Origin of the sequence: Sorangium sp. So ce836 (genome assembly GCF_028553905.1) — a bacterium.
GTDB classification, from domain to species: Bacteria; Myxococcota_A; Polyangia; order Polyangiales; family Polyangiaceae; genus Sorangium; species Sorangium cellulosum_D.
Genome location: NZ_CP102233.1, coordinates 461372 through 519042, shown reverse-complemented (window position 1 = coordinate 519042; position 57671 = coordinate 461372). Strand labels below are relative to the sequence as shown.

Here is a 57671-nt window from a genome sequence, read left to right as displayed (position 1 = left end):
ACATCGTCGCTCTCGAGCGAGCCGAGCATCAGATCCAGCATCGAGAACTCGTCGCCCTGGGCGCGCGCCGGCTCGCGCCGCACGCGCTCGGCGGCCTTCCGGCGGGCTTCGCCGTCGGCGCTGAGGAGCGTCGAGAAGCACTTCGCGGAGCTCTCCGAGGCGCGCACGACGCGCAGGCTGTCCAGGTAGAAGTCCGTCCAGCGGCGGAGGTAGTCGAGCTGCGACGTCTTGATCATGGCGAGCACCGCGTAGCGCCGCCCCGCGCTGAGCGGCGCGCCCTCGGCGAGCGGCGCGCCGCCGTCGACCTGCCGGATGAGGTCGGTGTAGAAGCGCACCTCGTCCTGGCTGCGCGGCCTCCGCCCCAGCGTCGCCAGGTGGGCGCGGCGCACGAACGCCGCGTCGGAGTCCTGGCAGCGCGCGAGCGGATCCTTCGCCTCCTCGACCGGCCGGTCCGCGCCGGCGTCGGGGAGCTCGGGCGTCGGGGGCGGGCCCGCGTCGTCCTCGATGGCCGGCGCCTCGGGCGCGCCGGGCGCACGGTCGGGGCCGCAGGCGCCCGCGCCAAGCAGGGCGCCGGCGAGGCCTGTCGCAAGGAGCAGCGTGGAGCTCAGCGTCGCGCGTCGCATCGTGGTCGCCCCGTTCATCCGTGCCCGAGCACCCTGGCGAGCGCCGCCTCTGCGGACTCGCCCTCATTGCGCGTCCCCTCGACGTCGCTCACCCCGAAGCCCTCCTGGGCGAACGGCCAGATCCCGAGCGCGAGCAGCGCGGCGATCCGCTGCTCCGGCGGCTTCACGAACGTCGTGGCGCGCCCGTCCGGCCCGATGGCCCCGTAGATGCCGCGCTGCTCCTCGCGGATGGGGCCGCCGAGGTACACCGTGACGTAGCCATAGGGCCAGTGGTTGCGACCGAGCTCGTTCTGCGCGCCCGGAGAGCGGCCGAACTCCATGTTGAGGATGATGAGGGTCCGGTCGAGGTCGAGCTTCCCCTCGGCCTCGGGCCCCTGCTCGTCCGGGCGCCGGACGTGCGACAGGAGCTCGGCGAGCGTGTTGCCGAGGTTCATCGCCTGCGTGCGGCACGTCTCGGCGTGGGTGTCGTAGCCGCCGCCGCCGTCGGCCATGATCAGCCCCGGATCGATGAAGCAGCAGTAGCGCGCCGGCATCACCGGGTGCGTGAGCAGGTGCGCGATGACCCGCAGGCAGATGGCCGGGGCGTTGATGTTCTCCAGGCCGCAGAGGGCGGTCACCGTCTGCTCGAACAGCGCGCTGTCGAGCACCGCGTCGAGCTCGTGCGCGCTCGCGACGGCGCGGATCGTCTGGCTCAGCTCCGACAGCCGCGAGGCGCGGAGCGGATCGCCCTCGCGCCTGTACCTCAGCCGGTCGCGGTACTGGTCGACGTAGCGCGACAGGAGGCCGTCGAACGCCGCCCGCTCGGGCGCCGCGCCGACCTTCGGCCGCTTCAAGAGCCCCAGGAACTCCTCGCTGCTCGCGCGGAGGAGCAGCGGCCGCGCCGCCGCGGGGTGGAGCCCCGTCGCGAGCGACGCCTGCAGGTTGTCGCCGGGGATGCCGAGGTCCGTGAAGGTGTAGGCGTAGGGGGCGGCGCGCCCCGGATCGCCGTGCTCCATCGCGTGGCGCTGCACGTGGGCGCCGAGGCACGCCATCTGCGGCGAGCCAAGCGCGCGGCCGCACAGCGCGTAGGGAATGGCGGCCTCGTGCGGCTCCAGATCGTGCCGGGTCACGACGACGCGCATGCGATCGAGGACGTCCTTGCGGGCGATCAGCGGGGCGAGGAGCGGCCCGAGGTGCACGTTCATCCCGAGCGCGTCGCGGGCGAAGGGGACCAGCCCGAGGTCGCCCGCCGCGAGCCCGCACTCCATGAGCACTGAAGAGAGCAGCGAGCTCTCCGGCGCGGCGGGGTTGTAGAAGGTGTGGAGCTGCGTGCCCCGCAGGTCCGGGTTCGGATCGTCGGGGCGCCCGTACGCCTCGACTCCATAGAACGTCTCCCACGTGGTCAGTCCGCCGTACAGGAACACTTCCAGGATGTTCTCGGCGCGGAGCTCGGGCGGGAGCCCGATCTGCCGGTATGGCTCCGGGGCCTCACCGAAGGCCGCTCCGGCCCTCGAGCTCCGGAAAAGCGTGCCCGCCGCGGCCATCGCGCCGAGCGCCGCCCCGGATTGAAGAAAACGACGACGTTTCATCGCCCCAGCACCTGTCACCCTCGACCCACCATCCAGCGCGGGGCGCGACACGCCCCTGGAAAATTACCGTATCGCCGTCAACATCTACCGCGCGGTCGCGCGCGACCTGCCGAACGTGCCGATTCGTCGCTCGCCTCGTGACCTCATGAATGGTGACGGCCCGTCGATCCTTCACCCGATCGCGCGTGGCTCGTCGTTTTTCACGGTGCGCACCGACGGCATAGCGAACCTGTCCGATGGAGAGATTCGAGAGGGTCTGCGCAGGCGAGGCCTGAGCGCTCGATCTCCCCGGTTCCTCTCCAACGAGACTTCTCCAGAATGCGCCCATCGCGCGCCGAGTGGTATCGTGGCGCACGATCGCGACGTGCGTTCGCTGCGCCGGGGAGGCGGCCCCACGCGGCTCGGGCCGCCGGGCCAGGCGTCGCTCTATTTCAACGATCCGTTCGGCAACCGTCTCGAGCTTGTCACGCTCGGATTCACGGGGGAGATCCCCGTCGGCGCGCCGGACGTCTCTGCGCTGGGCTACGCCTGGACCGGCACCTGAGCCGCGCGCCTCGCGGCCCCGCGCGATCGCCTCCTTCGTTGCGCACGGTGAGGTTGAGCAGTATGGGGAGCGTATCCGAACGGCGGCCTGGCCGGGCCCTGCCCCGCGGGGGTGGATCTTCCGTGCCCGGGTTTGTCGTCACGAAAGGAGCGCTCCGATGCCTGTTGACGTGAAGTACACGACCCAAGCCACTGCTCAGGGCGGCCGCGACGGCCGGGCCAAGACTGCAGACGGTGCCCTCGACGTGAAGCTCTCGACGCCGAAGGAGCTTGGCGGCGCCGGTGGCGAGGGGAACAACCCGGAGCAGCTCTTCGCGGCGGGCTACGCCGCCTGCTTCCTCGGTGCGTTGAAGTTCGTGGCCGCGCAGGAGAAGGCGCGGATCCCTGCCGAGGCCACCGTGACGGCGACGGTCGGCATCGGCCCCCGCTCCGAGGGCGGCTTTGGCCTCGACATCGGCCTGCGCATCTCGCTGCCGGGCATCGAGCGTTCGCAAGCCGAGCAGCTGGTCGAGAAGGCGCACCAGGTTTGCCCCTACTCGAACGCCACCCGCAACAACGTCCCCGTCCGCCTGGAAGTCGCCTGATCGACGACCGTCGCCCTCCCACGTCGGAGCGACATCGCTTGCATCTCTAGACCACCCCTCAGGGGCCCGTCCCCTCGCGGTGGAGCGCCGCGAACACCCCACCTCGGGCGAGCAGCTCCGCGTGCGTCCCCTGCTCCACGACCCGCCCGTGGTCGAGCACGACGACCCGATCCGCGTGCCGGATCGTGCTCAGCCGGTGCGCCACCACGAAGCTCGTCCGCCCGCGCAGGAGCCGCCCGAGCGCCGCCTGCAGCCGGGCCTCGGTCAGCGCGTCCACCGAGCTCGTCGCCTCATCGAGCAGCACGATGCGCGGACGCGCGACCATCGCTCGCAGGAAGCACACGATCTGCCGCTGCCCCAGCGACAGCCCCGTCCCCCGCTCGCCCACCTCGGTGCGGAGGCCCTCCGGCAGCGCGTCCAGGAGGTCGAGCACGTCCAGATCCCGCGCCGCGTCGCGGATCTCGGCGTCGGTCGCCGCCGGGTTCCCCATGCGCACGTTGTCGAGCACCGTGCCGCTGAAGAGGAAGTTGCTCTGCAAGACCAGCCCGAGCTGCGCGCGCAGCGACGCCGACGAGGTCGCCGCCAGATCGTGCCCGTCGACGGTGATCGACCCCGCCGTCGGCAGGTACAGCTTCGCCAGCAGGTTCAGGATCGAGGTCTTGCCGCTGCCCGTGTGCCCGACCAGCGCGATCATCTGGCCGGGCTCGGCGACGAGATCGACCGCGTGGAGCACCGGCTTGCCCGGGTCGTACGCGAAGCTCACCCCCTGGAAGACGACCCGGCCGCGCGCGGGCGGCAGCGCCGGGAGGCCGCCCTCGTCGGGCCAGTCAGGCTCGGCGTCGAGCACGCGGAGGAGCCGCTCGGCGCCCGCCATCGCCGTCAGGGCCTGGTTGTACTGGTTGCCCAGGACCGGGATCGGGTTGAACAGGAGGTTCGCGAGGAAGAAGAACTCCACGAGCACGCTGAGCTCGATCGCCCCGTGCAGCGCCTGATAACCGCCGACGACCACGAGCACGGCCAGGAACAGCTGCCCGTTGAACTCGAGGAGCGGCAGGAAGGCGGCCGAGTGGCGCGCCGCATCCATGTTGTAGCGCGAGTGATCGAAGATCAGCGCCCGGAAGAGCCCTCCGTTGATGTCCTGCCGCACGAAGCCCTGCGTCACGCGCACCCCCGTGACCGACTCGGCGAGCGTCGCGGTGACCCGGGTGAAGCTCTCCTGCGCGCGCTGGTGCGCGGCCCCGAGGCGCTTGTGGAAATAGACGATCAGCCCCCAGAAGATGGGGACCATCGCCGCCACCACGAGGAAGAGCGGCCAGTGCGCGCGGGCCATCAGCGCCATCGCCACCGCCATCGTGCCGAGCTGCACCGTGCTCACGAACACGACGTCCTGCACCGCCACCCGGATCGCGTCGATGTCGGAGGTCATGCGGCCGATGAGGCGCCCCACCTTCGTCTTCACGAAGAAGCTCATCGGCATGCGCAAAAGGTGGCTTTCCAGCCGATCGCGCATGTCGAACACCACCGCCTCCCCGAGCTCGAGCGCAAGGCGCGAGCGGTAGTGGAAGACCACCGCCGTGAGCAGCGCGAACGCCCCGAAGCCGAGGACGGAGAGCACCGTGGCGCGCGCGTCGCGCCGGGCCACCGGGCCGCTGATGATCGCGCCGACCGCCCAGGTGAGGAGCGGGAGCTGGATCGACCGCACCACGACGAGCGCGAAGAGCGCGTTGCGCTTCCTCGCGTACGGGCGTGTGAACGCGAACACGCGCCGCACGAGCCCGAGATCGAGCCTGCCGTGGGCGTGGTCCCGCTCGTCCTCGATCGCGGCGCGCGAGAGGCCGAGGCGCACGTCGATCGGCGCCGGGTCGGCCGCGGCGCGCGCCGGCCCCGCCGCCGCCTTCGTGGCGCGGCGCGGCGCGCTCACGCCGGCTCCTCGGCCGGGCCCTGCGCCGCGGGGCGCGCGCCGCGCCACGAAGGCGGCGACGGGCTCTCGTCCGCGCGCGCGGCGGCGGCGTGCGCGTCGTGCAGCGAGAGCGCGCTCGCGTAGTGGCCGCGCCCCCGGAGCAGCTCCTCGTGGGTCCCGCGCTCGACGACGCGGCCCCGGTCGAGCACGATCACCTGGTCCGCGCGGCGGAGCAGGTGGGCCCGGTGCGTGGCCATGATCGTCGTCCGCCCCCGGGTCGCGCTGAGGATCGCGTCGAGGATCTCGCGCTCGGTGCGCGCGTCCACCGCGGCCGTCGGGTCGTCGAGCAGGAGCAGCGGCGGGTCGAGCAGCACGGCGCGCGCGATGGCGAGCCGCTGCCGCTGGCCGCCCGAGAGGTTGACCGCCGACTCGCCGAGCTCGGTGTCGTAGCCCTCGGGCAGCTCCCGGATGAACTCGTGAGCGCGGGCGATGACCGCGGCGCGCTCGATCTGCTCCCGCGTCGCGTGCGGGGCGCCGAACGCGATGTTGGCCGCCACCGTGTTGCTGAAGAGGAAGTTGTCCTGGAAGACGACCCCCATGCGCCGGCGGATCAGGTCGAGGTCGTGCCGCCGGAGGTCGACGCCGTCGAGCAGGACCCGCCCGGAGGTCGGGTCGTAGAAGCGCGGGATCAGGCTGAGCAGCGTGCTCTTGCCCGCGCCGGTCGAGCCGATCACGGCGACGAACTGCCCGGGCGCGACGTCGAGGTCGACCTCGTGCAGCACGGGCCTCGCCGGGTCGTACCCGAACGTGACGCGCTCGAAGACGAGGCGCCCCTCCGCGTGGGCGGGGCGCTCGGGCGCCTCGGGGCTCGTGATCTCGACGGGGGTGTCGAGCACCTCGAAGACGCGCCGCGCGCCGATGAAGCTCTGCTGCGCGGTGTTGACGATCGTCGCCATGCTCGCGATCTGCCCGGAGAACTGCTGCAGGATGCCGGCGAACACCACGAGCTGCCCGAGCGTGATCCGGTCGCGCGTGACGAGCAGCCCGCCCATTCCGAGCAGGAGGACGAGGCTCAGCTGCCCGAGCAGGTCGATGGTCGGGCTGAGCACGCTCACCTTCCGGAACGTGCCCTGCTGCTGCTCGCGCACCTCGCGGTTCCGCTCGTCGAAGCGGCGGTGGGCCTCGCGCTCTCGCCCGAGCCCCTTGATGACCTGGATCCCCTGCAGCCCCTCGCTGAAGCTCAGGACCATGCGGTCGACGAGCTCGCGGTTCTGCAGGTAGGCGGGCCGCACCCAGCGGGCGAAGAGCGTGCTCGCGATCCAGAGCAGCGGCGTCGGCGCGAGGCACACGACCGTCAGCAGGGCGTGCGTGCGCAGCATGTACGCGACGTACACGGCGAGCGACAGGACCATGATGACGCTCTGCAGCAGCACGCCGTCCACGAACGAGCGCACGAGCTGCACGTCGCCGGTGACGCGGTTGATGAGCGAGCCGCTCGTGTTGACGTCGAAGAACCGGAAGCTCAGCCGCTGGAGCTTGTCGTACACCCGCGCGCGGAGATCCGGGACGATCTCCATGTGGACGAGGTGGCCCACCGAGAGCGCGTACCCGTAGTTGAGCACCGCGCGGGCGGCCGCCATGGCAAGGATGGCGCCGCCGATCGAGAGGACCGCGGCCATGGGCTCCCGCTCCACGTCGACAAGCCGGCCGAGGCCGAGCGGCGGCACGGGCGCGCGGATCGACGGATCGAGCCGGTGGCGGAGGATGTCGATGGCGAGCCCGGTCAGGCCGAGCCCCGCGAGCCCCAGCGAGAGCAGGACGATCTGGTAGCCGAGCACGCGCGCGACCCGCCCCCGGTACGCCCAGCTCAGCCCGAGGAGCCGCAGGAGGAGCGAGCGCCCGCCGCGGGAGCGCGCCGCTTCGAGCGCGGGGAGCGCGCCGCGATCAGAACGTGAGCCGGACGACATCGGATCAGGGCACCTGGCAGACCGGCCACGCCGGGGCCCGTACCCTACCGGCTCGCGCGGCGTTGGCCAGCGGCTTGCGCGCGCGGGTCGGTGGCGCTTGTGCAGCGACGCACGTGGGAGGACCGCAAGGCTGCCGTGGACGCCAGGATGTCCGAGAGGGCTCGCCTCTTGGCGGCCTTGGCGGTCGTCGTCTCCTCGTCGGGGCGCCGCTAGTACATGAGGTTGCCCTGGCCGAGCTGGAAGGTGATGTTCGTGCCGAACTGATCGCGCGCGTTCTGGACGCGCAGGAGCGCGACCGAGGTCCGGCTCTCGCGCGCCGACCAGCCCGCCGCCGAGAGGGCCGCGGCGATCTCGGTCTTCGCCTGCTGGAGGCGGTAGTGCGAGACGCTGTGCAGCGGCGTGCCGGCGACGGTGAGGACCTGCAGCGCGTCGTCGATCTCGACCTCGGCCAGCTCCATCAGGCGCTTCTGGACGTCGTCGCGGGTGTCGTGGAACTGGCGCGCGAGCACCCGCGCGGCCTGCAGGCGCTGCTTCGCGAGGTCGAGGTTGAACGCGGCGCTCAGGACGCGGAGCAGGCGCCCCATCTTGGGGATGTCGGAGCTGGGGAACTGGATCGGGGTGCCGAACCGCGCCTCCAGCTCCCGGCCGGCCGGCGACTCCTTGAACTCCGGCATGGTGTAGAAGGAGACCGCGTGCTCGATGTCGTTCCCGAAGGCGTTCGAGTGGAAGAACGGCGGCGTGTCCACGGCCTCGATGAGCGGGGGAGTGTTGAACGTGCCGTCGCCGTACCCGTCGAGGATCTTGCGGCCGAGGACGTCGATGTTGGGCGCCGGGAGCCCGGCGCCCCCGAACCCGCCGTCGAACGCCCCCGGGGAGTTGCCGGTCGCCGGCACCCTCCGGGTCCCCGTGTCCAGGTTGCGGTTCCGCCCCGTGTCGAGGTGGTTCGCCCCGGCGTTCGAGTGGCACACGTTGCAGCGGCCTCGCTGCGGATCCAGGAACGCGAGCCGCCCCTCGTTCGCCTCGGGGTCGGTGAGCTTCACCCGCTCCAGGTTGAGCTCGTTCATCCGCCCCAGGCTCAGCTGGTAGGCCAGCGCGAGATCGAGCTCCTGCTCGGTGGGGAGCCGGAACGAGACCCCCGGCTCACGGTTGAGATCCTTCGGCAGGTGCTGCGTGACCGCTCCGGTGAGGAAGTCGCGCAGCGACCCGCTGCCCGGGGCGCCGTCGCCCGACCAGCCCGTGCGTTGGAGCGGCATGCCCTCCCCCTCCTGCGCCGGGTCCGGCGCGATGGTCGTCGCCAGCGAGAGCGTGTGCGGGACCCCGCGCATCACGTACTTGCCGTCGAGATCGTCGAAGCCGTCGATGTTCTCGCGGATCAGGCCGAGCGTCTTCAGCTCGTAGATCTCGAGGTCGGTCAGCTCGGGCTCCTGCTCGTAGACGAACAGCGGATCAAAAGGGTTGATGTCGAGGAGAGCGTCGATGAAGGGAATGTCAATCGTGAAGTTGTTTTCGACAGGATGACAGGATCCGCATGTCCGGCCATTGCCCTCGAAAGTTTCGCGAAAGAAGATGTCAGCGCCTGCGCAAATTTCCCTGGTGACGAGCCCGGCGATCACGCGAGGATCCTGTTCGCAAGCAGCGAGCCTGTCCTCGGCGTTGAGCGCGCTCGACACGGCGGCGTGACGCTCGCCCTCCGGCGCGGAAGGGGCGCACGAGGCGAGGAGGGTGACGGCGACGAGCGGAGCGACGAACGAGGAACCCCAATTCGAACTTGGCATAGCGCTCTCTCTTCCTGTGACCGTTGTTCCGTACAGCTGCCGAAACGCGACGCTCATGGGGGCTGCGCGCGCTCGGCGTGCAGCACCGGGGAAACGCGGTGGAAACCGGCTCGGCGGGCGTCGGCCGTCGGCGCGACCCGGCCGGCCGTGCAGGCTCAGCCGTGGACGAGATGGCCTCTCTCGGTCCTCCATGCCGCCCTCGAGGCGTACCGGAGACCCCTGATCCGCTCCCGTGCGACAAGGGCACTCTAGCGTGCCCCGCGGTCAGGTGAGCCGCGCGGGGCCGGCGCAGGGGCGGTCTTAGGGGGCGACTACTTAGCGGACCAGGCCAGGCACATCAACCTTCACCGGCGCTCGCAGCACGATTCCGACTTCATCATGACCTACCACAGAGGACCCCGAGACGGTACGCGCCGGCGGCTCGATCTGCAACAGGGTTGCGATCACGGGCGAATCGGGCGTGAGGAGGGGCCGGAAGCCGGGCTCCGCGGGCGTGCTCGGGGGATCGAAGCGAGACATGGGCGTGACGACCGGCGGCGTCCCTCGCACCGCTCCCTCGGCGGGGTCTGCGACCGTCCCGGTCCAACGGAGAACGTCTAGACCGGCCGGTGGCGCCCCTCCAACTCATTAGTAGCATGGGCCACATGCATCCCGTGCATCTTGCCTCGATCGACCTGAACCTGCTCGTCGTCTTCGACGCCCTCCTGGCGGAGGGGAGCGTCACGCGCGCGGCGGCGCGCGTCGGGCTGAGCCAGTCGGCCATGAGCCACGCCCTCGGGCGCCTGCGCACGTTGATCGACGACCCCATCCTGGTGCGCACGCCGCGGGGGATGATCCCGACGCCGCGCGCGCAGGAGCTCATCGGCCCCATCCGCGAGGCCCTCGCCCAGATCGAGGTGACCGTCGCGCGCCGCCCCCGCTTCGATCCCGCGACGGCGCGCCGCTCGTTCGCGGTCGCCACGGTCGATTATGTGGAGCTCATCCTGCTGCCCCGGCTCGTGCAAAAGCTCTTCACCGACGCGCCGTTCGTCGATCTCATCGCGCGCCCCTACGACAGCGAGATGTGGAGCTCCATGGAGACCGGAAAGGTCGACCTGGCCATCGGCCTGCTCCCCACCGTGCCCGCGGGGTTCTATCGGCAAAGGCTCATCGAGGAGCACTACATGTGCGTGGTGAGGAAGAATCATCCGGTGGTGGGCAGCAAGCTCACCCTCAAGACCTACACGAGCTTGCCGCACGCGCTCATCAGCCCGCGCGGCGATGGCGGCGGCCGGGTGGACGAGGTCCTGGCCGAGCGGGGGCTCTCGCGCCGCGTGGCGCTGCAGATCCCCCACTTCCTCGTGGCGGCCCACATCGTCGCGCAGACGGATCTCGTGCTGACCGTGCCGACACGCATCGCGCGCGTGTTCGCCGAGATGGAGGCGCTGCGCATCATGAAGCCGCCCGTGGAGCTCGGCGGGTTCTCGCTGGATCAGGTGTGGCACGAGCGGCAGGCGAAGGACCCGGCGCACATCTGGCTGCGCGGGATCTTCGCGGAGATCGCCCGCGACAGCTGACGCGCCCTCGTTCGACGTGCCGCACCTGCCGCAGGCGCCGCGCCCGGCGCGGCCCCGTCGCCCGGATGCGGGCCGGCGAGGCGGAGAGTCGGCGCCATGAACCGGTTAAGTCATTCTCCTCTTCCATCTGCTCGGCCGTTCAGGTAGTGCCGCCGGGCGCGGCGATGAGCTCGACGCCCTCGCGCTCGGCGAGCTGCCGGTGCAGCGCGGTCAGCCGGGCGGTGACGGGGCCCCGCTCGCCGCGGCCGATCGTGCGCCCGTCGAGGCTCCGCATCGCGATCACGCCGGCGCCGGTGCCGGTCAGGAACGCCTCGTCGGCGGCGAAGAAGTCGAGCCGCCCGAGCGAGCGCTCCACCACGGTGAGGCCGATGGTGCGCGCGAGCTCCATCACGGCCGCGCGGTTGATGCCCTCGAGGCAGCCGTCGGTGGCGGGCGGCGTCGCGAGCACGTCGCCGCGGAGCGCGAACACGTTGGCCACGGAGGCCTCGGCCACGTGGCCGCGCGCGTTCAGGAGCAGCGCGTCGTCGGCGCCGCGCTGCCTGGCCTCGAGCTTGGCGAGGGCGGAGCCGAGGTAGTTCAGGCTCTTGATCCGCATGTCGAGCGCGTCCGCGTTCGGCCGGCGGTAGCTCGACGTGATGAGCTCGAGGCCGCGCCGCCGCTGCTCGTCGTCGAAGAGGCGGATCGACCCCACGATGCAGAACAGCCCCGGCCGCTCGCAGGTGGTCGGGTCGACGCCGAGCGGGCCCACGCCGCGCGTCACGACGAGGCGCACGTAGGCCTCGCGCGCGGCGTGGGCGCGCGCGGTCTCCTCGACGATCGCGCGGAGCCCCTCGAGCGGGCGCGGCAGCGCGATGCCGAGCGCCTTCGCGCCGGCCTCGAGCCGCGCGAGGTGGCGGTCGATCCGGAAGAGCCGCCCCGCCGCGACGCGGATGCCCTCGAAGATGCCGTCGCCGTAGAGCAGCCCGTGATCGGTCACGTTCACGGTCGCGTCCTTCGCGTCGACGATTCGCCCATCGATCCATGTCTTCATGACGTTCACCTCCTGCTGTCTCCCTCGAGAGCGCGCGCGACGCGCTCGGCGGCGTCGCGCGTGTGCTGCACCGCGGCGTCGCGTCGATCGCCGCGCAGGCTCTGGGCGGCGGCGGCGCAGGCGATGCAGCCGTGCAGGCCACCGCGCGCGAGCACCGGGGCCGCGATGACGGTCAGCCCGTCGATCCACTCGCCTTCGTTGACGTCGTAGCCGCGCTTCGCCGCGCGCTGGGCGGCGCGCTCGGTGGCGGGGCCCGCGCCCTGCGCGCCCACGAGCTCCGGCGCGTGCGCGACGTAGAGCCGCCCGCTCGCGGTGACGTCGACTGGGACCTCGGCCCCGACCGGCGGGGCCGCGCGCAGGAGCCCCGTGCCCTCCGCCTTGTCGAGCACGACGAGACGCCCCGCGCGGGCGGCGACGAGGAAGAACGTCTCGCCGAAGGCGCGCGCCGCCCGCTCGAGCTCGGGCTTGGCCACGCGCGCGACGGGGTCGAGCCCCTGCGCCCCGAGCCCGAGGCGGATGAGGCCGACGCCGAGCCGGTAGCGCCCCTCCCCGTCCTGCTCGACCAGCGCGTGCGCGGCGAGCGACGCGAGCAGCCGGTGCAGCGTCGCCTTGGGCATGCCGAGGCGCGCCGCGAGCTCCGCCAGCGAGGCGCTGCCGCCGCCCTCGCGCAGCGCCTCGAGAGCGCGCACCGCCTTGTCGACCGTCCCAGATCGTTCCATTATTCGGAATCCAGTTCCGATATTTGATCTACTCCGTTCCCGGGCCGCCGTCCAGGGCGCGCCTGCCGTGCGCCGTGGCTCCGCGGGATCGGGCGCGGTGGCGCCGCGGCCGACCCCGTGGAGCGCTTCGTCGACCGCGCCCTGTCGTTCGCGGCGACCTGGCACGGCCGGCCGGGATCGCGCGAGGAGGACCTGGCCGTCGAGGTCCGCAGGGCGATCGCGAAGCACGCCGACGCGGACGGCACCGTGCGCGAGGTCCTGGAGGGGCACGCGCTGGTCGCCCGCCGCCCGCGCGAGCTGGCGTCCGACTGAGACCCGGCGGAGGTCGACGCCCGCAGCCCCTCCGCCGCGCGAGCTGGCTTGTCGCTGCGAGCGCCGGGCCGTAGAGAGGCCGCGATGCCTCTTCCCGGCCGGCTGGGCCGCCTCCTCCGCGCCTGCGCAGCCGCCGCGGTCTGCCTCGCGCCGGCGGGCTGCGTCTTCTACACGCGGCTGTCGACGTACGCGCCGAGCCCCACGGCCGCCGACATCGCCGGCGGGCTCTCGGACGGCGCGCTGCGGGTCCACGCGATCACGAGCTCCAGGGCGGTCACCTCGGTGATCCGGGACGCGTTCCGCGGATCGCGCTTCGTTTACAGCGAGGAGGTCGTCGAGGACAACTCGGCGCAGCGCGATCCGGGGCGCGATCTGTGCGCGTTGCTCGAGCGCTCGGGCGCCGAGCTGCTGCTCGTCGCCTCGGACGAGCTGACGTTCGCCGGCGGAGCGCCGGAGCAGGAGTGCCTCCGGCGCGGACGACCGCGTTCGTGTGGAGAGGGCCTGCCATGCGCCTGACGCTGGCGCTCGATTTGTAGACGAAGTCGCGGCCTGTAGACGAAGTCGCGGCGGCGGACCGGCGCGTTCTTCCGATACGCATGCCAGCGCCGCACCCGGGGTGCGCGAGCCGCCGCTTGGCCTGGGGTGCGCGAGCCGCCCTTGGCCTGGGGTGCGCGAGCCGCCGCTTGGCCTGGGGTGCGCGAGCCGCAGCGTGGTGGTCAGCGTATCGTCACCGCAATAGTTAGTAAGACTAACTAAAGCTATCCACCGGGATCGCGGCGCTGGCGAGTGCCCCAGCGCCGCGTCGAAGCCGGCCGAATAGTTAGTAAGGCTAACTAAAGCTATCCACCGGGATCGCGGCGCTGGCGAGTGCCCCAGCGCCGCGCCGGAGCCGGCCGGCCATCATGCATGCTCTCCGAGGGCCCCATCGGCCGGCACGCTGGCGCGCGCCGCGTCGCACTCGTCGCAGCCCTCGTCGGGCGGGCAGAGGAACACGAGCGGGCTTTTCGCGAGGTGCTCGACCGCCACGGCGACGAGATCGCGTGAAGCACACAGTCGCGCGTGGGCGCTAGCCACCCTCCCATCCCGCTGTAGCCCGCGTTCGCGCAACCAGCCATCGGCGAGCCCGAAGCGCCGGCAGCAATGATCCGTCTCGTGGATCATCGCGGTCCCGGCCACGCCGTCGACCTCGATCACGCACGGGTGCGCGACCGCATAGGGAACTCGCGCGATGGCCTCCGCGACGTGGAGCGTCGTGTTCTCGGCGTGCGTGACGCCGAGCAGCAGCACCTGGCCTCCGAGCTCGTGGACGCGGCCCGGGGGGCTGTCCGGCCCGTGCGGGGGCGACAGCGGCTGCGGCGCGCAGATGCGCTCGGCGAAGCGGCCGGCGGCGGCGAAGGAGCCGCCAGGGTGGCCGCTGCGCAGCACGCCGGGCTGCCTCCAGAACGTCTCGGCGGTGATCCCCATGCCGCTGGTCGGCGTGGACCGGGGATCGAACACGCTCTGTCCGTCGGTCATCGTCGGCATGACGAGCGTGCCGTCGTCCCCGAGCGCGGCGCGCAGGGCGCGGATCAGCCCGAGCGGGCCGCCCTCGACCGGACGCACGGCCCTGAACGACGTGTGAACGAGGAGGACGCCACCCTGCCTCACGCCGAGGGCGAGCAGCTCGGCGACCACCTGGCTCACGCTGGGCTCGTGCATGGTCCAGGCATATCATTCTTGTGCGTTATCGCGGTCGTTCCTCCCTGGAAGGGCGGCCCCCTGCCGGCGCCGACGGCTGGGTAGATTCCGGGCGATGCACCGCGGGCTGGAGATGGAAGTCCGGGCGATTCCAGCCCCGAAGGAAAGGCTGGCTCGCCCAGCGATTGCCCGCATTGGCTCGACGAGCGCATCGCGCCGGAAGCGTTCACGAAATCGATAAAAGCAGCGCGCCCCGCCCGCGCGCGCCTCCCGCGATGCGCCTGCCACCTGCGTCCGCCGGGGCGCCCACGCACGCTCACGCGCGCCGCCTCGCACCGATTTCTTTACATTGCGCCGAAGAGCCATGTTACCTTTCCAGGTCATGGTCGCCGCTCTTCGGGCGTCGGCCATGCAATCCCATCACCGAGCCGGCGCCGGAGGCTCGGAGCGCTCATCGCCCTGAACGTGCCGCGCGACGCGTGAGGCATCGGTGCAACCTGCCTGCACGTCCGCGCGAGCTGGAGGTGTCTATGTCCTCGATGCGACAGATGCGTATTCTCTATTTTGCGCCTCGCGCCTGCTGGCCGCTCGACACCGGGGCCAAGCTGCGCAACTGGCACTTTGTCCGGCAGCTCTCGCGGTTCGCGCGGGTGACGTACCTGAGCTTCGCCGACGACGGCGCCGTCCGGAACGGGCGGGCGCGGATGGGCGCGGCCGGCCCCGCCCCGCATCCGATGAACGATATCGCGCAGATCACCGATCAGGTGCTCACGCTCACGCAGGAGAAGCCGAACTCCCTGGGCAAGATCCTGCGCGGCGCCGTGGGGCCGCTGCCGCTCGTCGTCCTCAATTACACGACGAGCGCCATGCGCCAGGAGCTCGCGCGCGTCCTCGACGAAGGCCAGTTCGACGCCGTGCAGGTCGAGAGCGTCCACCTCGCCGGGTATCTGCCCTTGCTGCGCGCAGCGCGCAATCGGCCGCTGCTCCTCTGCGACTGGCACAACATCGAGTCGGAGGTGCTCTCTCGCTACAGCAAGAACGCGCCCGATCGCCTCCGCGGGCTGGCGGCGTTCGCGCTGGCGTCGCAGCTCGCCGGGTTCGAGCGCAAGGTGCTGGAGCAGTTCGACGCGCACCTCACGGTCAGCGAGCGGGATCGCCAGAAGCTCCTCGCGCTCCGCCCCGGCCTGCGCGCCTTCGCCGTCGACAACGGCGTCCACGTGGACGCCTTCGCAGGCGCGGGCGGCGCTGCGTCCGGGCCGCGCCGCCGCGTCGTCTTCGTCGGCTCGATGGATTACCGCCCGAACGCGCAGGCCATCGTCGCCTTCGCGCGCGATCTCTGGCCCGCCATCCGCGCCGCGCGGCCCGAGTGGCGCCTCACCGTGGTCGGCAGGAACCCCGGGCCGGAGGTGCGCGCGCTCGGCGCGCTGCCCGGCGTGGAGGTGACCGGGACCGTGCCCGACGTGCGGCCCTACTACGCAGACGCGCTCGCGTCCGTGGTGCCGCTGCGCATCGGGGGCGGGTCGCGGCTGAAGATCCTGGAGGCGCTCGCGGCCGGCGTGCCCGTCGTCTCCACCGAGCTCGGCGCGGAGGGGCTCACGCTGCGCGACCGCGAGCACGCGCTCATCACCCGAAGCCCCGAGGCGATCGGCGGCGCGCTCCTCGAGCTCGACGCCGATCCGGCGCTCAGGGCGCGCCTTTGCGCGGCCGGCCGGGCGCTCGTCCAGAGCAGGTACGACTGGAGCGTGGTGGGCGACACGCTCGCGAGCATCTACCAGCAGCTGCACCAGCAGCGCCGCGGCGCCCCGGAAGCGCCCGCGCCCGCGCCCGCGGGCCTCGCCGCGCCGGCCTATTGACCCGATCCGCCCGGCAGATCTGCGGCGCTCCGCGGGAGGCGCGTTGCCCGCCGCCCGCGCCGATCAGGCCCCCGCGGCGGCGCCGGTCGCCGCGGCGCCGGTCACCGCGGCGAAGGCCTCGAGCCACGCGTCGGCCTGCCGCTCCGCCGTGAACCGCGACAGGAGCCGCGCCCGGGCGCGCGTCGCCCGCGCCCCCGCCTCCTCCGGCCGCGCCAGCGCTTCGAGCAGCGCCCGCGCCAGCGCGTCCGGCCGCCCGGGCGGGACGAGCCACCCCGTCTCGCCGTCCAGCACGAGCTCCGGCACGCCGCCGACCGCGCTCGCGACGACCGGCGTCCCGTAGGCGAACGCCTCCAGCACCACGTTCGGCAGCCCCTCGGTGCGCGACGGCAGCGCCAGCACGTCGAGCGCCCCGATGAGCTGCGCGCCGTCCCGGCGCAGGCCGAGCAGCCGCGCGCGGTCGCCGAGCCCCCGCGCCGCCACCTCCGCCCGCACCGTGGCCTCGTCCGGCCCGTCCCCGACCAGCACGAGCGCGGCCCGCGGGTCCGCGCGCGCCACCGCCGCGAACGCCTCCACGAGCGAGCGCTGACCCTTCTCGGGGCTGAGCCGCCCCACCGCGCCGACGAGCCGGGCCGACACGTCGAGCCCGAGCTCCGCGAGCAGCCGCGCGCGAGGGACCGGCGGCGGCATCCGATCGAGGTCGATCGCGTTCGGCACGTGGAAGATCCGCGCCTCGCTCACCCCGCACGCCCGCACCGCCGCGCGCTGCGCCTCGGACACGACCACGACCCCGTCGTGCCAACGCAGGGTCCGGCGATCGGCCCACTCGAAGAGCCGCACCTTCAGGTCCTCGCCCGTCCACCCGCGCGCCACGGCCAGCACCCGCGGCGCGCCGCGCCCGCGCAGCCCGAGCGCCAGGAGGTCCGCCTTGTACCCCACCGTGCACACCACGTCGGGCCGGAGCCGCGCCGCGATCGCGCGGAGCCGCCGCGCCCCCTCGAGCAGGTCGTAGCCCCGCGCCAGCGCGAGCGGCTCGGCCTCGAACCCCTCCGCGCGCGCCCCCACGACGAGCGGGTTGTCCGCGACCTTCGCCTCCCGGTGCGGAATCACGGCGAACGAGACCTCGCACGCGCCGCGATCGCGCAGGATCCTCGCCGCTTGGACGGTCTGCCGCTCCGGGCCGCCCCAGAAGCGACAGGGCATCAGGTGAAGGAGCCGGAGCCGCCGCAGAGCCTTCGCTCTACACGATCGCCGCGCGCGCCGCACCTGGTTTACCCGGCGCCGGGGCGCCGTGGTACGAGCGCGGGAGGCGGGCCCCATGCGGAAGATCAGCGTGTGTACGGTGGTCATCAACCTCGACGTCGGGGGCCTCGAGAAGGTCGCCGTCAGCCTCCTGAACGGCCTCGATCGCGCCCGCTTCGACCCGTCGCTCATCTGCCTGGACGCCCCCGGCAAGCTCTTCGATCAGGTCGATCTCCCGCCCGCGCGAAGGCTCGTCCTGCGGCGGCGCCCGCGGCTCAACCTCGGCTTCGCCCGCGTCGATCCCGAGCTGCCCCTCGCGATCCGCGGCTTCCTGCGCGACGTGCGGGCGGACGTCCTCCACGTCCACAACTTCGCCCCGCTCATCTTCGGCGGCGTCTCGTCGCGCCTGCTCCTGCCGCGGCCCCGGGTCGTCTACTCGGAGCACAACGAGATCAACAGCGCGAGCCCCCGCTCGCTGCGCAAGTTCAGGTATTATGTGCGGCTCGCCGACGCGATCATCGCGGTCTCCGGCGATCTGGCGACCAAGCTCCGGCGCGATCTCGGCGTCCGGCGGCCCGTCCACGTGATCCGCAACGGCATCGACGGCGCGCGCGTCCGCGCCGGCCGCCGCGAGCGCCTCCGCGCCGAGCTGCGGTTGCCCGAGGACGCGCGCGTGCTCGGCACGGTCGCGGTGCTGTCGCGCCAGAAGGGCATCGACGTCCTGCTCGACGCCGCGGGCGAGGTCCTGGGCCGCGACCCGCGCGTGCACGTGGTGATCGCCGGCGACGGGCCGGCCCGGGCCGACCTCGAGGCCCGGCGCGCCGGCATGGCGGCGCGGGAGCGCGTGCACTTCCTCGGGCTGCGCAGCGACGTGCCCGACGTGATGGCGAGCCTCGACGCCTATGTCCTCTCGTCCCGCTGGGAGGGGCTCCCGCTCGCGGTCCTCGAGGCCATGGCCGCCGGAAAGCCGATCGTCGCAACCCGCGTCGGCGGCGTGCCGGAGTCGATCGAGGACGGCGCGGGCGGCTACCTCGTCGCCCCCGAGGAGCCCCGGGCGCTCGCGGATCGGCTCCTCGCGCTGCTGTCCGATCCGGCGGCCGCCGCCGCGATGGGCGCGCGCAACGCGCAGGCGTTCGACGCGCGCTTCAGCCTCGAGGCGATGCTCGCGGCCCACGAGCGGCTGTTCACCGAGATCGCGCCCGCCCGGTAGGGGCGCCGCGCGCCCCTCTCCCCGGACTGCCGAGTTAGCGCTTACCAGTACCAGCGGCAGCCGCAGCGGCGGGCGCCGCGGGCTGCGCTTGCGGCATGATGACGCGGAATTTCCCGCTCAAGTGCAGCAGGGACATCGTGTACAGCATGCCGTCGTAGTACCGCCACTTGCCGGTCGGCGGCTCGCGTGAATACACCTCTTTGACGAAACGCCACGCTCGCGGCTGGGTGGCAGCCAGCGCCGCAACGCCGTTCATCGCCACGAGCCCGAGCGATCCGTGGTCGACGATGGGCTTACCGTCGAGGGTGAAGTTGGCCTTGTACTCGGGGCCCTGCGCCTCGAAGAACGCGAGGAGCCGGTCGCTCAGCTCGGTCTCCCGCGGATCCTTCGCCCACCATGCCGCGTCCACCGCCCAGTTCATCGCGGTGCGGAACGCGTCGTAACGGAAGTTGGCGGTCCCCGCGTCCCAGGAGGCAGCCTTGGGGGTGCCATCGAAGTTGGCGTAATCCGGAGCGAGCCCGGTCTTCGGATGCGTCGTCTTGACGAAGAAGTCGCGGCTCACCTTGGCCGCGTCGGCCCAGAACGCGCGATCCGCCTCGGGGCCCCAGGCCGCCCAGAGCTCGTAGAACGCAGGCAGGTGATACGAGGGGTCGGTGTGGTCGCCGTTCTTCGAGAAGTTGTCCGCGTCCGGCGTGAACCGCACCATCTTGTGCTCGGTATTGAAGAGCGAGTGCAACGTGGTCTTGCGCTTGTTCGCGTTGACCGCGCCCGCGATGGCCTTGCGGTTCTTCATCGCGTCGAGCAGGCCCAAGGCCTCCTTCCGGTAGTCATAGATCCCCTTGCCGTTCCCCCAGCGGTGAGACGCGAAGAAGAGCGCCGTCGCGAAATACTCCTCCGCGTCGGGCGCGGGGTTCTCGTCGATGGCCGTGCCGTCCGGGCGCATCTGCCAGGAGAAATAGCCGAAGCCGGGGTGACGCTGATCCGCGTGATACATGTGAGACTTGGCCCAGTTCCACAGGGCGTCGAAGTCGTCTTTCCGATCGACCTGAACGGCGATCATCATGCCGTACGACATCCCCTCGGAGCGGACGTCGTTGTTGCCGATGTCCATGATGTACGCCTTGGGGCCGTTCGCGTTCTTCCCCGCCGCGAACATGACGGCTTCTTCCTTGGGATCGCCGTGAAACAGCTGGGTGTAGGCCTTCGTGATCTTGGCGTCGATCTCGTCCGGCTTGTGTCCCAGCTCCGCGAACAGGTTGCGATACTCGCCCGTGAAGTACGCTCCTTTGGTCGCAGGCCGAAGCGGGGGCGCCTGGGGCGCGGGCTCCGCCGGCGGGGGCGCCTGAGCCGCGCCGGTCTGGCTCGCGGCGCCGGCAGGAGCGGCGCTGCTGGCCTGATCGACGGCGCTCGCCTGAGCGGGCGAGCCGACCTGGCTGCCCTGGTTGCTGGGCGCGCAGGCGATCACCGTGAGCGCAAACCACGACGATGCGACCGGAAACGTTAGCATTCGCAAGTTCATCACTGTCCTCATTGGCGAGCTCGCGTCCTATCGGAGACGGGCTCGGCGTGAACATCATTGGCGAGTTCACGTGTGTTATGCTCGCGAGGTCGGGTGACGCGCCGGAGCGCCGACCTCGAGCGCGCTCGAAACGAACCTGAACCACCGGCCGGGCGCTGCTGGCCGTGAGGGTCACATAAGCCAACGGTCGATTCGTGCAAGACTGACATTGCTCGTGGGTCCACCGGTCATCCTGCTCGGTCCGACGATCCCTAGCGTGAGCGGCGCAGGGCGCCGCGATCTGGAGGACGCCGCGGAGGGAGAAGGAATTCCAATCGGTTCCAGGCGTCAAGCCCCAACTGCGGAGCCCGCCTCGGGCTGGCAGAGCCGTCTTCCATACGGTCCGGTCCTTCTGGAAAAGTGGCGCTGTATCAAGAAGTTAGCCGTGGGTCGAAGAGGCGTCCTCGACTCCACGGCCCGCGGGAGCTCGTCCAAACGGCCCGGGGTCGCCTCGAGCCGTGACGCGGTCGACTGCTCCGGGGAGCTCCCGCTGGGCGGGGGTCCGTTCGGTTGGAGGCTCGGGAGCCTCACCCGAGGATCCAGGATAGGTTCCGCCGCTGCGCGTACAATGACCGCGGGTGGCCCGCCGTGGGCCGCGTTACGGTCAACGAGGGGACCCGATGGATCTCGAGGAGCTGCAGGCCTTCCTGCACGTCGTCAAGCAAGGCTCGTTTCACGCCGCGGCCGAGGTGACCGGCACGCCGCGCACGACGCTCCGGCGCCGCGTGGAGTCCCTGCAAGCGCGCTCCGGTGTTCCCCTCCTGGAGAGCAGCCGACAGGGGGTCGTGCTCACCGAGGCGGGGCGCGCGCTGGCGGACCGGGGGCAAGCGATGGTCGAGGAGGCGAGCGCGCTGATCTCGTCGATTCGCGAGATCGGGCGCGAGCCCTCGGGGCTCTTGCGCCTGGTCCTGCCCGTGGGCCTGCCGCCGCACCTCATGGCGCCGATCTTCGCCTCGATCCGGAGCACATACCCGCAATTGCGCCTCTCTTACGAGTTCAGCAACGACCCGCTCTCCGAATCGCTCGTCGACGTCGACGTCGCCGTGCATTTCGGCGAGGGCGCCCCGAGAGGGCCCTGGCTCTCGCTCGTGATCATGCGGGTTCAAGAGCGGCTATGCGCGAGCAAGGAATACCTCGCGCGGCGGGGGACGCCGGCCTCGATCGACGATCTCGCCCGCCACGAGCTCCTCTCCTGGCGCGCGCCGGGCGAGGACGCGTCCGCGTGGCCCACCCGCAATGGCGGCCAATTCCCCGTGGAGCCGGCCTTGATCGCGGCCGACATCCACCTCGTCCGGCACTGCTGCCTGGCCGGGCTGGGCATCGCGCTGATCCCGGACGCGATGATCGATGAGCCCACCGGCGACGAGCTCGTCGCGGTCCTGCCGGAGATCGTGGGCCGCGAGCGGGCCGTGCGGGTGACGGTGCCCGAGGCGCTGGCAGAGATACCGAAGGTGAAGATGGTGCTGACGCACGTGCGGAGGCTCCTCCGCGAGGTGACCGGCTGACCGGGGAGGCACGCCGCCCGGCCGCGACGCGCCAGAGCGGCTCGCCGGCGCGCGCGGCGCGCTCCGCCGGGGAAGAACGCCTATCCGTCGTCAGGCAGGTACAGCTTCACGTCGTCGAACTCGGCGGTGCCCTCATAATAGTTGATGTGCGGGTCGCCGAAGAAGAAGTGATCCGGGTACGCCGACCCCGCCGGCCAGGTCTCGAACGGCTCGCCGAAGTCGACCGTCTCGCCATAGCCCTGGCCCTCGAGCTCGTCGGGGCGCTGGTTGAAATGCCACGTCACCGGCGGCTCGCGAAACCCCCGCCGCGCCGCGTACGTCGTGAGGCCGCCGTGGTGGAACCTGCCCGCCGCGGACATCGCATACCCCTGGCCGTCGCGCTCGACGGTGAACACGTAGGTCTCCTTGTCGAGGTACTTGTCCACGAAGACGGGGCCGTCCTTCCACCCGCCGGCCGTGTACGACGTGAACCCGTTGCCGGTCCAGGGGCTCCCGAACGCGTCGCCGCGGAGCCAGATCATGCTCACGTACCGCGAGCCGTCCGGCTCGGCCCGGCCGGTCACGGGGTTCCAGACCGCCGACCAGGGGCCGTCGTCGCCGAAGTTGCTGTCGGTGTCCATCACGACCTTCCGGTGATGATGGATGAAGACGTTGTTGTGAGGCGCCGGCCGCGCGTGATCGGTGATGCAGAGAAAGTAAACGCCGTTTCCGAAGGTGGCGGACAGCGGCTTCGTGCTCCGATCGGTGAACCGCCACGGGTCGGCCACCTCGTCCCCGTCGTAGCCGTTGATCTTGCCCCCGTGCGTCCAGCTGCCCTCGCGCTGGCCGCCGAAGTCGATGTTGGAGACCGTCACCTCGACGCGGTACCGCGCCGGCAGCGGCGCGGTCGAGCGGAGGATCGCGCCGTCGTAATGGCGGGTCGAGACGAGCCTCGCCTTGCCGGAGACGGCCTCGAAGCGGCCGCCCGTCTCGGGCACGCCGTCGCGGTCGCTGTCCCGGCCGTACAGCTCGACCGTGAGCCAGCCTCCCTCGCCGTACGTGAAGGACTTCCGGAACGAGCGGAACCGCCGCAGGCCTTCGCGAAACGCCTCGCCGCCGCGCGCGGCGAAGAACTCGCCGTCGTCGTCGAAGACGTCGACGTGATACGGGCTCGCGTCGCCGTACGCGTCCTCGGTCCACGCCGCCGGCTCCTGGAAGGGGGCATCGAACGTCTCGTGGTGCACGAGCCGCCATCCGCGGCCGGCGGCCGGCGCCGCCGGCTTCGGGGCGTCGCCGGTCGCCCCGAGCGTGTCGCGCGCCGGCGCGCGCGAGCACGCCGCGAGCGTCACGGCGAGCGCCGCGAGGGGCCGCGTCGCGGATCGCATGCAGTCCTCAGCGCTCGCCGCGCCGCGCCGCGCCGCCTCAGCGGTTCGGCTGCGGGGTGAGGCGCAGGTACGGGCGAACGGCGTTGTAGCCCTTGGGGAACTTCTGCTTGAGGACCTCGGGATCCTGGAGCGAGGGGACGATCACCACGTCATCGCCGTCCTTCCAGTTCGCGGGCGTCGCCACGGAGTGGCTGTCCGTGAGCTGCAGCGAGTCGATGAGGCGCAGGATCTCGTCGAAGTTGCGCCCGGTGCTCGCGGGGTACGTGAACGTCGCGCGGATCTTCTTGTTCGGATCGATGACGAACACCGACCGGACCGTGAGCGTGTCGTTCGCCTGCGGGTGGATCATCCCGTACAGGGTGGACACCTTCCGGTCCACGTCGGCGAGGATCGGGTAGTTCAGCTTCGTGCGCTGCGTCTCCTCGATGTCGACGGACCAGCGCTTGTGCGAGTCGACGTCGTCGACGCTCAGGGCGATGGGCTTGACGCCGCGCTTGTCGAACTCCGCCTTGAGGTTGGCGACCGCGCCGAGCTCGGTCGTGCAGACGGGGGTGAAGTCCTTCGGGTGCGAGAACAGGATCACCCACGACTTCCCGGCCCACTCGTGGAACCGGATGGTCCCGTGCGTGGACTCTTGCTCGAAATCGGGCGCGATGCTTCCGAGTTGCAGGCTCATGACAGTCCTCCTGGCCGCGGGCCATGTGTCCGCTATGGCGGAGGAATGTCCGCCAAGCCGCGCATCGTGTCAAGCCGGTCGCTGCCGTCTTTTACGCCGGCGCGCCGGCGCACGCGGCCTGCCGGGCGGCGCCGGGCCGGGCGGCCGTACGGGCCCTGGCCCGGCGCGCGAGAAATCCGGTGAGGGCGAGAGCGCTTCAGAGCGCGCCGACCTCGCGCCGGAAGCCGTCCCAGGGGATCTCCGGCGGCGGGGCGGCGCGTCGTTCGCTTGCCTCGGCCGGCTGCGCCGGGGTGGAGCAAGCGCCGTGCTGCAGCAGGTGGAGGGCCTCTGCGAGGCACGCCTCGTCCGTGTCGCCGAGCTCCGCCTCGAGCGTGTCGGTGACGGGGCAGTCGGGGGCGAAGCCGTCGTAGAAATCGCCCTCTTCCTTGGCGTTGAGCACCCGGAACGAGATCGGGTGCACGATCTTGTCGCAATAGTCCCACCCGTGCATGCCGACGGGCTTGCCGTGCGTCGTCGAGCCGACGATCTTGACGTCGATGTAGGCGCGCAGGCTGTTGATCAGCGTCTCGCTCGCGGAGGCCGTGCCGCCCGTGGTGATGACGACCAGCCGGGACAGGGAGAGCGCCGGCTGGTCGAGGTCCTCGAACGAAGCCCGCTTGTCCCACGTGACGTGCCTGTCGTTGTGCGCGGTGATGTCGAGCAGCGCGCCTTTCTCCGCGGGCCGGTGGATGAGGCTCGCGAGGTGCCGCTCGACGGCGAGGCGCCCGCCGCCGTTGTAACGCAGATCGAGGACGAGCTCGTCGACGTGGTTCTCCCGGAACATCGCGAAGGCGTCGTCGAGCTCTTTCGTGGTGGGCTCGATGAACGTGGTGAGCATGAGGTAACCGACCGTCGCGGACCCCGCCTGCAGGATCCGCGGGCTCATCACCGTGGTGACGCCGTGCACCGCCTTCCGGACGGCGACGGTGAAGACCTCCTTGCCCGCGCGCTCGATCGTCAGCGAGAGCTCGTGTCCTTCCTCGTCGGGGCCCGTCACCTCCGACCAGAGGTTGTCGTTCGCCACCTGCTCGACATCGATCCCGTTGATCGCCAGCACCTTGTCGCCGCGCCGCAGGCCGGCGGCTCCGGCCGGCGAGGCGGGGTGGACCAGCGCGAGGCGGAGGCTGCCCTCCGGGTCGAAGCTCCACCGGTAGCCGAGCCCGAGGGTCTGCCCCTCCCGGAAATAGGCCTCGTAATCGCTCTTGCTCGAGATGTAGCTCCAGCGGTCCCGCGACGGGTCGGCGAGATCCCGGAGCAGCGCCTCGGGCGAGGGGTAGGATCGGGGATCGAGGTCCGGCACGCGGTCGTACCAGAGGTAGGCGTCCCGCATCAGGTCGAAGAGGAACTGGTTCTGTCCCGGCGTCGAACAGTCGTCCGCATCGGGATTCGTGGCGTCTGACGCGGTGCAGCCTCCGGTCATGGAGGCCGCCAGCGCGAGGGTGCATGTGGAGAGGACCGCAACAAGCTTCGAAGCGACCATGCCGCCCAGCTCATCATGAAGGCAAGGGGCGGGCAACGCCGATCTGGGGACCGGATCGCGCCCGGCGCCGCATGGCTCGCGCTCGTTCCGACGCGGACGAGCTGGGCGGCGAGGCTCGCTCGCGCTCCGTGCGCCGACGGTCCGCGGCGGCGCGTCGACGGGTCAGCTCGCGTGCGCCGCCGCCGCGACGGCCGCCTCGTGCGCCGCGGCGAGCTGCGCGTCGTCGGCCATGACCCGCGCGAACGACGGCCGGCTGCAGATCCGGGCGACGTAGGCGGTGATCTCCGGCAGCTCGGGGATGAGCTTGAACTGCGTCATCCACCGGAGCGCCGGACCCCAGAGGATGTCGGCCGCGGAGAGCCGCTCGCCGAGCAGGTAGGGGCCCTGTCGGAGCGCCTCCACGAGCGCGCCGAGCATCGTGTCGTAATCGCCGTAAGGCGACATGGCCGGCGGCGCGGGCTCGCGCTTCATCGCGCGATCGGTCATGGCCGGCTCGAAGCAAGACCCGTAGTAGACGAGCCAGCGGAGGTAGGGGCCTCGCTGCGGATCGCGAGGGGCCGGGGCCAGGCCCGCTTCCGGGAAGAGGTCGGCGAGGTAGATGAAGATGGCGACCTGCTCGGTGACGAGCGCGCCGTCGTGCACGATGGCGGGGACCTTCCCGAGCGGGTTCACCGCGAGGTAAGGCGCCTTGCGCTGCTCGCCGGCCTTCATGTTGAGGACGCGCAGCTCGTGCGGCGCGCCGAGCTCGTCGAGGAGGATGCGCGTGCCCGACGCGCGCGTGTTCGGTGAATGGTAGAAGACGAGGTTTCCCCGGGCGGGCGTGGTCGAATCAGCCATGTCGTACCTCCGGGCCGGACCCTACTGCCCGGGCTGGGCCGCGTATTGTAAAAGAGCGCCACGCGATGAGCCCGAGCATCCCCCCCGGAGGTCGCACCCTCGGCATCTTGAACCCCGCGGAGGGGCTCAAGCGCTTCGAGCTGCGCCGCCACGCGCCCGCGCCGGATCTGGCCGCGCTCGTCGACTGGCACTGGGTCGTCCGCTGGTCGCTCCCCGCGCCGTTCGAGCAGGAGATCCTGCCGCACCCCTGCGTCAACCTGGCGATCCAGGTGAACGGGTCGATCGTGAACGGGCTCGGGATGCGGCGCGAGGTCTCCCGGCTCGAGGGGACGGGGCGCGTCGTGGCCACGAAGTTCAAGCCGGGGGGCTTCTTCCCGTTCGTGCGCTGTCCGATGCGCCGGCTGGTCGATCGGGCCGTCCCGCTCGCGGAGGTCTTCAGCGACGCGGCGAGCGCGCTGGAGCGCGACGTGCTCGATCAGCCTGACGATCTCCTCGGGGTCCGGGCGATCGAGGCGCTCCTCCGGGCGCACAGGGGTCCTTCGGATCCGGGGCTCGACGAGGCGATGACGCTCGCCGCGCGCGCGCAGGGGGATCGCGACATCCACCGCGCCGAGGATCTCGCGCGGATCGCAGGGGTCTCGGTCCGCACGCTGCACCGCGCGTTCGAGCGGTACATCGGGGTCGGGCCCAAGTGGATCATCCGGCGATCCAGGGTCCAGGAGGCCGCGGAGCGCGTGGCGTCGGGGGCGTCCGTCGCGTGGGCGGCGCTCGCGACCGAGCTCGGGTATCACGATCAGGCGCACCTGATCCGTGATTTCAAGGCGCAGGTCGGGTTCACGCCCGCCGCCTACGCGGCGCGGTGCGCGGCGGCGGCGGCGGCCCGGGGGTGACCCCGTGGGAGGAGCGATAGGATAGGTTTTTTCGTGGGCGACGCGGCGCTGTCTAGTCGCGCGACATCCAGCGCCGGCCCCGGAGCAGGGGTCGCAGGGCCGCCGGCTCGGGGCGGCTCGGCGCGACGCCCGTCCAGGATTCGAGCGCTCCGAGGGCGAGCGCCTGGTCGGCCGGCGCGAGCGAGAGGATGACGGCGCCGTGGGTGCCGCCGGGCGCGATGAAACGGTGGGAGTCGCGGGCGGCGCCGATGTCGAAGGCGGCCGCGGTGTACGGATCGTTTTCGCCGTAGATGAACAGCAGCCGTTCGCCCTCGGTGGTGAGCCAGGCGGAGATGTCCTGCATGGCCCTGGGATCGAAGCTCGGGGTCTTGCCGGGCCCGGCCTCGACGAACGAGGTGGGCACGTTCGCGCCGGGGTAGAGGAGCAGATCGGCGATGTGCTCCTCCGCGAAGCTCGGGTAGCCGAGCTCTGCCGCGGCTTGCCAGTAATACGGCTCCATGGCGAGGAGGTAGGGGTCGGACCAGAGGCGGGGGGCGTTCGCCTCGTCGAGGAAGGCCCAGACGGCGGCGTCGTCCGACGCGGCGGTGGGGACGCGCGCGCAGAAGCTCGAGTCCTTGTATTGCCAGAGGGAGAAGACGGACTCGATGACGGCGATGTCGAGGGCCCTGTCGATGCCGAGGAGGTCATAGGTGACGTCGAGCTCGGCGGCCTCGGCTTCCATGAGGTCGCGCATGGCGGGGCGGCGCAGCAGCACCTCGCGCTGGAAGTGCTGGAGGGCCTGCCGGCATGCGGGGTCGCCGCGCTCTGCCACGAAGTCGCGGTAGCGCGGGTCGGAGACGCCTGCGCTGTGCGGGGCCACGTACGCCACGGTGCCGTCGACGTCGGCGGGGTAGAAGCGGCGATGGTAGATCGCGGTCATGCCGCTTTTGCTGGCGCCGGTGGAGATCCAACGGCCCTCGTAGAGCGGGCGGAGCGACGCGATGACGCGGTGGAGGTCGGCGGCGGCCTGCTCGATGGTGAGCAGCGACCAGTCCGCGGGCGCGGGGCGGGAGGGGGTGAAGAAGCGGTGCTCGACGCGGAGCTGGTTGGCGGCGAGCAGCTCGGCGGGCTCGTCGAGCCACTGCGCGTCGGGATAGAGGTTGTAGCCCTCGGAGACGAGGACGACGGGCGCTGCGGGATCGCGGTAGTGCAGGAGGAGGCGCTGCTGGAACCGCGCGGCGTCGGGGTGGTCGTGGTCGGCGGGCTGGTCGAGCTCCAGGACGAAGTAGCGGTAGCCCGGGAGGCTCGAGTCGTGCTCGACGGCGGTGAGGCCGTCGATGGCCTGGAGCTGATCGAGGAGGTCGCGCGAGGCGGTGGTGCCGGCGCCGCCGCCGGTGCCGGCGCTGCCGCCGGTGCCGGCGCTGCCGCCGGTGCCGCCGGTGCCGGCGCTGCCGCCGGTGCCGGCGCTGCCGCCGGTGCCGGCGCTGCCGCCGGTGCCCGCGCTGCCGCCGGTGCCCGCGCTGCCGCCGGTGCCGCCCTCCCCCGGAGCGCCCGCGCTGCCGGTGCCACCGCCCACGCCAGCTGCACCGCCGTCACCGCCACTGCCCTCAGACGGCAGGTCGCTGCCGTCGTCATCTCCACAGGCGGCAACCGCCAAGGCGGACAGGGTGATGGCAAACCATGTAGCAAAAAGAGTGCGCATGTCGGACGCAGGCTACATGAACGGGCGCTCGTCTCCTCCGGATTTGATAAGAAAGTCGCGTGGTTGTGACTCGTCAAACGGGCTTACCCGACCGGGGTTGGGCTCCCGAGATGCCGCCTTCTCCCGACCGGCCTTATCCGACCCAGGTTGGGCTTACCCGACCGGGGGTGGGGCACTTTGTATTTTAATTTACTTATGGCTCGCCTGAGCAGCTCACCGGCGCCTGCTGCTCGCCCGACCGGGGTTGCGGGTCCGGCCAGGCCGCCCGACCCGGGTTGCGCGGTGGGTTACCTGAACCGGGCTCACCCGACCGGGATTGGGGTTCTGACCCTGACCCGGGTTGCGGGCCGCCTCGGCCGGCCGCCCGACCGGGGTTGAGGTCTCCGACCCGGGTTGCGGGCTGGCCACCCGACCGGGGTTGAGCTTCTGCCGCCCGACCGGGGTTGAGGTCTCCGACCCGGGTTGCGGGCCGACCGGGATTGAGCTTCCGCCGCCCGACCGGGGTTGAGCTTCCGGCGCAGGTTCCGGCGACCCAGGTTGCGGCCCAACCAGCCGGCAGCCCAACCGTAATTCAGCTCACTCCGCCGCCTCGACCAGCTCCTGACCGTGGTTGCGGTTCGCCGCCGGCCGCGGCAGCCCGTAGTTCTCGCGCAGCGTCCTGCCCTCGTACTCCGTCCTGAACAGCCCGCGCCGTTGCAGGATCGGCACCACGTGCTCGACGAACGCCGCGAGCCCCGACGGCAGCACCGGCGGCATGACGTTGAACCCGTCGGCCGCCCCCTGCTCCCACCAGTGCTGAACCGCGTCCGCCACCTGCTCCGGCGTGCCGGCGAACGTCCGGTGCCCCCGGCCGCCGCCCAGCCGGCCGATGAGCTGACGCACCGTCAGCCGCTCCCGCCGTGCCAGGCTCACGATCAGCGTGTAGCGGCTCTTCGCCCCCTCGATCTGATCCTCGCTCGGCAGATCCCTCGGCAGCTCGGCGTCCAGATCGAGCTCCTCCGGCTTCACCCGCAGCGTCTGCGCGAGCTGCCGCTTCGCATACTCCGGCTTGATGAGCCGCTCGAGCTCCGCGTCGAGCGCCTTCGCCTCCGCCTCGGTGGCCCCGATCACCGGCACGATCCCAGGCAAGATCTTGATCGACTCCGGATCGCGCCCCAGCCCCCGCACCCGCGCCTTCAGATCGGTATAGAACTGCTGCGCGTCCTCCAGCGTCTGCTGCGCCGTGAACACCGCCTCGGCGTACCGCGCCGCCAGCTCCTTGCCGTCGTCCGACGATCCGGCCTGCACCAGCAACGGATACCCCTGCGGCGGGCGCGGCACGTTGAGCGCCCCCTCGACCTTGAAGTACTTGCCCACGTGCCGCGGCGGATGGATCTTCCGGTCGTCGCCCCAGAGCCCGTTCTCCTTGTCGCCGACCGGCGCGTCGTCGTCCCAGCTGTCCCACAGCTTCAGCGACACATCGATGAACTCCGCCGCCCGGGCATACCGGTCGCTGTGCGCCGGCAGCTCGTCCAAATTGAAGTTGCGCGCCGCATCCACGCCCGCGGTCGTGACGATGTTCCACCCGGCGCGCCCCCCGCTGATGTGATCCAGCGACGCGAACCTCCGGGCCAGGTTGAACGGCTCGTTGTACGTGGTCGAGGCGGTGGCGATCAGCCCGATGTGCTCGGTCACGCCCGCGAGCGCCGCGAGCAGCACCGTCGGCTCGAGCGTCCCGGCCGGCCTGCGGCCGACGTTGTTCCAGAGCACCGGGCTGTCGGCGAGGAACAGCGAGTCGAGCTTCCCCCGCTCCGCGATGCGGGCCAGGTTCTTGAAATGCTCGATGTTCGTGTTCGCGAACGGATCGCTCTCCGGCAAGCGCCACGAGGCCTCGTGGTGGCCTACGCTCATGAGAAACGCGTTGAGATGCAGTCGTCCGGGCCGATGGGTCACGGGGCACTCCCTTCCAGTTCAGAGCCAGAATCGGTGTCTTCGGTCGAGGCCGCGGCCGGCGCGACGCCCAGCGCGGCCAGCAGCGACTCGCGGTACGCGAGGAAGCGGGGATCGCGGAGCGGGCGCGGGGCCGGCAGATCGATGCGCCGCTCCTCGGCGATGCGGCCGCCTTCGAGCACCAGCACCCGGTCGGCGAGCGCGATCGCCTCGTCGACGTCGTGGGTGACCAACAGCACGGCCGGCCGGTGCCGCGCGCACAGCTCGCGCAGCAGATCGTGCATGCGCATCCGGGTCAGGGCGTCGAGCGCGCCGAACGGCTCGTCGGCCAGCACGAGCTCCGGGTCGCGCACCAGCGACCGCGCCAGCGCCACCCGCTGCTGCTCGCCGCCGGACAGCTCGACAGGCCACGCGCGCTCCCGCCCCGCCAGCCCGACCTCCGCGAGCGCCGCCTCCCCGCGCGCCCGCGCCGAGGGCGCGTCGAGCCCCAGGATCACGTTGTCGAGCACGCGCGCCCACGGCAAGAGCCGCGTGTCCTGGAACACGACCGCTCGATTGTCCGGCACGTGCAGCTCGCCCGAGCCGGTCACCTCGAAATCGAGCTCGGCGATCGCCCGCAGCAGCGTGCTCTTGCCGGATCCGCTCCGGCCGAGCAGCGCGACGAACTCGCCCCGCTGGATCTCGAGATCGATGCCGTCGAGGACCGTGCGGGCGCCGAAGCGGCGAACCAGGTTGCGGATCCGCACCGTGGGCGGCGGCGCGGTCAGCCGGCCAGGATGCGACGCCATGACAGGGTCCTTCTCTCGATGAGCCGCACGGCCGAGTCGGAGGCCAGGCCGAACAGCCCATACACGACGAGCCCGAGGAGGATGATCTCCGTCTGGCCGTACGAGCGGGCCAGCGACATCATGTGACCGATGCCGCTCGTGGCGTTGATCTGCTCGACCACGACGAGCGCCAGCCACGCGCCGGTGACCGCCAGCCGGAGGCCCATGAGGAAGCCCGGCAGCGCCCCCGGCAAGGCCACCTTCCGGATGAACTGCCACCGCGTCAGGCGGACCGTCTCGGCCAGCTCCACGTAGCGCGCGTCGATGGTGCGCAGCGCAGCGTGGGTGTGCACGTAGACCGGGATGACCACGCCGAGGGCGATGGTGAGCACCTTCATCTGCTCGCCGATGCCGAACCACAGGATCAGCAGCGGAATCAGCGCGAGCGTCGGTATCGCGCGCTTGATCTGCACCGGCCCGTCCACGAGCGCCTCGCCGATGCGGGTCAGCCCGGAGAGCAAAGCCAGGACCGTGCCGAGGCCCACCCCGAGGGCGAGCCCCAGGAACGCGCGCTGCGCCGACGTGAGCAGGTTGGACAGGAGCCGCCCGTCGGCGATCAGGTCGCGCGCCGTGCTCACCACGGTCCACGGCGCGGAGAGCACGCGCGCGTCGAGCGCGCCGGTCGCCGACGCGACGGCCCAGACGGCGAGCAGCAGCGCCGGGCCGAGCGCCAGGCCGTACGGGATGCGCCGGCCCGGGCCGAGCCGGCGCGACGAGCGGCGGACGGCGGACGGGCCGCGGACCGGCGGCGCGCCCGCGCCGATCTGCGGCGAGGAGACCTCGGTCGTCGCGGTGAGATCCGGGATGCTGGCGAGGCGCGACGATGAGGCCCTCGTGGGCAGTGCGGTGGTCATGGCGTGCTCCTCCCGGCCGTCGCCGGCCGGTCCGTCGGTCCGGCGCCCTGGGCGGCGCCGGCCACCTCCGCCCCGATCGTCTGGAAGCGAAGGTCGAAGATCGTCCTGGCCTCGAAGCGCTTCTGGCCAGAGGCCTCGGCGAGCAGATCGACGGTCTCCTGGGTCAGCGCGATGGCCTCGGTCCAGTCGGCCGGGTATTGCGGCTTGCCGGCGGACTCGATGAGGAAGCGCCCCTCCCTCGCCGTCAGGCCCTGATCCTTGACGTAATAGGCCTCGATCCACGCCTCCGGGTGCTCGTACGCCCACAGCTGGGCCCTGGTCCGCCACTTGGCGTACTCGACCAGCGCGGCCGCCTTGTCGGCGTTCTCGAGCGCGGCCGTGCGCACGTAGAGGAAGCCGAGATTGTCGCGGACCCCGTGCGGGATCGACGAGGCGCCCTCGGCGCGGTACTCGTTCAGGTAGCGCAGGAGGATGATGCCGGACAGCGGCGCGACGTCGACCTGGCGGCTGGTGAGCGCCTCCTTGAACTCGCTGCTGCTCAGCTGGACGAGCGTGACGTCCTGCGGCGACAGCCCGGCCTTCTTGAGGACGCGCTGGACGAGCGCGCCCTGCGCCTGTCCCGGCGAATACGCGATCTTCTTGCCGCGGAGATCCTGGATCGACGCGAGCCGCACGCCCGGCGCCGTGGCCAGCTCGTAGATGGGCTTTTCTCGGACCTGCACCGTGATGATCTTCACGTCGAGCCCGGTGAAGGTGGCGTGGATGGGCGGCGTGTCGCCGACCGCGCCCGCGTCGAGGGCGCCGGCGCGGAACGCCTCGACGGTCTGCGGCCCACCGCTGATGTTCTGCCAGTCGACGCGGAACGGCAGCCGGTCGATGTCGCCCGAGAGCTGGAGTTGCTTCTGCACCGTCGGATCACCGATGCTGAGCCGCGTCTCTCGCGGGAGCTCGGCCGGGATCGCGGCGTCCAGGGCGAGCCGGGCGCCGGCGCTCGCCTCGCCCTCGCGCTTGCACCCGGGCAGGGCGAGCAGCGCCGCGAGCACCAGAAGAAAGCGTTTCCTGTCGATGAACGTGCGCAGATGGACCTCGGTGCGCGGCTGGAAGCGGGGCCGCTCCTCCGGCGCGCGGGCGCCGCCCCGCCGCCGATCCGGCGCCGGAGAGGGTTCCGTGAGAGACGCTGAGAGGAGCAGCGGTTACGGCGGTGGACGCGACCCATCCGCGGGAGCGCCGCGCGGCGACGGAACAGCAACACCCATGCCGCCCCGCGGCTCGCCCCCTGACGGCGGCGGTCCATGGGCCCGCGCCCGCCGCCGCGCAGCGCCCGGCGGCGGGGCTGCGGTCGCGCTGCTTCCCTAGAAGCAGCCGGTGGTGATCCGCTGCACGGGCGCGAGCACGGCCGGCGTCCGTCCGATCGCGCGACGCGGCCGGCGTCCGTCCGATCGCACGGCTCGTCCGTCGTGTCTCCCGACCGGGAGGCGCCGGCCGGGAGACACGACGGACGAGCCCGCTATCGTGCGCCGGGGGCCTCGCGCCGCCCCTGGACGCCGAAGGCGTCGAGCAGGTAGTCGCGGAAGGCGCGGATCTTCGACGGAAGGAAGCGCGTCCCCGGGTGCACGAGGTAGAGGGGAGCAGCGCCGTCGATCGCGTGATCCTTGAGCACGGGCACGAGCCGCTTCGCGTCGAGATCGCTCCGCACGTTGACCGCGGGGACGAGCGCGATCCCGGCCCCGGCCAGCGCGGCCTCGCGGCAGAAGGAGTAGTCGGACGCCGCGATCGCGGCGCGCACCCGGAGCTCGGCGCGGTCGCCGCCGTCGCGCGGCTGCAGCCCGATCGTCGCGTGCCCGCGGGCGGTCTGGGCGAGGAGCAGCCGGTGCCCCGCGAGGTCCTCGGGCCTGCGCACGGGCCCGTGCTTGCGGAGGTAGGCCGGCGCCGCGAACAGCCCCATCTCGATGTGCTGCAGCCTGTAGGCGATGAGCGACGAGTCCGGGAGGCTCGCGGTCGCGCGCAGGGCCACGTCGATCTGGTGGGCGTCGAAGTCGAGGAGCGCCTCGGTGAGGAGCATCTCCACCGAGATCTCCGGGTAGCGCTCCGCGAAGCCCGCCGAGAGCGGCGCCAGCATGCTCAGCCCGAGATCGAACGGCGCGGTCACCCGGAGGTGCCCGCTCGGCTTGGCGCGCGCCTGCTGCACCGCCGCGTGCGCGTCCTCCAGGAGCTCGAGCGCCCGGCCCACCCGCATCCGGTAGGCGACGCCGTCCTCCGTGGCCTGCACCCGCCGCGGGCTGCGCCGCAGCAGCTCGACGCCGAGCGCGTGCTCCAGGCGGGTGATGCGGCGGCTGACGCTGCCCTTGGTCTCCCCCAGCGTCCTCGCGGCCGCCGTGATCGACCCGAGATCCACGACCAGGCAAAAGGCCCGCAGATCGAGCAGATCCGCGTCGATGGTTTCCTTTTTGACAACCTGGAGTTTCATTGTGGGGGTATTGTACCATTCCCGGAAACGACCTAGGGTTCGCTCATGGATCGCCGGGCCGCGCTGAAGCTCCTCCTCGCCGCGGGCGGGGCCGCGCCCATCGCGGGCGCCTGCGGGCGCTCGACGCCGACGGCATCGAGCTCGGCTCCGACAACCGGCGCGACGTCGATCGCGACCGAGGGAGGTACCATGTCCGAGACCCACGACAAGGCCCACGCCGGGCGCATGCCGGCCCTCTTCCTCGCGCACGGCTCTCCGTTCTTGCTCGACGATCGCGCGTGGGTGGCCGAGCTCCACGCCTGGGCGCAGGCGATGCCGCGCCCCAAGGCGATCTTGATGCTCTCGGCCCACTGGGTCGACGCGCCGGTCACCCTCGGGGCCACCGAGACCGTGCCCCTCGTCTACGACTTCTACAACTTCCCCGAGAAGTACTACCGCGTGACGTACCCCGCGCCCGGCGCCCCCGCGCTCGCGCGGCGCGTCCGGGAGCTGCTCGGCCGCGTCGGGCCGGTCGCCGAGGATCCGCGCCGGGGCCTCGATCACGGGGCCTATGTGCCGCTCCTCTGCATGTACCCGGACGCGGACATACCGGTGCTCCAGGTCTCGTTACCGACGCTTTCTCCAGCCCCGCTCCTCGAGATGGGGCGAGCGCTCGCGCCGCTGCGCGACGAGGGGGTGCTGCTGATCGGCAGCGGTTTCTTGACCCATAACCTGCGCGCGGCAGACTGGCGTGGTGATGCGGTCGCGCAGCCCTGGGCCACGGAGTTCGATGCCTGGTGCGCCGAGGTCCTCGGGCGCCGGGACGTGGACGCGCTGCTCGATTACCGCAGGCGCGCGCCGGGGGTGAAGATGGCGCTCCCGACGCACGAGCATTTCGTACCGGTCGTCGCCGCCCTCGGGGCGTCGATCGACGTGAGCGAGGCTGCGGTGTTCCCCATCACGGGGCTCACCTATGGCTCGTTCACGAAGCGTTCTGTGCAGTTTGGCTGACCGACAAGGAGAATGTCTCTCATGATCACCCCCCGCATCGTTCGCCTCGCGCTCCCCGCCGCTCTCCTGCTCTCGCTCGCGGGCTGCGAGGATCCGACGAAGGACAAGCCCAAGGCGACCGTCTCGTCCGCCGCGCCGGCGCAGACGCAGGCGGCCGCGCCCACGGGCGCCGCCGAGACGTTCCCCATCGACGCGGCCGCGTCGACCATCGGCTTCGTCGGCTCGAAGGTCACCGGCAAGCACGAGGGCAAATTCGAGAAGATCTCGGGCTCGATCACGCTCGCCGGCGGCAAGGCCGCGGGCGGCAAGCTCAGCATCGAGGCCGACACCACGTCGGTGAAGACCGACGCGGAGAAGCTCGACGGCCACCTCAAGTCGGCGGATTTCTTCGATGTCGAGAAGTTCCCGAAGGCGACCTTCACCTCGACCGAGATCAAGGCCGGCGGGGACAACGGCGCGACGCACACCATCACCGGCGAGCTCGATCTGCACGGGGTGAAGAAGACCATCACCTTCCCCGCGACCCTCTCCGAGGGCGCGGACGCCGTCTCGGGGAACGCAGAGTTCGTGATCAACCGGAAGGATTTCGGGATCGTCTATCCGGGCAAGCAGGACGACCTGATCCGCGACGACGTGCTGCTGAAGCTCTCGCTCAAGGCGCCGCGCAAGCAGGGTTGAGCGCCGGCGAAAACCCGGGGGTGCCGCCCGCGCCGGCGGCGCGGGCTCATCACTCGCACAGGGCGGTGTCGACGAGGTCGAGGATCTCCATGTAGGCCTCCTCGGCGCCCTCTTCGCCATACAGGAAGTACGGCAGCACCGTGACGGCGACGGTGACGGCGCGGCCGTCCTCGGTGACGCCGCCGCGGGTGTGGTAGCCGGGGATGTCGCCGCCGTGGCCCCAGACGACGCCGCCGCAGCTCAGCGGGGTGCTGACCACGCCGAGCCCGTACTGGGCGCCGGGCCACATGCCGGGGGCGTCGACGGTGGTGCGCATCTCCTCGAGCTGCGCCGGATCGAGCAGCTCGCCGCCGAAGAGGGCGGCAAAGAAGCGGTTGAGGTCGCTCGGGGTCCCGATCACCTGTCCGGCGGCCCACCCCCACGACGTGTCCAGCTCGGTGACGTCCTGCAGCGGCTCACGGGGCACGTCCGTGTGATAGCCCTTCACATGGCACCCCCGGATGTCCTGCTCCCCGACCTCGGGGAGATAGGTGTCGCGCAGCCCGATGCGGTCGATGATCCGGCGCGAGATCTCCTCGTTCAGCGGGCGGCCGGTGACCTTCTCGATGATCAAGCCGGCGAGGACGTAGTTGGTGTTGCTGTACGCCCACTCGGTGCCGGGGGCCTTCCCCGGCTGCGACAGCCCCATGTCGAGCAGGGTGTAGGGGTCGAAGTAGGTGTGCTGGATCTTGAAGACGCCCTCGGCCAGGAGCACGTCATCGTAGTCGGGCAGCCCGCTCGTGTGCTGGAGCAGCTGCCGGACCGTGATCTCGCGGCCGTCGATGCCCTCGCCGCGGACCAGGTCCGGCAGGTACGTCTCGACCGGCGCGTCGAGGTCGACCTTGCCTTCGCCGACGAGCTGCAGGACGACCACGGCGGTGAAGGTCTTGCTGTTGCTTCCGAAGCGCACCAGCCCGTCGACGGGCACCTTCGCCTGCGTCTCCAGGTCGGCGAAACCGGCGGCGTAGTGGTGGGTGTTCCCGTCGGGGTCGACGACGGCGGCCAGGACGGCGGGGTACTTGCGGTCGCTCACCATGCTGTCCATGACCTGCTGCACCGGGTCGTCAGGATCGGTGTTGGCGCCGTTCGTGGAGCCGTCGGAGCACTCGCCCGACGGGGTGTCATCACCGCCGCTGCCGCCCTCGCCGCCATCGCCGTCGCTGCCGCCCTCATCGCCGCTGCCGCCCTTGCCGCCATCGCCGTCGCTGCCGCCCTCGCCGCCCGTGCTGCTCGTGGCGTCGATGTTCGCCGGGGCCTCGTCGTCGTCGCAGCCCGCGAGGAGGGCCGAGGAGCCGAGCAGCGCCGCGAGGAGGGCCATCGAGAAGACATCGCGCAAGCGCCTCGCAGCGGCGCCGGCGACATGGGTTCTCGGAGAGGTGGAACGATGGTGCATGGACTTCATGGTTGGCTCCTGTTGGGTGCGGGCGCCCTCGGCTCGCTGCGGCGAGCCGGCGGCTGGCGCGCCTGGCCTCGCTGCGTTCATGGGAGAGCGCCGTTCGATTTCGTGACTCTGTTCCCGGACTCGAGAGGATCGTTCATGCCTCGATACGATTTTCTCTTCGATGCGCCGCTGTGGAGCGTGCCAGTGCGGCTGTCGTGATCACCCGCGCATGGGCGCGCCCGGGGCTCAGTCGCACAGGGCGGTGTCGGCGAGCGCGAGGACGTTGGCGTACACGGCGTACGCCTGCTCGCGGGTTTGCACGCTGGGCACGGCGGAGGGCAGCGCCGTGACGGCGACGGTGACGGCGCGGCCGTCCTCGGCCACGCCGCCGCTGGTCTCGTAGCCGGGGATGTCGCCGCCGTGGCCCCAGAGGACGCCGCCGCAGCGCAGCGGGAGGCTGCTCAGGCCGAGGCCGTACCGGTAGCCGGGCCACTGGTCGGATGCGTCCACGGTGGCGCGCATCTCCTCGAGCTCCGCCGGATCGAGGAGCTCGCCGCCGAGCAGGGCGGTGAAGAAACGGTTCATGTCGCTCGGGGTGGAGATCATGTTTCCGGAGGCCCCGGCGATGGACGGGTCCAGCTCGGTGACGTCGCGCAGCGGCTCGCCGAGGTTCGCGTGATAGCCCCTGGGATGGCACCCCCGGATGTCCTGCTCGCCGACTCCGGGAACGTAGGTGTCGCGCAGCCCGACGCGATCGATGATCCGGCGCGTGATCTCCTCGGCCAGAGGGCGGCCGGTGACCTTCTCGACGAGCAGGCCAGCGATGATGTAGTTGGTGTTGCTGTACGCCCATTCGGTGCCGGGAGCTTTCCCGGGCTGCGTCAGCGCCAGATCGAGCAGAGCGCGGGGCTGGACGTAGGTGCGAATGGCGTTGAAGAGGTCGTCGCCCAGGAGCAGCCCGACGAAATCGGGCAGCCCGCTCGTGTGCTGCAGCAGGTGCCGGACCGTGATCTCGCGGCCGTCGATCCCCTCGCCGCGGATCAGGTCCGGCAGGTACGTCTCGATCGGCGCGTCGAGGTCGATCTTGCCCTCGCCGACGAGCTGCAAGACGACGACGGCGGTGAAGGGCTTGCTGTTGCTCCCGATGCGCACCTGCCCGTCGACAGGCACCTTCGCCTGGGTCTCCAGGTCGCCGACGCCGGCCGTGTAGTGACGGGTCTTCCCCTCCAGATCGCGGACGGCGACGAGCACGGCGGGGAACTTGTCGTCGCGGATCAGGCGGTCCATGGCTTGCTGGACGGGATCGTTCGGATCGGTGTTGGCCTCGATCGTGGAGTCACCGGCGCACTCGCCCGACGGTCTGCCGCCGCCGCCGCCGGCGTCTTCGCCGCCGCCGCCGGTCTCATCGCCGCCGGCGCCGCTCGTGGCGCCCCCGCCGCCCGTGCCGCTCGCGGCGTCCGTGCTCGCCGGGGTGCCGTCGGCGTCGGAGCAGCCCGCGAGCAGGGGCGAGGCGCCGAGCAGCGACGAGACGAGGATCATCGAGAACACCCCTCGCAAGCACGTCGCTGCCGCGCCGGCGCCCTGCGTTCTCGGAGAAGTGACGTGATGGTCGATGGCTTTCATGATCAGCTCCTGGTCGTGTGCGGGCGTCCCCGGATCACCAGCGCTCGCCCGCGGCTCGCGCCGGGCGTCGCCATGTGGATTGAAGGGCGCCGTTCGATTTCGGAGCTCTGTTCCCGGACTCGTGAGGATCGTTCATGTCCGGAGGCGAACTTCTCTTCAGAACGCCACCGGAGGTTCACTGAGCGGCGTCGGGCGCGCTCTACCAGGGAATCCTGCGCGTGAGCTCGCGCCTCGGCGCGGATGTGCGCTTCGTCGAGCGGCGCCTCAAGCGCTCTCTGGATCTGGAAGAGGGTGGGCCGAGGGCCGGGCGGCTCGTCGAGGCCTCCGCCTCCTGAACGACGCGGAGCTAGTCAGTCGACCGCACGCCGCCCAGCCCGCTTCCACGGCGCTGGCCCGCGCTTCGCCCGGAACATCGCTGAAACGCGAGCAGCGATGGCCAACGTGGCCGCGCCGATGAGCGATGCTGTGGCAGCGCCCTGATGTCCGGGTTTCCTCAAGCCAAACTTCATGTGCATGTGCAGGCCCTCGTCAGGATGAGATGGTTTGTCGTTGGCTCGAGGGAACGAAGCGCGGTCGGCAGGCAGCCAGGGAGACGCGCGTCGGCCCAGAGCACACGAGCGACAGCCCTCCGCCCGATTCCGGGCAGCTCACCGGACTGGATGCCGCCACGGCGGACAAGCCTTCACATGATTTTGCTGGCGTCTCCTGGTGCCCCTCCGCTCGACCGCATGGTGGCAATGTTGCTGCGGAGATGGTTTCATTACGATGAGGCTTGATATTTACAGCCAGCAGCCGAGCGCGGCCGCTGGGTCCTGGGGCCGGACGGCTCCCCTTGAGCGCCGGCCCGGTGGGGATCCCGGGGGACGAGGCGCCGCAGCGCCGGCGCGCGCGTGCGCGCGTCGGCCGCTGGCGGAGGGGGCGCCGGCGCGTTGACGCCCGTGCTCGGCGCCCTCCAGAATGGACGGATCCGGGGGACGGCGCGGGCGACGGCGGCGCCGAACCCGGGACGCGATGACGCCGGCGGAGCTGCACCTTTACCTCGACGAATGCCGCGAGCTCGTGACGGCCGAGATCCGCCGGATCATCCCCGCCGATCCGCGCCGCGGGGCGGCGCTCTACGATCTCATGCTCGACTACCCGCTGCGGGAGGCCAAGGGCCTCCGCCCAGCGCTGTGCATCGCGGCCTGCCGCGCCCTCGGCGGGAAGCTCGAGGCGGTGCTGCGCTCGGCGGCGGTGCTCGAGCTCTACCACAACGCCTTCCTCATCCACGACGACATCGAGGACGAGTCGCTCCTGCGCCGCGGCGGGCCGACGCTGCACCGCGCGTACGGCGTGCCGGTCGCGGTGAACGTGGGCGACGCCATGCTCGCCCTCTCGCTCCAGCCGCTCCTCGACAACATCGAGACGCTCGGCCTCGGCCCCGCGCTGCGCATCCTGCAGGCCGTGGCGCGGATGACGCGCGAGTCCGTGGAGGGGCAGGCCATGGAGCTCGACTGGGTCCGGCGGGCAGCGTGGGACCTGGCCGATGAGGACTATGTCACGATGGTCGAGCAGAAGACGTGCTGGTACAGCTTCATCACCCCGATCGCGATCGGGGCGATCGCGGCGCGGCTCGATCCAGGCCGGATCGAGGCGCTCTCGAGCTTCGCGCGGCGGCTCGGCGTCGCGTTCCAGATCCAGGACGACATCCTGAACCTCGCCGGCGACGTGGGCGAGTACGGTAAGGAGATCGGCGGCGACCTCTGGGAAGGGAAGCGAACGCTGATCCTGCTGCATGCCCTGCGCCACGCGGCGGCCGAGGATCGCGCCGAGGCGCTCCGGATCCTGGCGCTGCCCCGGCACGGGTCGGCGGCCGAAGCGGGGGCCCGCGTCAAGACGCCGGACGAGGTGCGCTTCTTGCGAGCGCTGATCGAGCGAACCGGCAGCATCGACCACGCTCGGGCCGTGGCGAGCGCCTGGGCGGGCGAGGCCCAGCGCGCCTTCGACGGCTGCGCGGCGTGGCTCCTGCCCGGGGTCCACCGCGATCTGCTCCAGAGCCTGATCCAGTACGTGCTCGAGCGCGTGAGGTGAACGAACGATGATCGACCTGCTCCGGATGCTGCCCGCGCTGTACCCCGCGCCGCCCGCCGAGGACGGCGGCGCCCGCGAGCGGCCCGCCCTCTTCGATCTGATCCGGCTCCAGGCGATGATCTACGAGGAGTCGAGGCGCCTCCAGGACCTGCTCTTCGAGCGCCTGCTCGCGCCGGCCGCCGCCGGGCCGGGCGAGGGGGGCGAGGGGGGCGAGGGCGCGGGGGCGCTCCCGGCGATCTTGCGCCGGGCGCAGCTGCTCGTGCTGAAGCATCCGGTCGCCGCGCAGGCCGCGTTCGCGGCGCTGATCGCGGAGGGGCGGCGGTTCGCCGCGACGCCCGAGGGGGCGGAGTGGGCCGCGGCCCTCGCGGGGTCGGACCTGGTCCGCCGGGGCCGGCAGGTCTGGGACGCGGTCGGGATGAACATGCTCGAGGACGATCCGGACGCGATCCTCCCGTCGGCGTACCTCGAGGCGCTGCTGCGGGCGGCGCGATCGCCCGACCTCGAGGCCGCGCTCCGTGGGCTTTACGATGCGACGAAAGGAGATCCGCTTGGCGCTGCTCGATAGCGTCCGGGACGCGTCCGCGGAGGGCAACGTGCCCCTCCACCTACTCCTCGGGCTGGTCTCCTTCGCGCGCCGGCTCGACCGGCTGCTCGGCGCGCCCGGCACGCCGGCGCCGCAACCTGGGTCGGTGGCGGGCACGCCGGCGCCGCAACCTGGGTCGGTGGCGGGCGCGCCGGCGCCGCAACCTGGGTCGGTGGCGGGCACGCCGGCGCCGCAACCTGGGTCGGTGGCGGGCGCGCCGGCGCCGCCGCCGGCGCCGCAACCTGGGTCGGTGGTGGGCACGCCGGCGCCGCAACCTGGGTCGGTGGAGCCGGGGTCGGTGGAGCCGCCGCCCAGGGCGATGGAGCCGCGGACAGGCGCGGCGGCGTCCCCGGAGGGCGCCGCGACGGACGCCCGTAGCCACGCGCTGATCTACCTGCTGCTCGGCGCGATCTCGGTGCGGCGCACCCTCTTCGCGGAGCTCGTTCCGCTGCGGGAGGCACGCCGGGAGCAGGTGCGCCGGGAAGGGGCGCGCCGGGAGGACCGCGGCGCCCCCGATCCCGCGGCGGCCGTTCGCGGGCTCCGGAGCCTGCTCCGGTGACCGCCGCGCTCCCCTTCCCCTCCCCGGCGCCGCGCGTCTCGGCGACGCTCGCCGCCACCGACTACTTCCGGCGCTCCCCCGCGCGGCTCCGCGGGCGAGCGGATCACAAGGAGTGGCAGCACTTCCTCGTCCACACCGAGGGCGCCCACCTGCTCGTCAACTTCAACCTGGTCGACGATCGCTGGGCGCCGGACCCGCGGCGCGCCGAGGTCGCGCGCCTCATCGCGCTGGCGCGCACGGACGCGTGGGACGGCGGCGTCGATCGCTTCGCGGACGGCGAGGTCGAGGTGGTCTCGGGCCGCATCGACGCGCGCTTCGGGGAGAGCTGGCTGCGGTTCGATCGAGGGCGCTACCTGCTCTCGATCGCGCTCCGCGACCGCCCCCTCGCCGCCGAGCTCGAGCTCGTGCCGACCACCACCCCGGCGCTCTCGGCGAACCAGCCGCTCTCCCCCGAGCGGAGCCTCTCGTGGCTGTTCGTGCCGCGCCTGGTCGCGCGCGGCACCATCACGGCCGGCGGCGTGACCCGCCGCGTGGAGGCCGCGCCCGCGTACCACGATCACAACTGGGGCCACTTCCTCTGGGGCGACGATTTCTCGTGGGAGTGGGGCTCGGCGCTGCCCTGGGATCCCGCGAACGCGTGGAGCGTCGTGCACGTGCGGATGACCGACCGCGGCCGGTCGGCGGCGCGCTACCAGGGCCTGTTCCTGTGGCGGGAAGGCGAGCCGCTGCGGGTCTTCCGGGACGAGGAGATCCGCGTCGCGTACGACGGCTGCTTCGACGTGGGGCGGCCGCTCCGGGTGCCGCGGGTGATGGCGCTGCTCGCCCCCGGCCTAGCAAGCGACGTGCCGCGCCGGATGGAGGTCGTCGCGCGCGGCGACGGGGACGAGCTCCGCCTGCGCTTCGCGCCGGACGCCGTGGCCCAGGTTGTGATGCCGAGCGAGCGCGAGCTCGAGGCGGTGACGGTGCTCAACGAGGTGAGCGGGCGAACGGCGCTCTCAGGGCGCGTCCGCGGGGTAGAGGTGGCCATGGAGGGCCCAGGTGTCTTCGAGTTCCTCCGCGACGGATGATCGGGGCCCGGTGGCGCGCCTGCTCGCCGAGTCGCTCGCGGCGCTCGCCGCCGAGCTGCCGGAGGCCCACGCGCGGGTGAGCGCGCGGCTCGCCGGCCGGCCGGTGGCGATCCGGGTCGACGGCGAGCGCTTCGCGGTCGAGGCGGACGGCGGCGCGCCGCAGGTGCGCGCGGCGGGCGCGGGCGAGGAGGTGGCGGCGGCGGTGCGCGTCGCGACGAGCCGGCGCGCGATCCTCGACGTGCTCGACGCGCGGCGCTCGCTCGCGGAGGCGGTGCTCGCGGACGAAGTCGAGGTGGTGGGCGCGCTGGAGCGGCTGGTGGAGGCGCGCGAGGCGCTGCTCGCGTACGTGCACGGCGCGGTGCGGTCCCCCTCGTTCCCGGCGCTGCTCGAGCGGTTCCGGAGGCTCGCGCCGTGAGCGCCGGCGGGGAGCGCACCGGAAGCGCGGGCGACGCGCGCGCCGAGAGCGCCGCCGGGGATCCCCTGCGCGGGCCGCGCGAGATCGAGGTCCACCTCGCGCGCACCGAGGACGCGGGCGATCCCTTCTCCTTTCCTTACGGTCCCGGTCGCCACGGCACCGTCGGGTATCTCCGCACCCGCGCCGACGGCACCTCGGCGGACGCGCATTTCGCGTGGGACGAGGGGGTCTTCGCCGACCTCCTCGACCTCCGCAGCCCGACGCCGGATCCGGGGCGGCTCCCTAACCTGGGAGCTCGCCTCCGCCGCTTCCTGGGGCGCCTCGGGTGGGACGCCGACGAGCGGCTGCTCGAGGACCCGCGCCATCCGGTCCAGGTGACCCTCGAGCTCGGCGCGGCCGAGCTGTTCGCGCTGCCGTGGGAGGCCGTGGAGCTCCCGTCCGGCGCGCGCCTCGGCAAGCTGCCGCATTGCCTGATCCGGTACGCGTGGCCGGGCAGCGCGACAGCGCCGCGGGCGCCGGATCCGCCGCCCGAGCACGGGCGAATCCTCGTCGCCTGGTCCGCGAGCGGGATGGGCGTCCCCCACGAGGAGCAGATCGCCTCCATCCGCGGCGCCTACCGCGACGGCGGCCACCCGGACGGAGGCGGCAGCGTGATCGAGCTCGGCGACGCGTCGCTGCGGACGCTCGGCGAGGCCCTCGCGGCGCACGCCCCGGTGCACATATTGCACCTCGTATGCCACGGCGGCTCGGTGGCGTCGGAGCGCGCCGCCTACGGGCTGCGCCTCCGGACCACGGACGGCGCCGGCTACGAGGTGGTCGAGGCCGAGCGGCTCGCCGACAAGCTCCGGCCGCACGCGGGCGTGCTGCGGCTCGTCGTGCTCTGCGCCTGCCACGGCGGCGACGCCGGCGAGATCGACAGCCGCCTCGGCAGCGTCGCCCTCGCGCTCCACCGCGCCGGCATCCCCGCGGTGGTCGCGTCGCGCTACCCGCTGTCGTGGGACGGCGCCGGCGCGCTCACGGAGGCGCTCTACCGGGAGCTCCTCGTCGCGCACGGCTCACTCGAGGGCGCGTTCGTCGCGGCGCGCGAGCGCCTCGCCGCGCTCGCGGCCGACGCGGGCGGCGTCGACTGGGCCTCCCTGCAGCTCTACGTCCGCGCCGCCGACGGGCCGGACCACCGGCCGGTTGTGCTCCGCCCCTACCGGGGCCTGCTCGCCTTCCAGCGCGAGCACGCGCGCTACTTCCACGGCCGGCAGGCGGAGATCGAGGAGGCGGTCTCGGACCTGATGCGGCTCGTCGAAGCGACGGACCGCGCGGCGCGGCGCTTCCTGATCGTCACCGGCGCCTCGGGCACCGGCAAATCCTCGCTGGTGCTGGCCGGCGTCGTCCCGGCGCTCAAGGCGCGCGACCCGCGGTGGATCGCTCCGCCGGCCCTGCGGCCGACCCCCGACTTTCGCGAGCGCCTCGCGCAGGCCCTCGCCGCGCGACAAGATCCCGCGGCGCCGCTCCTGCTCGTCGTCGATCAGTTCGAAGAGATTTTCACCATCTTACCGGACAAGACCACGCGCGAGGGTTTCCTCCGCGAGCTCTGGCGGCTCGCGGGGGACGCCGCCTCCGGCGTCAGCGTGATCGCCACGCTGCGCGTCGACTTCCTCGGTCGCTGCGGCGAGCTCCGGCTCGGCGACGGCGAGCCCGACCTGGAGCAGGTGGCCTACGATGAGGCGCACCGGATCTTCGTGCGGCGGATGCGGCGGGACGATCTCGCGGAGATCATCGAGCGGCCCGCGGCCCAGGTGGGCCTCGCCCTCGACGAGGGGCTCGCGGCGCAGCTGGTCGACGACGCGGGGGACGAGCCGGGCGCGCTGCCCCTGCTCGAGTACACGCTCGACGAGCTGTGGAAGCGAAGGAGGGGCCGGCGGCTCGCCCGCGAGGAGTACGAGCGGCTCGGCGGCGTCACGGGCGCGCTCGCCCGGAGGGCCGACGCGATCCTCGACGGGCTCGACGAGGTCCGCCGGCGCGCCGCGCGCCGCCTCCTGGTCCAGCTGGTCGACGCGCGCGACGACGCCGCCCTGAACACCCGGCGGCGGCGCCGGCTGGAGGAGCTGCGCCGCGGGCCCGACGCCGAGGCCGCGGTGTTCGACGAGGTGCTCGCCCTGCTCGCCGCCGAGCGGCTCGTGGTCGTCGGCGGCGACGAGGAGCGGAGCGCCGAGATCGCCCACGAGCAGCTCATCCGGAGCTGGGGCCGGCTGCGCGGCTGGGTGAGCGAGGACCGGAAGATGACCGCGGATCTCGAGCTGCTCGCGGCGTGGACGGCCGAGGCGAGCGCGTACGATCACCTGCTCGAGGGCAAGCGGCTCGCCGCCGCGCAGGAGCTCCTCAGCCGCCACGAGCACGAGATCGAGCCCGGCGCGCTGTCGCTCATCGCGCGCAGCAAGGAGGCCGAGGCGCGGCGGCGGTGGCGGGCGTGGGCGGCGGGGATCGCGGCCGGCATCCTTGCCGTGGTGATGGGCGTGCTGGCGTCCGTGGCGTGGTCGAAGAGCACGGCGGCGACCGAGGCGGCGATGGCGGCCGAGCGCGCCGCGGAGGAGGCCAGGCAAAGGACGATCGAGGCGCGGGACGCGGCGCTGATGGCCGGGGTGCGGGAGCTCGCCTCGCGCGATCAGCCGGCGCGGGTGAGCGAGCTGCTGCTCGAGGTCGCGGCGCCGGAGCGGGCGCGCGGCTTCGCCCAGCTCGCGCTCGACGCGCTCTCGACCACGGCGCCCTGGAGGACGCCGCCGGGGCTCGTGATCCACGCCGCGGCGTTCCGCGCGGACGGAGCGTGCCTGGTCGTCACGGGCCGCCACGACAACGAGGTGCAGGTCCGGGAGCTCGGCGGCGCGGGCAAGATCCTCATGACCAAGGCGTTCCCCGTGATGGCTCGCCTCGCGACGTTCAGCCCGGATCGCCGGCGCGTCGCGGTGTTGGTCGGGCTGGACGCGGTCCACGTGCTTGAGCTCGATGGCGCGGGCGCGGCGCTGCAGCTCGCGGGGCCCGCGCACGTCGCGGCGTTCAGCCCGGATGGCAGGCGCCTCGTCACCGACCCCCACCCCACGGGGATGATCGTGCGGATCTGGGAGCTCGACGGCTCGGGGAAATTCGTCGACCTCGAGGGGCACACGGGCAGCATCTACGCCGCGGCGTTCAGCCCCGACGGCAAGCGCCTCGTCACCACGTCGCGCGACGGAACCGCGCGGGTCTGGGAGCTCGACGGATCGGGCCGGTCTCGCGAGCTCAAGGGGCACGCGGGCACGGTCACCTCCGCGGCGTTCAGCCCGGATGGCAAGCGCCTCGTCACCACGTCCGAGGATCGCACGGCGCGGGTCTGGGAGCTCGACGACCCGGCGAGGTCCCGCGAGCTCAGGGGGCATACCGCCCCGGTTTATGACGCGGCGTTCAGCCCGGATGGGGAGCGCGTCGTCACGGTGGCGTCCGAGGCGACCGTGAGGGTCTGGACGCTCGACGGCCCGGGCGAGGTCCTCGAGCTCAAGCGGCACACGGGCGTGGTCACCTCCGCGGCGTTCAGCCCGGATGGCGGGCGCCTCGTCACCGCCTCGAGCGACGCTCGGGCGCTGGTCTGGGAGCTCGAGCGCCCGGGCGAGGTCCTCGAGCTCCGAGGGCACGCGGCCCCCCTCCGCGGCGCGAAGTTCAGCCTCGACGGCGAGCGCGTGGTCACGGTCTCCGAGGACGGCAGCGCGCGCCTGTGGCCCGTCACCCTCCGCGGCCTGCGGCGGCGGCTCCAGGAGGCGACCCCTTCCTGCTTGCCGCCCGAGATGCGCGCGCTCTACGCCGGAGAGAGCGAGGCCGAGGCCCGCGCGCAGCACGAGGCCTGCGAGCGATCCCACGGCCGTACCCCCGGAGCGCCCGCCGCCCCGCGCCCCTGACCCCATGCCCCTCCACCTCTTCCTCGCCCACGCCGACACCCAGGAGCCTGTGCTCTCCGGCGGTCTGCCGCAGGACGCGGTCGACGCGCCACCGAGGCCGGCGGCGCGGTCGCGCAAGCCCACCCACCTGGCCGAGCGCAGCGGCCTGCCCGACGCGCTGCCCGCGCAGCGCTGGGGCCTGGTCGTGCCCCGCGGCGACGCCGGCAGGCGTCTCGTCGACCGGATCGCCCCGCTCCGGGACAAGCGGCGCGAGGATCAGCATGCCCAGGTTAAGATCTACGAGGTCGAACCCGGCATGGATGCCGAGGCGGCGAGCCGCTGGATCGGCCAGGACTACCGGGATGAGGTCGGCCGCCAGGCCACCGACCTGCCCCGCTATCTCCTCATCCTCGGCGGCCCGGACCTCGTCTCGTGGGAGCTCCAGCAGATGCTTGGCGGCGAGGCGTTCGTCGGCCGGCTCGCGTTCACCGACGAGCGGGGCGACATCGACGAGCGGGCCTACGAGGCGTACGTGGCCAAGCTGCTCCGCTGGGAGCGGCAGGGCGAGGAGGAGTTCGCCCGGGGCGCGCCCGCGATCCTCTACACGGCGCGGGACGGCACCGGCGCGATCGCCGAGGGGCACGAGCACCTGATGAAGCCGCTCCGCTCGGCCGCAGAGGCGCTGCGGCGGAAAGGCAGGTTCCCCGCCGCAGACCTCATCGAGATCGGCGGCGGCGAGGGCCGCTTCTCGGACGACGATCTCCTGGATCACGCGCACGACCTGCTGGCGCGGGCCGAGCGCGCCGAGGCCGGGCTGCTGTTCTCGATGAGCCACGGCCTGGGCCTGCCCGCGAGCGGGCGCTGGGCCTCGCCCGAAGAGCAGCGCCGGCTGCAGGGGGCGATGAAAATCAGCCGGAGCAACGATCGGATCGCGGCGAAGGATCTCCGGGGCCGGAAGTTCCTGCCCGGCGGCCTGTGGCTGTTCTTCGCGTGCTTCGGCGGAGGCACGCCCGCGCGGAGCACCTACCTTCCGTGGCTGGAGCAGCTCGCGGCCCTGGGGCTCCACGACGGCCACGCGCAGGGCGTGCTCTCGGCGCTGCCCCGGGAGGGGGAACGGCCGTTCGTGGCCGCGCTGCCCCAGCAGGCGCTCGCCAACCCCGACGGGCCGCTCGGGGTGATCGGCCACGTGGACCTGAGCTGGACGTGGAGCTTCCAGGACGGCATCGCGACGGCCGGCGGCGGGGCCCCGCGGCCCCGGCACGAGCGCTTCCAGGAGGCGCTGCGGTCGGCGGTGAACGGCCACCGCTTCGGGGTGGTGCACCACGAGATCGCGAGCTTCTTCGGCGAGATCGACCGGAACCTCACGGCGATGTACGAGAAGGACGCAGCCTCGCCCGGCGGCGCCGACGACGGCGCGCGGAGGGCCAGGCGGGCGGATTTGTGGATGCAGCGGCAGGATCTGTCGGCGTACGTGCTGCTCGGCGATCCGGCGGCGCGGCTGCCCGTCGCGCGCGTCCCACCGGGAGTCGCTGTCGCCGTCCGCGGGGCCGCGCCGCAGGGGAGCGCGGCCGCTGGAGCCGCAGCGTCGAGGGCGCCGCGGGATCCGCGGGAGATGGAGGCTGCGGTGCTCGCTTACCTGGGCGGCGGCGAGGCGGAGCCGGTCGCCGCGCAGCACGGCACGTCGTGCGAGGAGCTCTTGCGGTGGGTGGAGACGTACAGGGAATGGGGGCGGCGGGGGCTCGCGGCGCGCGGGTAGCTTCGCTCCGAGGTGGCGGACCTGGCGGTGCGCCTGGCGGCCGCCAGGCCCCGGAGAGCGGAGCGGCCTTCGAAATGCGGCAAAAAGCCTAGGCACGCCGCTCGCAAAGAGCGCCTCCGAAACGCCGCGAGGTCCGACCTCGCGCTGCCTCGCCGTCGCGGGGCAGCGCGGAGGCCCGGCAGCGGCGATAACTCGAGCCGGCGCCGCGCGTCGCGCTCGATGGAGGCACGCATGTTGGTTCGTCACTCCCTGTGCACGCTTCTCCCGGTTCTCGCGCTCGCCTGCTCCGCCGCGCACGGCGCCGTCCCGCAGCCACCGGAGGACGCCGCTCCGCAACCAGGCGGCACCGGGGCTCCGGCCGGCTCGACCGGCGCGCAGAGCTTCATCGACGCGGGGTCATACTTCGCGAGCTCGGCCGAGATCGACGCCTGGTACGCGCTGCTCCGCGATCTGGACGACGATTTCGACGCCGTGTGCGGCGACACCTTCTGCGAAGGCGAGTACAGCAATTACAAGCCGCTGCGATTCCGCTGCTCCGTCGAGGAGCACGCCGCGACGATAGGCCGCTGTGTGTGGGTCCTCGCTGCGAGCAACGAGGAGGTCCTGCCTTCCACGGGCGATGTGGAGGTGGACGCCAGGATCTTCCTCTGCGAGGTGCCTGTCGCCCCGGATACCGCCGTGGTCGACCTCGTGGCGGCGCTCTCGGCGCCGGGAGCTCGGTCGATCGACACCGCGCTCCCCGGGACGGACAGGTCGATTTACGACGGTCTCGTCGATTGCCTCTGACGGCTCGCCGGCGTCGGCCAGCGTGCATATCTAAGCGCGCCAGCTAGGGCGCGCGGCCAATCCGCACACCGAAATACGTGGGGCCCCACGCAGCCGCGCGCGGGTCGAGCTCCGGCCGCGCGAGACCCGAGAACGCGACGTCCGCGCACACGAGCCAGATCGACGACGACCTCTCGGCCGCGACCTGGCGCGCGATCGCCAACGTGAGTCGAACCCAGGCAACGTGAATCGAACCCAGGCTAGAGCGCCGAACATGTTGAAAACCATCTAATTCCAATGGTTTACGCCGCCTCCTGCATCAGCCGCTGGGCCGCTTCGAGGTTTTGGATCGCCGCTGCGCGGCGGAGGTCGAACAGGTTTCTCCTGGCGCCGATGTAGCGCGCGCTGTGTCCTTTCCGCGCTGCGATGTGGGCGAGCGCATGCTCCACAGCTGTCCGCTGCCGGAGCACCTCGCGCCCCGGCCCGGTCTGCTGCAGCTTCCGGAACTTGCGCTGCAGGGCTTCGTCCTTGGCGATCGATACCGTCCGACCTCGTCCGGAAGCGGCCTGGGTGCACTTAGCTCGCAGAGGGCACGCGCCGCACTCCTCAGGATCAAACTCGACCGTGTCGCCCGGTTCGAATACCTCGACCTGTCCTGCCGGACACGTGATCGTCTTGGCGCGCAGGTCGATCTTGAAGTCGCGCTTGCTGAACAAACCGGGGCTGCGAGCCCGCTGGCCCCAAGGTTTCGAGAACACCTGGCCGCCCGCGCGGAGCACGTCGTCAACGACCGGGCTGTTCACGTAGGCGCGATCGATGTGAAGCTCGACCAGACGTAGCCCCTGATGCTGGACGTCCTCGGCGAGCGGCGCGGCGCCCTCTTCTTCAGGCCGATTCGCTGGTGTGACGGCGCAGGCGACGATGACGGGAAGGTCAAGGTCGCGTGCGATGTGTTCCTTGTAGCCGTCGAACCGCTTCGAGCGGCTTTTGCGGCCGTGGCGCATCTCGACATCCTCAATGGAGACACGGCGGTCGGGCGCAACGCCTTGCCGGATGCGAATCGTGCCATCCTCGGCTGTTTCCAGGTCCTGGTTTCGAACCTGTGTGAGCGCATCAAGATAGGTGCGAAGTGGCTGCTCGACGACGTCGTCCAGATGCCGGTCCACCCACTGCTGCAGCGACGAGACCTGCCGCTCCAGGATCTGGACCGCCGCCGCTTTCTGCTTCGGGTCGCTCCAGTCGAGGTCGAGCCCGGCCTTGATGCTGGGCGCCAGAAGCAGCGGGATGCCCGCCTTGCGGCAGATCTCCTCGGCAGGACGCCCGGTGATCTTCGACACGACGCCGACGATGCTGCGCGCAGCATGGCCGAGCAGGTTGATCGTGTCCTCAACCCGCCCGGCCCCCGCTAAAGGGCGGCTGTCGATGGCCACGCGCAGCGCTTTGGACACCGCACGCCTCTCGCCCTCCGTCATCGCGCCGGACCGAACGAGCGCCACGGTCCGCTCCAGCAGCACTCGGTCCATCTCGTGCGCTACCATCCGCTCCCGGAACGCCTGCAGCGCGCCCTGCGAGAACGGAGGCGTGGCCGCACCCAGACAGCCGAGCACCATCTGCCAGCGCAGGTCGACGACGGACAGCTCCACCGCCTCGGCATCGGATGCGCCGACGTAGCCCTGGAGCAGCGTGACCATGCACATCAGCGCCGGCGGATGCGGCGGCTCGCCTGCCCCCGTCATCCGGTACATGCCCTCCAGCTGCTCCTGGAACGTCTCATCAAACAGCTCGTGCCGGTGCAGCCTGAGAAAGCCGAACAGGGCTCTCACGCGTGTCAGCCGCTTCATCAGCGACTGCTCCTGCCGCGACAGCTCCACCGGCGGCGACCATCGTTCCATCCGTGAACCTCCGGCCGCGGACGAGATCATGGCCCGGCGAGACGGTCGAGCCTTCCATCGAAGCGCCGGGGATTGTCACAAAATCAACCTGATCGGTGCTCTAGTACTTCCCCGACGGCTTGCACGAGACGTCGGGGAGCGCCGGAGCCCGCACGAGCAGTCGCGCAGCGCGGCGCTACCGAGCGTCTATCACGGCTCGGCTGCGTCGACCTGGAACCGGCAGCGCGCCTCTGACCGCCGCGCCGCAGGCCATCGCGTCGTTGACTGTTCCGTAGGCAGTGCGCCGCGCTCTGGTCGCGATATACGGCCGGTTCCTGAGTACTACGCCTGGTGACCGTCGCTACGACGGGGGGTCGCAGCAGGCGCCGTGGAACACACGCATCATGTAGGTGCCCTCTGGAAAGCGTGTTGTTCGATCGCCGCTTCTCCAGCGACTCAGCGCCCTCCGGTACATGCTCCGAAAGGCGCGGAGCCTCGCGATGGCTGCCTTGCGATCGTGGGGATCGCTCACCCTGACAGTCGGCCGGCGACGGCGGAGCGGCTCCGGTGTGGCCGCCCGCTGCCAAGGTGACATCGCCCGCGCCCCGTCGGCGCCGAGGAACGTGCCGCCGCTCTCGCGGACCTTCGATCGTGCCCGCCGAACGTTGCGCGCAACGAGTACGCGAAGGCGTCGATCGATGGTCTCCGCGTCCAGCTCGCGGAGGACGGGCGGCACGGTGCAGTCGATGCGCGCCCGCTCGGGCAGCCTGGCGCCGTGCCGGCGGAAGTAGACCTCAGGCATCGCCGCGACGTGGCGCTCGCCGAGCCTTGTGGTGATCGCTCCCGGCCACTCCTCGGGAGACCGCACGAGGCCCGCGGCGGTCGGGTTGGTGATGACGTACGCGATCTTGTCAAGCACGTCCTCAGCGCCCTCGAGCGCGACGACGCTCGCGTGCTCCGCCGACCAGAAGTTCTCGGTTCGACTCAGGTATGCATTCATGCAGCTCGCGACGAGCCGGTGGAGGAGCTGCAGGAACTGGGGCAGGCGGGCCTCTGGATCGGTCAACACAGCGTGCCAGTGATTGGACATGACGACGAAGGCGTGGAGCTCGATGCCGGTGCGTTCGGCGGCCACCGCGAGACAGTAGAGGAACACCTGGTTCGTCTCCACGGAGGGCCGCAGCATCATCTGCCGTTGTGTGCAGCGCCTCGTCACCAGGTAGGTGGCGCCGGCAATGAGTCTCCGAGGAGCGGACATGCGGCTCCTGCCAGCACAATCCGTACCGTCACACGCACGCGAAATTGGCGGGAAGTGCGATGATCCCTTTGCGTATGGGGGTGGCGGCGCCATGGCGGATGTAGAGCCCATCATCCCCCCAAGCGGCCCCACCCCGCCATCCCGCGAAGCTGTCCCCATCCTCCGAGGCTGACCCAGGTTATTCCGCTCCAGGTTCCGCAGCCCGCCACGACCCAGGTTCCGCAGCCCGCCGTCCGCCGCAGGTGACATGCTCCTTCGAAAAAGATCCGGTCACAGCGACACTGGAAGTGAGAGCGCTCGCCCTCCCCGGGCGTCCGGGCTCAGAGCAGCCGGAGGCCGTCGAGCTCGATGCCCAGCGGCTGCCCCGCGGGCGCGCGCCAGCTCAGGTTCATGACGGCCCTCGGCGTCGAGATGCTCTTCTCGTGACCGCCCCCGGCGCCGCTCAGCCGAACACCGGGCGCGCGGCGCGCCCGGCGAGCCCTGCCGCGCTCAGTACATCAGGTTACCCTGGCCGAGCACGAACGTGATGTTCTGCCCGAACTGGGCCCGGGCGGTCGCCACGCGCGCGACGGCGTTCACGATGCGGTTGCGGCGCTCCACCGCCGAGCTGGCCGCGACGCCCTGGGCGATCTCGGTGCGCGCGAGGTCGAGCTGCTGCGACGCAGCGGGATACAGCGCCATCGGCGCCATCACCTCGATGGCATCGTCGATCTCGACGCGGGCGAGCTCCATCAGCCTCTGCTGCACGTCGGCGCGCGTGTTCGCGAAGCTGTCGACGAGCACCCGCGCCGCGTCCAGCCGTTGCTTCGCGATGTCGACGTTGAAGGCGGCGTTCAGCGCGCGCAAGAAACGAGCGATGGCGTTCGCGTCGAGCGGCGCGAGGTTGAGCGGGGTCCCGAAGCGCTGCTCGAGCTCCTGGGCGGCAGGCGACAAGTTGAACGGCGTCGAGGCGTAGAACGTGACGGCATCGTTGATGCCCGGATCCGCCCTGTCGTTGATCTGCAGGTTGTTGTGGAAGAAGGGCGGCGTGTCCGCGGCCTCGATCAGGGGCGGCGGGTTGAAGGTGCCGTTGCCGAACGAATTGGCGAAACCGATACCCGTGGCATCGAAATTGGGCGCTGGCAGGTCTCGCCCGCCGAAGCCGCCGTCCGCGAGGAACTCGCCCTCGAAGCTGCCCCCGTTCAGCGACGACCCCCTGTTGCGCGTGCCGGTGTCGAAGTTGCGGTTGTTGCCCGTGTCCTGGAAGTTCGCGCCGGCGTTGTGGTGGCACACGTTGCACCGCCCGCGGTCCGGATCCATGAACGCTTGCCGGCCGTCCTCCGCCTCCACATCGAACATGCGAACGCTCGCCAGATCGAGCTCGTTCAGCCGGCCCAGGCTGAGCTGGAAGGCCAGGGTCACGTCCTCTTCTTCCGGCGTCGGCAAGCGGAAATCGACGCCCGGCTCGCGGGCGAGGCGCTTCGGAAAATGCTGGGTGACCGCGTCCTTGAGGAAGCCGCGCAGCGTGCCGTCGCTCGATCCGTCCCCGCCCCAGCCCGTCCGCTCCACCGGCGGATTCGTCGTGCCGTCCCCCGAATCCGCCCGGATGCTGGTGCTCAGCGAAAGCACGTGGTTCACCCCGCGCGAGACGAACCGGTGCGTCGGATCGATGAAGCCGTCCACGTTCTCGAGGATGCCCGCGTCGTCCAGGAGGTCCGAGGTCTCGAGCTCGGCGAGCTCCGGCACCTCCCTGAAGACGAAGAGCGGGTCATCGGGGTTGGTCTGGTCCAGGGCCCTGATGAACTGCACGTCGAGCGTCGTGTTGTTGGCCACGGGGTGGCAGGTACCGCAGGTGCGGCCGTTGCCCTCGAACGTCTCGTGGAAGAAGACCCCCGCGCCCGCGCAGATGTCCTGCGAAACGAGCCCGGCGACCACGCGCGGATCCTGCGCGCATTGATCGAGCCGATCCGCCAGGGCGAGCGATTGTGAAACTTCGTCGAGGCGCTCCGGGCTCTCCTCCTCGGCATCCGAGCACCCCCCGGCGAACAGGGCCGCTCCGACCCCGCACGCCCATAGCAGCCCCATCTTCGAGATTCCCATCCAGGTATTCTCCGTTACAAGCGCGGTGCCCGACCGCCGTGACTGGTTGCGAGCGGTCGAGCGGCGCGTTCCAGCCATCCTTCAGCATGGTCGCCGAGCAGCCCGGGCCGCCCAGCGGCGCACCCCGGGCCTCGTGCCCCACTCCCCCGCAGGAAACCGCCGGGGAGGCAGCCTTCGCCGCCCAGCGCGCGATGCCGCGCCCCGGGGCGACCAAGCGATGCTCGGGGCGACGTCAGGCGAGCGATGATGTAGCGGATTACACCCGACGTTCAACGCCCAGCGCGGTCGGGGGCTCTACTTTTAAAGATTCTTTACAAAGCCGCCGCGAGGTGACACGCCCGGACCGGGCGACGCGCCATTGTGGCGCGCCGGCAGGAGGGTGACGTGGGCCATGTCGCTGGGCACGACGAGCGCGCGATCAGGCGACGATCGCGTCGATGAGCCCACCTGCGAGGCTCTCGTCGCCGAAGTTGTCGAGCGGGCCTCCCTGGCCGTTGGTGCACCCGACCGCCGCGCCGATCGTGTTGAGCAGCTTGTTGTTCGTGACATTCACGTCGACGAACTGGCCAGTCTTCAGGTAGCCCGCGGCGCCCCCGGCGAGGATGTACGGGACCTTGCGGTACCCGTGGTACTTGTCGGCGTTGTCGTTGAGCCACACGGCCACGCCGTGGTCGAGCAGCGTCCCCGAGCCGAGCTCGTAGGACGAGAGCCGGTCGAGCAGGTGCTTGAACATCCGCGCGTGGATCCGGTCGATCTTGTGGTGCAGCTCCTGAGCGCCCTCGATCGGCGGGCCCTCGGAGCCGTCGCTGTCGATGCGGTGGGAGATCTTGTGGTAGCTCTTCTGCCGGACGCCGTCGATCGTGTACTCGGTCCCGTCATTGCCGTCGCCCACCTGCAGCGTCGCCGCGCGCGTCACGCCGCACGCCATCGCGAGCGCGATGATATCCATCTGCATGCGGGTGACGGTCTCCACGTTCTCGGATTTGCCGACGTTCGGCGAGATCGCCTCCATCGCGGCGACCGCCTCCGCCGGGAGATTGCACGCGAGCGCGGCCTCGAGGTCGCGGATGCTGTCGAAGTGGAGCTGCAGCCGCTCGCGATCGCTCTTGCTGAGGTCCTTCCGGCTCATGAGCGCTCGCATCTCGCCGCGCACCAGGTCGTTGACGCTGGTGCGGCGCTCGGCCAGCGCCTGCTGGACCTCAGCGCCCACGTCGGTGAGCCCGAAGAGCTTCTGGTACGCGTTGAACGGGTTGCGCTCGGCGGCGCGGAGCTGCTTCGACCCGCGGTACGAGAGCACCTCGTTGATGTAGCCGGCCATCCTGCCGGCGTAGAGCGTCAGCGGCTCGACGCCCGCCGGGTTCAGCTCGGTCGCGATGCGGTTGTCGATCGACTCGCCCATCGCGAGCGACTCGTTGCCCGACGGCTGGTCCGACACGCGCGCGGCCGTGAGGCACTGGTTGCCGCCGCCGGAGTGGCCGCACCCGTTGCCTTTGAACGCGAAATTCACGCCGCGCACCATGATCAGCTGGCCCGCGTAGTCCTTGAGCTCGCTGACCGCCCGGGCGCTGTCCCGCTCCAGCGATTCTCTGGACAGGGGGCCCGTCTGGCTGGGCCAGAACATCTCGGGCTCGTCGTTGGTCGCCTGCGCGACGCCGTTCGCCTGGCGCATGAAGATCGCGAAGGGCGGCACGTCGCCCGTGCCGGCCAGCGCGCGCCGGGGCGCGAAGGTCTCCAGGAACGGGAGCGCGACCGTGACGCCAAACAGGCCTCGAAGCACATGTCGTCGGGTGATCATTGCGCCTCCGCAGGAACTCGAGCGAGGAAGGAAGTGGATGAGACGATCTGGAGGAGGAGGTCCTTGGTCGAGGCGCCGCCGCGCGACGCATCGCCGAGCTTTCGGATGAAGTCCCGATCCTTGTCGCGCGCGTCGCGGCCGTGGGCGAACTCCACCCAGCGCTTCGCGTAGCACGCGTGCGCC

General features: G+C 71.8%; 46 protein-coding genes (2 of these 46 running past the window's edge). 19 read left to right on the top strand and 27 right to left on the bottom strand.

Translation table 11 applies throughout. From position 1 onward, the window contains the following. Together NQZ70_RS01975 and NQZ70_RS01970 are read right to left on the bottom strand one after the other, a co-directional pair. A protein-coding gene (locus NQZ70_RS01975; RefSeq protein ID WP_129572708.1) for a hypothetical protein crosses the window boundary here: on the bottom strand, positions 1–623 show its start. 1531 nt of this gene lie to the left of the window's left edge; 623 of the gene's 2154 nt are visible here — the first part of the coding sequence; it begins with the start codon at positions 621–623; its stop codon lies off the left edge, out of view. 14 nt (positions 624–637) lie between these two features. Continuing rightward, the gene (locus NQZ70_RS01970; protein ID WP_129572707.1) at positions 638–2191 is read right to left on the bottom strand and encodes a DUF1501 domain-containing protein; all 1554 of its coding nucleotides are present in this window, start codon (positions 2189–2191) and stop codon (positions 638–640) included. A gap of 145 nt (positions 2192–2336) precedes the next feature. Here NQZ70_RS01970 and NQZ70_RS01965 point away from each other — a divergent pair, with 145 nt between their 5' ends. Further along, positions 2337–2735 (top strand): hypothetical protein, encoded by a 399-nt coding sequence (locus tag NQZ70_RS01965; protein ID WP_237244924.1) that lies wholly within the window; start codon positions 2337–2339, stop codon positions 2733–2735. A 157-nt stretch (positions 2736–2892) separates the two neighbouring features. Further along, the gene (locus NQZ70_RS01960; protein WP_129572706.1) at positions 2893–3318 is read left to right on the top strand and encodes an organic hydroperoxide resistance protein; all 426 of its coding nucleotides are present in this window, start codon (positions 2893–2895) and stop codon (positions 3316–3318) included. Between the two features lie 58 nt (positions 3319–3376). Here NQZ70_RS01960 and NQZ70_RS01955 read toward each other — a convergent pair whose 3' ends face one another. From NQZ70_RS01955 to NQZ70_RS01945, 3 genes are all read right to left on the bottom strand, one after another. Then, positions 3377–5239: an ABC transporter ATP-binding protein gene (locus NQZ70_RS01955; protein ID WP_129572705.1), complete on the bottom strand. Its 1863-nt coding sequence runs from the start codon at positions 5237–5239 to the stop codon at positions 3377–3379. Beyond that, positions 5236–7185: an ABC transporter ATP-binding protein gene (locus NQZ70_RS01950; RefSeq protein ID WP_129572704.1), complete on the bottom strand. Its 1950-nt coding sequence runs from the start codon at positions 7183–7185 to the stop codon at positions 5236–5238. Before NQZ70_RS01950 ends, NQZ70_RS01955 begins: the two co-directional genes overlap by 4 nt. A 209-nt stretch (positions 7186–7394) precedes the next feature. After that, positions 7395–8960, bottom strand: a complete 1566-nt coding sequence (locus NQZ70_RS01945) for a hypothetical protein (RefSeq protein WP_129572703.1) — start codon at positions 8958–8960, stop codon at positions 7395–7397. Positions 8961–9604: 644 nt separating this feature from the next. Between NQZ70_RS01945 and NQZ70_RS01940 the strand changes: the two genes are divergently transcribed. After that, positions 9605–10516, top strand: coding sequence for a LysR family transcriptional regulator (locus NQZ70_RS01940; protein WP_237244923.1), 912 nt, complete (start codon positions 9605–9607; stop codon positions 10514–10516). 139 nt (positions 10517–10655) lie between these two features. Here the strand turns inward: NQZ70_RS01940 and ilvE are convergent, their stop codons facing one another. Then, the gene (gene ilvE, locus NQZ70_RS01935) at positions 10656–11546 is read right to left on the bottom strand and encodes a branched-chain-amino-acid transaminase (RefSeq protein WP_129572701.1); all 891 of its coding nucleotides are present in this window, start codon (positions 11544–11546) and stop codon (positions 10656–10658) included. Positions 11547–11551: 5 nt separating this feature from the next. Beyond that, complete coding sequence (locus tag NQZ70_RS01930; protein WP_129572700.1) at positions 11552–12265, bottom strand: IclR family transcriptional regulator; 714 nt, start codon at positions 12263–12265, stop codon at positions 11552–11554. A gap of 117 nt (positions 12266–12382) precedes the next feature. On the opposite strand from NQZ70_RS01930, the gene NQZ70_RS01925 reads away from it, so the two are divergent. After that, positions 12383–12577, top strand: coding sequence for a hypothetical protein (locus NQZ70_RS01925; RefSeq protein WP_129572699.1), 195 nt, complete (start codon positions 12383–12385; stop codon positions 12575–12577). A gap of 84 nt (positions 12578–12661) precedes the next feature. Further along, complete coding sequence (locus tag NQZ70_RS01920) at positions 12662–13093, top strand: hypothetical protein (protein ID WP_129572698.1); 432 nt, start codon at positions 12662–12664, stop codon at positions 13091–13093. A 384-nt stretch (positions 13094–13477) separates the two neighbouring features. Here the strand turns inward: NQZ70_RS01920 and NQZ70_RS01915 are convergent, their stop codons facing one another. After that, positions 13478–14275, bottom strand: a complete 798-nt coding sequence (locus NQZ70_RS01915; RefSeq protein ID WP_129572697.1) for an AAC(3) family N-acetyltransferase — start codon at positions 14273–14275, stop codon at positions 13478–13480. 509 nt (positions 14276–14784) lie between these two features. Between NQZ70_RS01915 and NQZ70_RS01910 the strand changes: the two genes are divergently transcribed. Next, a complete protein-coding gene (locus NQZ70_RS01910; protein ID WP_129572696.1) occupies positions 14785–16107 on the top strand; it encodes a glycosyltransferase family 4 protein in 1323 nt (440 codons plus the stop codon). 63 nt (positions 16108–16170) lie between these two features. Here NQZ70_RS01910 and NQZ70_RS01905 read toward each other — a convergent pair whose 3' ends face one another. Further along, positions 16171–17307: a glycosyltransferase gene (locus NQZ70_RS01905; protein ID WP_165373752.1), complete on the bottom strand. Its 1137-nt coding sequence runs from the start codon at positions 17305–17307 to the stop codon at positions 16171–16173. A gap of 115 nt (positions 17308–17422) precedes the next feature. On the opposite strand from NQZ70_RS01905, the gene NQZ70_RS01900 reads away from it, so the two are divergent. Beyond that, positions 17423–18556, top strand: a complete 1134-nt coding sequence (locus tag NQZ70_RS01900; RefSeq protein ID WP_129572694.1) for a glycosyltransferase — start codon at positions 17423–17425, stop codon at positions 18554–18556. Positions 18557–18590: 34 nt separating this feature from the next. Here the strand turns inward: NQZ70_RS01900 and NQZ70_RS01895 are convergent, their stop codons facing one another. After that, positions 18591–20075 (bottom strand): glycosyl hydrolase family 8, encoded by a 1485-nt coding sequence (locus tag NQZ70_RS01895; RefSeq protein WP_237244922.1) that lies wholly within the window; start codon positions 20073–20075, stop codon positions 18591–18593. 659 nt (positions 20076–20734) lie between these two features. Here NQZ70_RS01895 and NQZ70_RS01890 point away from each other — a divergent pair. Beyond that, positions 20735–21619, top strand: coding sequence for a LysR family transcriptional regulator (locus NQZ70_RS01890; protein ID WP_129572693.1), 885 nt, complete (start codon positions 20735–20737; stop codon positions 21617–21619). Positions 21620–21699: 80 nt separating this feature from the next. On the opposite strand, the gene NQZ70_RS01885 is transcribed toward NQZ70_RS01890, so the two are convergent. The 4 genes from NQZ70_RS01885 to NQZ70_RS01870 form a co-directional block, all read right to left on the bottom strand. Continuing rightward, positions 21700–22983, bottom strand: a complete 1284-nt coding sequence (locus NQZ70_RS01885) for a hypothetical protein (protein WP_129572692.1) — start codon at positions 22981–22983, stop codon at positions 21700–21702. Positions 22984–23020: 37 nt separating this feature from the next. Then, positions 23021–23659 carry a peroxiredoxin gene (locus NQZ70_RS01880; protein WP_129572691.1) on the bottom strand — a complete coding sequence of 213 codons (639 nt, stop codon included), beginning with the start codon at positions 23657–23659 and terminating at the stop codon, positions 23021–23023. Positions 23660–23855: 196 nt separating this feature from the next. Further along, positions 23856–25178, bottom strand: coding sequence for a S41 family peptidase (locus NQZ70_RS01875; protein ID WP_129572690.1), 1323 nt, complete (start codon positions 25176–25178; stop codon positions 23856–23858). Between the two features lie 162 nt (positions 25179–25340). Continuing rightward, entirely contained in the window at positions 25341–26015 is a 675-nt protein-coding gene (locus tag NQZ70_RS01870) for a glutathione S-transferase family protein (RefSeq protein ID WP_129572689.1), read from the bottom strand. Between the two features lie 65 nt (positions 26016–26080). Between NQZ70_RS01870 and NQZ70_RS01865 the strand changes: the two genes are divergently transcribed. Continuing rightward, positions 26081–26905, top strand: coding sequence for a DUF6597 domain-containing transcriptional factor (locus NQZ70_RS01865; RefSeq protein WP_129572688.1), 825 nt, complete (start codon positions 26081–26083; stop codon positions 26903–26905). 52 nt (positions 26906–26957) lie between these two features. Here NQZ70_RS01865 and NQZ70_RS01860 read toward each other — a convergent pair whose 3' ends face one another. The 6 genes from NQZ70_RS01860 to NQZ70_RS01835 form a co-directional block, all read right to left on the bottom strand. Further along, positions 26958–28460 (bottom strand): S28 family serine protease, encoded by a 1503-nt coding sequence (locus NQZ70_RS01860; RefSeq protein ID WP_165373751.1) that lies wholly within the window; start codon positions 28458–28460, stop codon positions 26958–26960. A gap of 702 nt (positions 28461–29162) precedes the next feature. Next, positions 29163–30518, bottom strand: coding sequence for an LLM class flavin-dependent oxidoreductase (locus tag NQZ70_RS01855; protein ID WP_207217717.1), 1356 nt, complete (start codon positions 30516–30518; stop codon positions 29163–29165). Next, positions 30515–31303, bottom strand: a complete 789-nt coding sequence (locus NQZ70_RS01850) for an ABC transporter ATP-binding protein (RefSeq protein WP_129572685.1) — start codon at positions 31301–31303, stop codon at positions 30515–30517. The genes NQZ70_RS01855 and NQZ70_RS01850 overlap by 4 nt, the downstream gene beginning before the upstream one ends. Next, the gene (locus NQZ70_RS01845) at positions 31279–32196 is read right to left on the bottom strand and encodes an ABC transporter permease (RefSeq protein WP_129572684.1); all 918 of its coding nucleotides are present in this window, start codon (positions 32194–32196) and stop codon (positions 31279–31281) included. Before NQZ70_RS01845 ends, NQZ70_RS01850 begins: the two co-directional genes overlap by 25 nt. Further along, positions 32193–33239 (bottom strand): ABC transporter substrate-binding protein, encoded by a 1047-nt coding sequence (locus tag NQZ70_RS01840; protein ID WP_129572683.1) that lies wholly within the window; start codon positions 33237–33239, stop codon positions 32193–32195. Before NQZ70_RS01840 ends, NQZ70_RS01845 begins: the two co-directional genes overlap by 4 nt. A gap of 464 nt (positions 33240–33703) precedes the next feature. Further along, the gene (locus tag NQZ70_RS01835; protein ID WP_129572682.1) at positions 33704–34663 is read right to left on the bottom strand and encodes a LysR family transcriptional regulator; all 960 of its coding nucleotides are present in this window, start codon (positions 34661–34663) and stop codon (positions 33704–33706) included. A 45-nt stretch (positions 34664–34708) separates the two neighbouring features. Here NQZ70_RS01835 and NQZ70_RS01830 point away from each other — a divergent pair, with 45 nt between their 5' ends. Together NQZ70_RS01830 and NQZ70_RS01825 are read left to right on the top strand one after the other, a co-directional pair. After that, a complete protein-coding gene (locus NQZ70_RS01830; RefSeq protein WP_129572681.1) occupies positions 34709–35653 on the top strand; it encodes a dioxygenase in 945 nt (314 codons plus the stop codon). 21 nt (positions 35654–35674) lie between these two features. Further along, positions 35675–36331, top strand: coding sequence for a YceI family protein (locus NQZ70_RS01825; protein WP_129572680.1), 657 nt, complete (start codon positions 35675–35677; stop codon positions 36329–36331). A gap of 49 nt (positions 36332–36380) precedes the next feature. On the opposite strand, the gene NQZ70_RS01820 is transcribed toward NQZ70_RS01825, so the two are convergent. Further along, entirely contained in the window at positions 36381–37772 is a 1392-nt protein-coding gene (locus NQZ70_RS01820; RefSeq protein WP_129572679.1) for a serine hydrolase, read from the bottom strand. A 225-nt stretch (positions 37773–37997) separates the two neighbouring features. Then, entirely contained in the window at positions 37998–39374 is a 1377-nt protein-coding gene (locus tag NQZ70_RS01815) for a serine hydrolase (protein WP_207217716.1), read from the bottom strand. A gap of 1011 nt (positions 39375–40385) precedes the next feature. Between NQZ70_RS01815 and NQZ70_RS01810 the strand changes: the two genes are divergently transcribed. The 8 genes from NQZ70_RS01810 to NQZ70_RS01775 all read left to right on the top strand — a co-directional run bounded on the left by NQZ70_RS01810 (position 40386) and on the right by NQZ70_RS01775 (position 50506). Further along, complete coding sequence (locus NQZ70_RS01810; RefSeq protein ID WP_129572677.1) at positions 40386–41444, top strand: polyprenyl synthetase family protein; 1059 nt, start codon at positions 40386–40388, stop codon at positions 41442–41444. Between the two features lie 7 nt (positions 41445–41451). Next, on the top strand, positions 41452–42009 hold the full coding sequence (locus tag NQZ70_RS01805; protein ID WP_272827595.1) for a hypothetical protein: 558 nt from the start codon (positions 41452–41454) through the stop codon (positions 42007–42009). Beyond that, positions 41993–42586 carry a hypothetical protein gene (locus NQZ70_RS01800; RefSeq protein ID WP_129572676.1) on the top strand — a complete coding sequence of 198 codons (594 nt, stop codon included), beginning with the start codon at positions 41993–41995 and terminating at the stop codon, positions 42584–42586. The genes NQZ70_RS01805 and NQZ70_RS01800 overlap by 17 nt, the downstream gene beginning before the upstream one ends. Beyond that, entirely contained in the window at positions 42583–43653 is a 1071-nt protein-coding gene (locus NQZ70_RS01795; protein ID WP_129572675.1) for a hypothetical protein, read from the top strand. Before NQZ70_RS01800 ends, NQZ70_RS01795 begins: the two co-directional genes overlap by 4 nt. A gap of 10 nt (positions 43654–43663) precedes the next feature. Then, entirely contained in the window at positions 43664–44068 is a 405-nt protein-coding gene (locus NQZ70_RS01790) for a sterol-binding-like protein (protein ID WP_165373750.1), read from the top strand. Continuing rightward, positions 44065–47985 (top strand): CHAT domain-containing protein, encoded by a 3921-nt coding sequence (locus tag NQZ70_RS01785; RefSeq protein ID WP_129572673.1) that lies wholly within the window; start codon positions 44065–44067, stop codon positions 47983–47985. Before NQZ70_RS01790 ends, NQZ70_RS01785 begins: the two co-directional genes overlap by 4 nt. Positions 47986–47989: 4 nt before the next feature. After that, complete coding sequence (locus NQZ70_RS01780; protein ID WP_129572672.1) at positions 47990–49720, top strand: hypothetical protein; 1731 nt, start codon at positions 47990–47992, stop codon at positions 49718–49720. A gap of 231 nt (positions 49721–49951) precedes the next feature. Next, positions 49952–50506, top strand: a complete 555-nt coding sequence (locus tag NQZ70_RS01775) for a hypothetical protein (protein WP_129572671.1) — start codon at positions 49952–49954, stop codon at positions 50504–50506. A gap of 281 nt (positions 50507–50787) precedes the next feature. Here NQZ70_RS01775 and NQZ70_RS01770 read toward each other — a convergent pair whose 3' ends face one another. From NQZ70_RS01770 to NQZ70_RS01750, 5 genes are all read right to left on the bottom strand, one after another. Continuing rightward, positions 50788–52377, bottom strand: coding sequence for an IS1182 family transposase (locus tag NQZ70_RS01770; protein WP_129572542.1), 1590 nt, complete (start codon positions 52375–52377; stop codon positions 50788–50790). Between the two features lie 340 nt (positions 52378–52717). Further along, a complete protein-coding gene (locus NQZ70_RS01765) occupies positions 52718–53527 on the bottom strand; it encodes a hypothetical protein (RefSeq protein WP_237244918.1) in 810 nt (269 codons plus the stop codon). A gap of 576 nt (positions 53528–54103) precedes the next feature. Then, positions 54104–55693 carry a hypothetical protein gene (locus tag NQZ70_RS01760; RefSeq protein ID WP_129572669.1) on the bottom strand — a complete coding sequence of 530 codons (1590 nt, stop codon included), beginning with the start codon at positions 55691–55693 and terminating at the stop codon, positions 54104–54106. Between the two features lie 418 nt (positions 55694–56111). Further along, positions 56112–57488: a DUF1552 domain-containing protein gene (locus NQZ70_RS01755; RefSeq protein ID WP_129572668.1), complete on the bottom strand. Its 1377-nt coding sequence runs from the start codon at positions 57486–57488 to the stop codon at positions 56112–56114. After that, positions 57485–57671, bottom strand: the final stretch of a protein-coding gene (locus NQZ70_RS01750) for a DUF1592 domain-containing protein (protein ID WP_129572667.1). Its footprint extends 1535 nt past the window's final position; 187 of the gene's 1722 nt are visible here — the last part of the coding sequence; the start codon falls outside the window, past its right edge; it ends in the stop codon at positions 57485–57487. The genes NQZ70_RS01755 and NQZ70_RS01750 overlap by 4 nt, the downstream gene beginning before the upstream one ends.

What these genes read in the sequence shown, in the direction of transcription:
- NQZ70_RS01970 (WP_129572707.1), bottom strand. Translation starts at nt 2,191, where the DNA reads ATGAAACGTCGTCGTTTTCTTCAATCCGGGGCGGCGCTCGGCGCGATG.
- NQZ70_RS01965 (WP_237244924.1), top strand. Translation starts at nt 2,337, where the DNA reads ATGAATGGTGACGGCCCGTCGATCCTTCACCCGATCGCGCGTGGCTCG.
- NQZ70_RS01960 (WP_129572706.1), top strand. Translation starts at nt 2,893, where the DNA reads ATGCCTGTTGACGTGAAGTACACGACCCAAGCCACTGCTCAGGGCGGC.
- NQZ70_RS01950 (WP_129572704.1), bottom strand. Translation starts at nt 7,185, where the DNA reads ATGTCGTCCGGCTCACGTTCTGATCGCGGCGCGCTCCCCGCGCTCGAA.
- NQZ70_RS01945 (WP_129572703.1), bottom strand. Translation starts at nt 8,960, where the DNA reads ATGCCAAGTTCGAATTGGGGTTCCTCGTTCGTCGCTCCGCTCGTCGCC.
- NQZ70_RS01940 (WP_237244923.1), top strand. Translation starts at nt 9,605, where the DNA reads ATGCATCCCGTGCATCTTGCCTCGATCGACCTGAACCTGCTCGTCGTC.
- ilvE (WP_129572701.1), bottom strand. Translation starts at nt 11,546, where the DNA reads ATGAAGACATGGATCGATGGGCGAATCGTCGACGCGAAGGACGCGACC.
- NQZ70_RS01930 (WP_129572700.1), bottom strand. Translation starts at nt 12,265, where the DNA reads ATGGAACGATCTGGGACGGTCGACAAGGCGGTGCGCGCTCTCGAGGCG.
- NQZ70_RS01920 (WP_129572698.1), top strand. Translation starts at nt 12,662, where the DNA reads ATGCCTCTTCCCGGCCGGCTGGGCCGCCTCCTCCGCGCCTGCGCAGCC.
- NQZ70_RS01915 (WP_129572697.1), bottom strand. Translation starts at nt 14,275, where the DNA reads ATGCACGAGCCCAGCGTGAGCCAGGTGGTCGCCGAGCTGCTCGCCCTC.
- NQZ70_RS01910 (WP_129572696.1), top strand. Translation starts at nt 14,785, where the DNA reads ATGTCCTCGATGCGACAGATGCGTATTCTCTATTTTGCGCCTCGCGCC.
- NQZ70_RS01905 (WP_165373752.1), bottom strand. Translation starts at nt 17,307, where the DNA reads ATGCCCTGTCGCTTCTGGGGCGGCCCGGAGCGGCAGACCGTCCAAGCG.
- NQZ70_RS01900 (WP_129572694.1), top strand. Translation starts at nt 17,423, where the DNA reads ATGCGGAAGATCAGCGTGTGTACGGTGGTCATCAACCTCGACGTCGGG.
- NQZ70_RS01895 (WP_237244922.1), bottom strand. Translation starts at nt 20,075, where the DNA reads ATGAACTTGCGAATGCTAACGTTTCCGGTCGCATCGTCGTGGTTTGCG.
- NQZ70_RS01890 (WP_129572693.1), top strand. Translation starts at nt 20,735, where the DNA reads ATGGATCTCGAGGAGCTGCAGGCCTTCCTGCACGTCGTCAAGCAAGGC.
- NQZ70_RS01885 (WP_129572692.1), bottom strand. Translation starts at nt 22,983, where the DNA reads ATGCGATCCGCGACGCGGCCCCTCGCGGCGCTCGCCGTGACGCTCGCG.
- NQZ70_RS01880 (WP_129572691.1), bottom strand. Translation starts at nt 23,659, where the DNA reads ATGAGCCTGCAACTCGGAAGCATCGCGCCCGATTTCGAGCAAGAGTCC.
- NQZ70_RS01875 (WP_129572690.1), bottom strand. Translation starts at nt 25,178, where the DNA reads ATGGTCGCTTCGAAGCTTGTTGCGGTCCTCTCCACATGCACCCTCGCG.
- NQZ70_RS01870 (WP_129572689.1), bottom strand. Translation starts at nt 26,015, where the DNA reads ATGGCTGATTCGACCACGCCCGCCCGGGGAAACCTCGTCTTCTACCAT.
- NQZ70_RS01865 (WP_129572688.1), top strand. Translation starts at nt 26,081, where the DNA reads ATGAGCCCGAGCATCCCCCCCGGAGGTCGCACCCTCGGCATCTTGAAC.
- NQZ70_RS01850 (WP_129572685.1), bottom strand. Translation starts at nt 31,303, where the DNA reads ATGGCGTCGCATCCTGGCCGGCTGACCGCGCCGCCGCCCACGGTGCGG.
- NQZ70_RS01845 (WP_129572684.1), bottom strand. Translation starts at nt 32,196, where the DNA reads ATGACCACCGCACTGCCCACGAGGGCCTCATCGTCGCGCCTCGCCAGC.
- NQZ70_RS01835 (WP_129572682.1), bottom strand. Translation starts at nt 34,663, where the DNA reads ATGAAACTCCAGGTTGTCAAAAAGGAAACCATCGACGCGGATCTGCTC.
- NQZ70_RS01830 (WP_129572681.1), top strand. Translation starts at nt 34,709, where the DNA reads ATGGATCGCCGGGCCGCGCTGAAGCTCCTCCTCGCCGCGGGCGGGGCC.
- NQZ70_RS01825 (WP_129572680.1), top strand. Translation starts at nt 35,675, where the DNA reads ATGATCACCCCCCGCATCGTTCGCCTCGCGCTCCCCGCCGCTCTCCTG.
- NQZ70_RS01820 (WP_129572679.1), bottom strand. Translation starts at nt 37,772, where the DNA reads ATGAAGTCCATGCACCATCGTTCCACCTCTCCGAGAACCCATGTCGCC.
- NQZ70_RS01815 (WP_207217716.1), bottom strand. Translation starts at nt 39,374, where the DNA reads ATGAAAGCCATCGACCATCACGTCACTTCTCCGAGAACGCAGGGCGCC.
- NQZ70_RS01810 (WP_129572677.1), top strand. Translation starts at nt 40,386, where the DNA reads ATGACGCCGGCGGAGCTGCACCTTTACCTCGACGAATGCCGCGAGCTC.
- NQZ70_RS01805 (WP_272827595.1), top strand. Translation starts at nt 41,452, where the DNA reads ATGATCGACCTGCTCCGGATGCTGCCCGCGCTGTACCCCGCGCCGCCC.
- NQZ70_RS01780 (WP_129572672.1), top strand. Translation starts at nt 47,990, where the DNA reads ATGCCCCTCCACCTCTTCCTCGCCCACGCCGACACCCAGGAGCCTGTG.
- NQZ70_RS01775 (WP_129572671.1), top strand. Translation starts at nt 49,952, where the DNA reads ATGTTGGTTCGTCACTCCCTGTGCACGCTTCTCCCGGTTCTCGCGCTC.
- NQZ70_RS01770 (WP_129572542.1), bottom strand. Translation starts at nt 52,377, where the DNA reads ATGGAACGATGGTCGCCGCCGGTGGAGCTGTCGCGGCAGGAGCAGTCG.
- NQZ70_RS01760 (WP_129572669.1), bottom strand. Translation starts at nt 55,693, where the DNA reads ATGGGAATCTCGAAGATGGGGCTGCTATGGGCGTGCGGGGTCGGAGCG.
- NQZ70_RS01755 (WP_129572668.1), bottom strand. Translation starts at nt 57,488, where the DNA reads ATGATCACCCGACGACATGTGCTTCGAGGCCTGTTTGGCGTCACGGTC.